This window comes from Bacillus sp. GS3m_15504, from assembly GCF_055825275.1.
In genome coordinates, this window is record NZ_JBVVNL010000002.1 from 461,370 (window position 1) to 519,040 (window position 57,671).

The window sequence follows — 57,671 nt, forward strand, 5'->3', positions numbered from 1 at the left end:
GCAATAGTTTTTTCAATGTATATACAATTTTCGTTGGATATCCTTCTTTTCGATCAACCATGTCACGAAGACCACGAATGACACTACGAATTTGACGATGACAAGTATGCTTTAAAACATGAATGAATTTATTCATATCTGCAGACAGTTCACCGATGTTCATTTCTTGTAGGACTGACTCGATGAACTTCGCTTTACGAGCATAAGTAGCTTTTGGTGTAAATGGATCCCTGTGTTGTTCTTCACCAGCTTCTTTCGTACATAAGAAGTCTGAATGGATTGAAAGGTATAATGTTGTATATCGTTTTGTATGCTTTACACCTTTTTGCATTTTACAAATTTTGAATAGGGGATTACCCGTACATGGTATTGCAGTTGTTAATTCTTCGATAACCGCATGAATTTGGTGCGGATATTTTTTATGTAAGAAACGATACATCCCACCAAAGTGAGTTTTGTTGCCTCTTTCATCTTGCTTGTCCAAAGAACGTTTTAAAGTTGTTTCTGTATGTTGTTGCATTGCGATATCTAAGAATAGCTTCTTAGCCGCTACAGATAGCTTAAAGAAATCCTTTGTAAATACAACTGGACTAATATATACGTACGGATTTGCTTTTTCTGTTTCCTCATTCATAAAATGAGTCAGTTTAATTGTATATCGACCATCTACGCCATTTTCAATGGAGATAATGTTATGTAAGTTTAATTTCTTTAATGCGATATAGAATTGAGAGTGTTGGATATAAGCAAATTCTTCTTTATATTGCTTGTAATCTTCCCACATCATATGTATTGTTACATTTGGAATGACACCATTTGTATAGCATTTTTTATGTAGGTACAAGAATACTTCAAGATCTGCATTCGTAATACCGTATAATTTATGTTTTCTTCCGGTTTTTTCTGCAATTGCAGACATTGCGCGACGTGAAAAAGATGGCTTGGCTTTTTCGACAAAGCCTTCTACGTCAGCAATACGTTCTTCGTATGTCATGTGCTGCAGAATATCTTCTAAATATGTATCTTTATAGCTGTAGTATTTTTCCTCAAATGTTTCCACAAGCTTTTGCCAAGATTTTAGTGTGACTAAAACTGCGTTTGTTTTTTCCCCATTTAAGCTACGTTGATTACGTATCACAAATGATTTCCCCATCTTTTTCACCTCCGTTCTGCAAAATTCGAAATGTATGCCAGAATACTATAAAATATACCAATTTTGATTATAGCAAATCGAAATTTGGCAAAAGGTGCTCCTTTAAGAAGAAAAATAGCAACTTGCAACAGCTTATGAAGCTAGTTGTATCAAGGGATAAGAGAATTTCATAATTTTTTTTTGTGTTAAGGATACCGCAAACGTGTTGCAAGTTGTGTGATACGTATAAAAGTAAGTGGATAGGTACCTAAACCCTTGGTATATAAAGAATTAGATTAAAATCTGTAGGGAAGTTAGGGAGAGGATACCGCAAACGTGTTGCAAGTTGATGAACGCAATCATTAAAAATGAATTACAATGATTAACCTTGATATAAAAGGATTTGTTGGCATTTATAGATTAAAATTAGGGAAAGGATACCGCAAACAGTGTTGCATCTTGTGAGAAAAATAAGGGTATGCATACCGCAAACGTGTTGCAAGTTGTGTGATATGTATAAAAGTAAGTGAAAAAGTACCTAAACCCTTGGTATATAAAGGATTAGAGTAAAAATGGTAGGGAAGTTAGGGAAAGGATACCGCAAACATGTTGCATTTTATGTATGTAACTTATTTAAAATATGAGAAAAATAGCTTAAAAACTTTAAAATGACATGATTTTTTAAAAATTACTTGGTTGAGAAATAAATTATACTGTTGCAAGTTGAAAGAAATAGGGCAAGGATACCGCAAACGTGTTGCAAGTTGAGAAGTATAAGGTAAACAAAGCGCAAAAGGAATGTAAGTAAGGAGAGATAGGTAAGAGAAAGAGCAACCTGTTGCAAGTTGAAGAGTTAAGGAAAGTAAAGCGCAAAAGGAATGTAAGTAAGGAGAGATAGGTAAGAGAAAGAGCAACCGTGTTGCAAGTTGAAGAGTTAAGGAAAGCAAAGCGCAAAGGAATGTAAGTAAGGAGAGATAGGTAAGAGAAAGAGCAACCGTGTTGCAAGTTGAAGAGTTAAGGAAAGCAAAGCGCAAAAGGAATGCAAGTAAAGTGGAATAGGGAAGAAAAAGAGCAACGATGTTGCAAGTTGAGAAGTATAAGGTAAACAAAGCGCAAAAGGAATGTAAGTAAGGAGAGATAGGTAAGAGAAAGAGCAACCTGTTACAAGTTGAAGAGTTAAGGAAAGCAAAGCGCAAAAGGAATGCAAGTAAAGTGGAATAGGGAAGAAAAAGAGCAACGATGTTGCAAGTTGAGAAGTATAAGGTAAACAAAGCGCAAAAGGAATGCAAGTAAAGTGGAATAGGGAAGAAAAAGAGCAACGATGTTGCAAGTTGAAGAGTTAAGGTAAACAAAGCGCAAAGGAATGTAAGTAAGGAGAGATAGGTAAGAGAAAGAGCAACGATGTTGCAAGTTGAAGAGTTAAGGTAAACAAAGCGCAAAGGAATGTAAGTAAGGAGAGATAGGTAAGAGAAAGAGCAACCTGTTGCAAGTTGAAGAGTTAAGGAAAGCAAAGCGCAAAAGGAATGCAAGTAAGGAGAGATAGGAAAAAGAACGAATAAACCTGTTGCAAAATGAGGAGTTATGGCAAGAAAGACGCAAAATCTTATAAATATCTGTTACAATGTATTAAATAAAATAGTAGTAAAGAATTTATGATAAAAACTACTTTGTTGTGATCCATGGTTTAGGGAGGAATATAAAGTGGATAACTTATTACAAATGTTTCGAGATGCCTTGCTAATCTCTGAGCCAATTTATAAAACGAATGAGCTAGTATGGAATAAGTGGAATGCATACTTTAAAGATGTTGAAAACAATAATAATAAAGTATTAACCTCACCTCATGCTTCCCCATCATTTACTGCGTTAGTGTCTTGGTTAGAAAAAAAGCAAGAATCCGGCACTACATTAGTACAAATTTATGCCAAAATTGATTCCTATAAGGAAGAAATATATAAAGAAATTGAAGGATTTATAGACAAAGAATTTCAAAATGTAGCATCTTCAAGTTCCATAATAGTAGAAAATAATCAAAATATAGAAGAGACCAACATAGTAAACCACGAGGATTATTATGAGGTAAATAACTCTGCTGTTTATTATAAATTAAGAGATGGAATTGCAAAGAATCAATTTGAAGAGGATGACAATACCAAAGTTTTACAATATCCTATTGAAACGAAGTCTTCTAATGGGATGGCTCAACTTTCTTCACATAAAGACGAGGATTTAAGACTTACAAATATTGAAGAAGCTGCCCGATGGAATACCCTTGTTGATGATGTAATGAGTAATATGGATGATTTAACGGCAGATTGTTTAGATGCAATTACAATACAGTGGATTAACGAAGCAAAATCTCCAGATGAGTTTATTGATTTTTCATATGAGCAGGTTTTAGAAATGTGCAACATTCCAAAGACAGTCGTTAAAAATAAAGAATATTATCGAGCTGAAGATAAAATTAAAATAGCAAAAAGAATTGCTGCTTTAGCGAGTATTTTTATCTATTTAAATGATGAAAATGAGGTTGTAGTATTAAATGACCGCGATGATGAAGGAGAACGACTAGAATTAAAGCGTGAGGTTGTTAAGAGATTATTCGTATTAGATTCGGTTGTATTGTGGAGACATAGTGTGACAAATGAATATATGGGTATTGAATCTTGTCGTATTAAGCCAGGCAGCTTTTTAACTAATTATTTATACGGATCAAATAATACAACAGCATTATTGTCTAAAAAAGCACTTGAATACAATAGTTATAGACACAAATATCATAAAAGGTTAATTCGATACTTAACATGGCAATGGAGAATTAGACAAATGTATTCATCATTGAAAAAGCCATATTCTATAGGTGGGGACAAAGGGCTGCTAGCGGTAATGGATATCCCAAAAGATTGGAAGCCGAATCGTATTAGAGAACAGTTAGAAAATGTTCTAATGGATTTAGAAAATGAAAAAGTAATCTCTCATTGGGAGTATAGTGATCCACTTGATGAACAACAAATTGGGAAACGTAATTGGTTTAAAAATTATTACACTAACTTAGGAATAACGATTTTACCACCTGAAGAAATGCTGCAATCAATGGATAGGGTAATTGGAAAGAAGAGTATAGAAGAACCTCAAGAACAATTACCTGAAGTAACAGTTGTTAAAGAAATAAAGAAGACTGTGGAATCAGTCGAACAAATAGAGAAAAAAATCCGTGACCAAATACTGAAAGTACACAATGAAAAAAGGGTAAGTATTCGTGAAATAGCAGATGAAATGAGTATTTCTCCGTCTACATTATCTAGATTTTGTAATTATAAAACAAAACGTTTATCTAAAAAAGCATTAGAAAAGCTAACGAAATGGTGCGAAAGACAAGAAATATTAGAAAAGATGTAACATAGACTAAACATTTCTTTTAACAATAGTCCAATGAAAAATACACATACATTATGTATGTGTATTTTACTTATTATCAATTGTAAGAGGCCAAATTTCTTTTATTAAAAGTAATTTTGGAGGGCGAAGGTCCTACTGGAAAATCAAAATAGTTATGCTGTTTAATCCACTACAATTAAACTTCTTGTTTTATCGATATGGTTCAGTAACATACGATACTCTTCTTCATACATAGTTAAACGTTGTAGAAGGGTTTCATTCTCAGCTTCTAAATCTTCAATTTGATTTTGTAAAATTGTCAATTCATTTACATCTTTATAATTTTGTAGAAAGAGAATAATGTCATCTAATGTAATAGACAAAGAGTTTGTTTCTTTTTCTGGTTGAGAGAGAGGATTGTTGTTTCCCACTTTTCGGTCTTGTTTTGCTTGTTGTATTTCTTTTTGGTATTGTTTTCTCACAGATGAGTTCCAACGAAATCCACAAGCTGCGGGTGTTCTAGCTAGTAGCCTTGCTACTTCTTTGAATGCAGCTAACTGTGTTCCACCGTTACGAATATACTGAAGTACTGTTGATGCGAGAAGGAAATCGTTATCATTAGTCCAAGAATCTTGTCTTGAAATTACCACGTTTTAACCCCTCCATATATGTTTTATATTACATATATGCAGTTACTTAAAATGATAGAAGCTCAATCTCTCTGAAAATAATTAGGGGTAAAGTTATAGAAGTATGTATGATTTTCAATGCAAAATTGCATAAAAGGTTGACTATCCACTAAACCTGTAACTATAATAGTTACAGGTTTGTGACTGAATTAATAGATTGGATTGACATTAATTAGTTGTATTAATGATGTATAAACAAATATTTACGAATGAATGGAGTTGAAAATATAGACCTACATATAAAATATTTTTTTAGAAAGAAATTAGGTAATACATATTTTTTAATAATCATATATTAATAAAAAGAGGTGCGCGTTTTGAACATTTTTAAGGGAATTCTAGTTTCTTCAATTGCATTAACAGCATTTAATGGAGTAGGTGGTATACTTCCAAGTGAAAAATCAGAAGTTGCCTACGCAGCTACTTACAATTATTCAAATAAGCAATTGAATTCTACTGTACATAAGAAAGCTACTAAACAATTAATTTTAAAATTTAAAAATGAAGCGAATTTACCATATCAGGATGGAATAGAAAAATTCATTAAAGAAGAAAAACAAGATCCTGAATTCATTGGAATTTTAGCTGAATATCCAAATGTAACTATAAATCGACTCTTTAATTCTTTAAATCCTAAAGAAATTAAAAATCTAGGTAAAGAAATAAAAGATTCTGATCATATTTCTTCTAATTTGCTAAACTACTATATTGTAGAAACTCAAAATGGTATTGATGTACAAGCGTTACTTACAAAAATTGAGAAATCATCTCTTGTTGAAACGGCGTATTTACAGGAAGAAGAGGCGTCACCAGAAGAGCGTTTACCAAATTTATCTGTTAACCCATATGATGAGCCTAGACTTACAAGACAAGGTTATCTTGAACCAGCACCATTAGGAATTAATGCACCTTATGCCTGGAGCATAAAAGGTGGGGATGGAAAAGGGACTACATTCGTAGATATGGAGTATGGGTGGTTATTTAGTCATGAGGATTTAGTGAATCAAAAGATTGAATTGATATCTGGACAGAATAAAAGCGAGCACCATGATCATGGTACTTCAGTCTTAGGAATTGTTTCGGCAGAGGATAATAACATAGGTGGAATTGGAATTGCACCCAAAGCTAAGGTAAAGGTTGTATCTCAAATTAGGGATAACGGAAATTATAATACAGCTGATGCTATTTTAAGTGCAGTTAACAATATGCAAGCTGGAGATATTCTTTTACTAGAGGCACAAGCAACTTACGATGGATATGGAGATAAGAACTATCTTCCTGTAGAAGTAAAACCGGATATATTTGATGCAATTCGTATGGGAGCAAATAAAGGAATTATTATTATTGAAGCAGGTGCAAACGGCGGAAACGATTTAGATCAATTCAGAGATCGTAATGGTAAACAAGTTTTAAATCGTAATAGTCCGGATTTTAAAGATTCAGGGGCAATTATGGTTGGAGCAGCTTCTGCAAGGGTTCCTCATAAACGTTCATATTTCTCTAATTACGGTAGTAGAGTGGATGTGTATGGATGGGGGAATGCAGTTGATACTACAGACGCTAAACCAAGTAATTTTACAACAAATCTATATACATCTAGTTTTGCTGGAACATCTAGCGCATCGCCTATTATTGCTGGTGCTGCTGCATCAATTCAAGGAATTGCAAAAAATAATCAAGGAAAAGTATATACACCAAGCCAGCTTAGGGATATTTTAAGTGACCCTAGTACTGGAACGAAATCTAACGATCCAAGCTCTGATAAAATTGGTGTTTTACCTGATTTAAAAGCCATTTTATCTAAACTTGGTTTTTCACCAAACTTAGGTAATGATTCTTCCATTGTATTTCCTGAAGAGCAAGAAATAAATAAAGGAAATCAAGGTTCTACTATTACGTTCCCGAAAGAGGATTCCGATAATAGTGAAGGGAACTCTAATTTCATTTTCCCAGAATAATAAAAATACCTCTTATTTAGAATGAGGTAAAATAGGTTACTCAATAAGAACAAAGGATATGGATTCAATAGAAATACGAATTCATATCCTTTTAATTTTATGCTGTTTTTACTACCTTACAAAAACGTAATGTTAGCGTAATGGAAATGAATTTTGGCAGCAAATAGATTAGGATATAATTTTTGTGAGAAAAGATATGAGGTGAGTAATATGAAACGAATAGTGCTTATGTGTAGTGTTTTTGTGATGTTTACTGTGTTGTTATCGGGGTGTAATTTAAATCGTCTTGGTACAGATACATATTATGTGCAAATTTCCAAAGATGGTGAAAAATTAAAAGAGAAAAATGTAAATGGGGATACGACTTACCAATATAAATTACCTGGATTTGATAAGGATGGTAAAGAGAAAGAAATGGAGTTTACAGCGTTAAAAAACCTTCGTAAAGAAGCATTTTTACGTATATATTATTCTGAGAAAAAAGGTGTGAAATCTTGGGAAGAGGTTAAGAAAGACGAACTCCCTACAAAAGTAAAAGAAAAATTAAAGGTGGATTAATATATAAGTCTTTGTTAGAGCGATATATCCTCAAATTATTAGAATGTATATTAAAATAGGTTAAAGTTCTTCAGAGTTATAAAAGTAAGAGGCTGACAGTTATTGTCAGCCTTTTGCTTTTGCAAGAAGAAAATATAAAAGACATTTAACAGGTGAAGTGTTGGATTATAAACAATTATTTAAGATTCAAGGCTACAACATACCTACCTCTGAACTATAATAATTTTAGGTCAGAAATAAGCTTCTGGTTTTGTCTAAGTATTTGTAGTAGTTTAAAGGATTGATGATTGGTTATGATATAATAAAATTCAAGTATACTAAGGGGGATTAATGAGATGATTTTTCAAAGTATGATAACAGCTATTATAGAAAAATTACAAGAGACGGTGAATCCCTATTGGATAATTGTGTTTGGATCAACGGCTGAGAACAGAGAACGAGAAGAAAGTGATATTGATATAGCTTATTTAAGTGACACAACCTTAGGGAACTATGAACGTTTTTTATTAGCACAGGAGTTAGCTAACATTGTTCATAGAGATGTTGATTTAGTTGATTTATCCGAAGCTTCTACAGTTTTTCAAGCTCAGATTATACATACAGGAAAGACAATATTTTGTTCGGATGAAAAACGTAAGGTCATTTTTGAAATGAAAACCTTAAAAATGTATTCAAAATTGAACGAAGAAAGACAGATAGTATTTGATGATATAAAGAAAAGAGGTTCTATATATGAAGAATGAGGTTATTTTAAATAAAATTTCTACAATAGAGCGCTGTATAAAAAGAATCCAAGATGTATATGGAAATGACCCTGAAAATTTAGAGGACTTTACAAAACAAGATTCAATAATATTGAACATACAAAGAGCTTGTGAAGCGAGTATTGATTTAGCAATGCATATTGTTGCAGGGAAAAAATTAGGACTACCCCAATCTAGTCGAGAGGCCTTTGATTTATTGGTTACAGCAGGATTACTTAGCGCTGATCTAGCAAATAAGTTAAAAGCAATGGTTGGATTTCGTAATATTGCTGTTCATGATTATCAAAGTGTAAATTTAGATATTGTTCGTCAAATTATTGAAAAACATTTAACTGATTTTAAACTATTTACGAAAGAAGTAATGGGGATATTGGAATTTTAGGAAAAAGAACAGAATAATAGGACTGAGAAAGAAAGTAATTCTATGATTCCCAAACCAGTTATTGAAACAATTACTTAATTTGGTAAGAAGAAACGCGGTCATAAGATGAATTTGTTTATGTTGTAGCGAGGCTTTGCATGAGATGTGTGTAGTTAATAGTAGGAACAATATCCATATACAATTTTATCAACAAATAAGTAAATATTTTCAAAACTAATTTTTATACATATAATGTATATTAAAAACAAAAAAGTTTCCTTGTGGAAACTTTTTTGTTTTCGGTAAATTTATAGCGGTAAATTAATATGCAGTTTTTGAAAAAAATGATGAATCATGTCAAATCATCTTCATTTACACGAACATGAACGTAGTATAAAAATGAAGCATATCCAAAATAATTAAAGGGGCTGGAAAAATGATTAAAAAACTTATTATTGGTTCTATTGCTTTAGGCACAACAATAGGAGTGAGCAAACCTACATTTGCTGCTACAATACATTCTCCATCACAGTTTAAAGAAATTCAAAATGTTCATGTGCAATCCCTACACTCTCCATGGCAGTATTTAGGGCAAACTTCAAGGGAACTTCAAATTAAAAGTAAGGATCCAAAAGTACTAGCTTTTGAACTAGCAAAAGAAGCGCCATTTTACGAAGAAGAATTAGTAGACATATGTTCGGTAATTTTAGATGCAAATGTAGACGTTATATATTGGACAAGTAAGGAATGGGTTAGATTTGAAGAAGGAAATTATGAATTTAAACATGAAATTAAAATTTTTAGAGATAAAGAACGTCAGCAATTAATTACTGCACTAGAATCTTAGAACTTTTACAAAAAAGAAGCTATTTTTAGTATGTTATTCTACCCTCATAGTAGATAGGAAAAAGAAAACACATTAACCTATTTATTGTCGAAAATAAATTGCGATTATAATAGCAATTGTATTCCCAAAAGCAATGTGTCAAATGGATTTTAACATACCTGTAACGGTATTGTTATCAATAAAGTATGCACGGAATTACAAATGGTTGTTTAGAATATTAGAAAAAGTTTAACTGATAAAACCCATTGATCTCAGTATGTCTACATGAGATCAACGGGTTTTTATTATTATGTATTCGAAGATATGGAAAGTATTTTGTGTGTCTATAAAGTTTGGTTTTGAATTTTACGGATGTCTGTATATTACATAAACATTTACAGATATTTTTGTTATAATTATTTATGAGGTGTATGAAATGAAACACAAAACATTTGGATATGTACGAGTTTCCAGTAAAGATCAAAATGAGGAACGACAAATTCGAAATATGAAAGATTTAGGAATAGAAGATCGAGATATTTTTATCGATAAACAATCTGGTAGAAATATGCAACACGAAAATTATCAAATGTTAAAACGTCTTGCTCGTACAGGTGATACCATTGTATTTGATTCTTTAACTAGACTAGGAAGAAGCATGAATGATGTCCTCCAGGAATTCAGATACTATGAAAGGCATGAGATTAATTTACAATTTATAAAAGAACCATTTATTAATGTAAATTACACAGGTAAGAGTACAAATGATGTTATTCAAAGTGCTATTCAGAAAGCAACGCTTACCATTTTATCTGCTTTTGCAGAAAAAGAACGGCATGATATTAAACAGCGACAAGCGGAGGGTATTGCTCTAGCTAAAAGGCAAGGTAAACGGTTAGGGCGTCCTCCGGTAGAAATTACAGCCGAATTTATTGAAGCCTATAAAGAATGGAAGTCTGGTGGCATTACAGCAGTAGGAGTCATGAAGAAATATGGTATCAAACGTTCTTCGTTTTACAAACTTGCTAAGCAGTATGAAGAAACAAAACATAAAAATCTACTGAATGATTAATTATAATTTAGGAGGTTATTATATGAAACATACAGCAAAAGTAAAAATTGGTGATTGTGTTCAATTTTCTTATCGTAAGAATCCTTCCTTGCAATTAACTGGATATGTGGTAAGAGTTTTAACAAATACCATTGTTGTAGAAGTTTCAGATATGATGGAAGAGGAGTTAATTGATGCTAGACAGGTAGTAAAGCATGGGCGTTATCATAAGATAGCCCGTAAACAAGTAAAAAGTAAAGTTTCATGAAAAATGCTCTTAAAGAAATCTAGAAGCAACTTTTCAAATGTCATAGACTGTCTTGAATACATTTATGTATTGGCATTTTTGTTCGTATTTTGTATACTAAACGTGAGTTTTCCTTACAGTAGGCAATCTTTCAATTTCTATGAAAGCCAACTAATCTGTTAATTATGTATGGTAGCAAATAAGCTCTTATGTCCACAGATATAAGAGCTTATTTGCATATGTATCACTCTTTTATGTACAATGAAAGAAAAACATCATATGAGATGGGGAGAGGAAAACCCATGTCCAACAAACAATTAGTGAATTTACGCATTGATTTTGCTTTTAAACAATTATTTGGCACAAGTGGAAATGAAGATATTCTCATTGCTTTTTTAAATGCGATGAACCAAGACCCTATTTTACAAAAAGCGATGAATAAATGGGAACGTATGAGTCAAGATTCTTCTTTCCGACAAGCGTATGAAGCAAGGGAGAAAGCGTTGATGGATGAAGCCGCAAAGTTTGCTTATGCAGAACAAAAAGGGATTGAAAAAGGGAAAATGCAACTTATTCGTGGTATGCATAAAAACGGAATGCCAATAGAAGATATTGCAAAGTTTACAAATTTACGTATAGAAGAAATACGAAATATTTTACAAGCCTAAATAATTAAAAGTAACAACTACAAATACTGTAGGTATTATTTTTTAGTGACCGCCACCAGGAAGTATAGTTAATGTTTGAAAAGATATGAACTACTCCTACTTTCACTTCGTTTTACAAAAAAGAAGGACCAAGGTTGAAAATAGATAAATCATAATAAAAAACTACAGGTCTGTAATTGATTAAGAACCTGTAGTTTTTTTATGTTTATCCTATTTTATTTTCCATTTTTTTGCGTTTCAATAATAAATTTTGAAACTAATTCTGATAATGCTTCTACTTTTTCTTTTATGTTGTTAGATTGATTTGATACTTCCTCAATTGATGCCGCTTGTGATTGGATTGACTGTACAGTTTGAGTGGTTTCTTTAGCTATTTGTGTTGCAGTTTCAGAAACACTTGATATAGAAGCATTAACTTCTTCTGTACCAGCAGACATTTCTTCTGTTGCTGCAGATACCTCTTGAATTTGGCTAGTGATTTTATTAATAGCCACCATAATAGATGAGAATGCTTGATCTGCTTGATAAGCAGCTTCTTTTCCTTCTTTTCCTTCTGTAGCCTTTTGTTGACCTTTTTGCATGACATTCACCGTATCTTTTGTATCTGTTTGAATCAATTGTATTAAATGATTAATTTCATTTGCGGATTCTTTCGACTTCTCTGCTAAATTCCTTACTTCGGCTGCAACTACTGCAAACCCTTTTCCATTTTCTCCAGCACGCGCAGCTTCAATAGCAGCGTTTAATGCGAGAAGATTGGTTTGTTCGGCAATGTTAGTGATAGCTTCTTCCAGTTAATTTTTCATTAGAGAAGATTTGAATAATTGTACCTACTCTTATTGTATTTCCCACAAATTTCTCCTCCGCACTTAAATATGATACTTACTATTTTGTTGATTATTATAATCATTTGATTTTTTGTCCTAATAGCACCTCTATAAGGGTATTTATTCTTTTATCTTGCACACTATAATAAGTTTCGTATCCCTTTCTATTGCTAGCTAGTATTTTTTGTGATTTCATTACGGCTAGATGTTGAGATGTGGTAGACTGTGGCCTTTCTAAAAAGTCTGCTATTTGATTTACATTGCATGGACCTCTTTTAGTAAGTTCTATTATTATTTTGATTCTTATTGAATGTGATATTGCCTTTAAAAGGTTAGCGTTTTCTTTGTAAATAGACATTTAAATTTTTCTCCCTAACGTGTATTTCTATTGCTGTTTAAATAAAAAATATAAAACTATATATAATGATTAATAACTTTATAAAAATATATTATAGAATGTTAACATTTTTATAAGTGAAATTGTGCTTGCCCTTTATCAAGTAGAGGATGAAAAAGCGTTGGTATTGTAAAGTAAGAGCGAATTTTAATAATTACTTCAAGGTATTTACTGATTCCTTTTCTATAAATAAAGAGAGGTCTTAAACCTTAAAGAACTTTTAATTTAACACCTATAAAATATGGTTATAAAACAAAATCCTACTATAAGGATAATGGATATTGTAATAAATTGATTGTAGTATCTTTGCAATTATTGTATTTATTTGAGGGGAATAGTCTTTTTTGTTTTCTTATGTAAATTACGTGAATCACCAACGGTTTATTTGGTAAACATGGGATGAAATATAGCTGTTTGATTGCAATTTCATCCTGGAATTGAAGTTTCTTAATGGATTAGACGATTGCTTTCAAAGATGAAAAGCCCATGTCAATGAAGGTATTGAAGAAATATATTTCTTATCATCTTGAGGAGAATGTTGCAGAAACATTTTATAAATTTGCTCTCATTGAATTTTAAACATACAGGTAGAAAAACAAATAAAAGGGTTACTTTATAAAGGTGCTCAACAAAAATAAACGTTTATAAAATTATTTATATCACCTTTATAAATTTGATATTTCAATGTTTCATGAATATGGACCCATCGTTTGTAAAGGTATACCTTTTTAAACAACGAATGGCTTTTCCTATTAGTGAAAGTAATATTCCAGTTGCCATTTTAGAAAGCATTGATTTTCCGGTGCTAAATAGTCCTTATTTATCTGGATTATAGTCTTAGCGTACACAAAATACCTTTGATGTGTCCAAAGTGTGTCTAAACGCATCATTTTCTTTTTTATATGGTCGGGCCATATCCATCAACTTAAGAATTTTATAACACTCCAAAAATAATAAAATTGTACATTTTCACCTGGAGATGCCAATTTTTCTTATTTTAGGTCTTTATGTTCTCATGTGAATACATAAAAATCAGTAAAAGGAGTAGCAATGCTGAAAAAATGTTTTAATTTGAAGGTAACTATCATGCCCTGTGGAAAAAATGTTGTTTTTTAAAAGATTCTGTCTATTTTTGAAAAAAAATGATTTGGAAGGGAACGAGTGAAAATAAAAAGAATACATCTACATAAATATTTTCAGAACAATGGGGGAGCTTTTATGAAGAAAAAGAAGTTGTTATCAATTACTGCATCAACTTTATTGCTTACATTTTGTATAGGCGGTTTTAATACTGCCAAGGCCGCTGGAACTCCAAAGTTTCAAATGCCTTTTCCTTGTGGACAGAAGTGGGAAGGACAAACTCGTTCTAATCATAGTCCTGCAAATTCTGTTGATTTTAACCGAGCAAACGATGAAGGAGATACTGTTGTAGCATCTGCTTCTGGAACAGTATCAAGAGTAGAAAACGAGGGAAATAGAAGTTATGGAAAATGGATTGAAATCAATCATGGAGATGGTTGGACTACTCGCTATGCACATTTAAGTACACAAAGCGTTAAAAAAGGACAAAAAGTTACGATAGGACAGAAAATTGGAACTGTGGGCAATACAGGAGGATCAACAGGTGCTCACCTTCATTTTGAACAACGTTATCAGGGACAAGTCAAGAAAATTTCATTTAACGGTTCTCAAATTCATTATTGGGGTACAAAATCCTATACAAGTAAGAATAGTTGTAAAAAATAGTACGATAAAGTACCTATGAAAGTAGGTACTTTTTTCTTTGTTATATAGAAATTACACATTAATTCATATTTGAGCCATTTTAAAAAGAAAATGGTGACGCGATTATATACTTATGATTAATAGTTGCATATAACTATATGTATATTTCAAACATCTATATTATTTTTAAATTTAGATGTATATCTTTCTTTAAGAATCCCACATTCTTCACTATTTACCTATATTTATATTTTTAATAATTTATTATGGTATAGATATTAATTTAAAACATTTTCTACAAAATGTATAATTGATATCTTTAGGGATTAACGACCCGTTGCAACACCTCATTTTATTAATTCACATAATTTTCGAAAATTAAAACTTGAATAATTGATAATTGTTATATAATGGAATCAAACCATATTCAAGATGGTTTCCCCGATATGAATAACCAGATATTTTTATGTGTCCTGTATATTGGCTGTAACCTCAAAAAGAACTTGTAGTGATTTCTACAAGTTCTTTTTACTTTTCTTATTGTATTTAAAGTAGAAACTATGAAGAAATATGATAATAAGCGTTCTTCATTTTATAAATTTACTAAACAGTATGAAGAAGAAAAAAAAGGGAAACCTAACGAATAATTAATGATGATTCAGGGGGTACCAAATGGAACATAAAACAAAGGTAACAATTGGGGATTACGTTCAATTTTTATATCGTAAAAATCCTAATTTACAATTAACCGGATATGTAGTGAGTGTTCTACAGAATACAATTGTTGTAGATATTACCGAGATAATGGGAATTGAAGTGGATGATGTTAGGCAAGTAGTAAAACATGGTTACTATAACAAAGTGGATCATAGACAAATAAAAAATAATGTTTCATAAAAAAATGCTCCTAGATTAATCTAGGAGCATTTTTTTAGATGAAGTTACTGGATTCCTTAAGATGATGAATAACAGCTGTTAGATAGTAACATATTCATTTAGAAAAAGCACTATCATAGATTCTTTTTTCAACTATGCTTAATGCTTGCAAATCGAAAACGAATTTTACAAAGTGCACAAAATGTTAAACTCAGACGAACTTGTGATAGCATGTGTTTTTTATGGTATTACTGGTTTATCGCTATCAAATGAAAAGAATAAGATTATCAGCTTTACAAAATAAGTTTATAGGTAAGGTAAGTTTTATATAAAATAATTCTCTTTATTTCTCAATTGATATTAGAATATTCGCATTATGTATTTTTTATACTTTTATTGTATAAAGCATTAATCTAATCTCATAATGTATTGAAAAAACAAAGACATTAAAATTAAATATTAATAAAAATACAAAACATAAAAAATATGTAGAATACTGTCTAATTTATTACATTTCTTCCTCTTTATATAACAATTATTCTATTAAGTGAGAAGAATAAAATCTTACTATAGATTATAGGAGGAGAAATTTATGAAGAAAATTTTAGTTGGTGCAATAACAATCGGAGTTATACTAGGATCTGGTAGTAGTTTTGCTGCTGCAGATGAACTTGATAGTATTTCTAAAAATGAAAATACAGTTCAATCGATAGCTGCTTCAACCACAAAATCAATAACTACGAATCAATTTAATAAAGTTTATGCAGCCATGAAAAAATATGAAGGTACACCGTATAAATATGGTGGGAATAGTCCTAAAACTGGATTTGATTGTTCGGGGTTAATGCAATGGGGATATGGGACACAAGGGATTAAATTGCCACGTACAGCACAAGATCAATATAATAAAACTACACGTATCGCTAGAAGTGCTCTCCAACCAGGAGATTTAGTTTTCTTTAAAGGAACAGTTCCAGGCAAGTCAGGTATCACTCACGTTGGTATGTATATTGGCAACAACAAGTTTTATAATGCTAGTAATTCTGGAGTTGGTGAAGCTAGTTTAAATAGTTCTTATTGGAGTAAATATATTGCAGGATACGGTCGAGTTAAATAAAAATATAAGATTTAATAAAAAGAACTGAAGTTCATTTTGACTTCAGTTCTTTTTGATAATTATTTGCTTTAAACTATCAATCTTCAATAATTTATTAAATTTTTCATCTCAGAGTGGAGAAAAATTATAAGACAAGAGAAGCAATAAAATAAAATTGGTATATCTGTATGAATAGTTCTTTACAAAGGAAAAAAGTTAAAATCACTTAAATATGTCATGTAAGAAAGTAAAAGCCGCTTACAAAAAAGCCCTTTCCATTGCTACAAAGCAATAGAAAGGGGGAAGTATGATGAGTTATCGTATTGGTGAAGGATATAAATAATGATATGCCTTCAAAAATATTTTAGCATGTTCATAAAAGAAATAAAGGGGGAAATTTAACTTGATGAAAACCTGTATAATACTTTGTAAAATTAGTTTTTTGCAGTCTTCTTTAAGGGTTTCGTTTTTTAAAATGTCAGCTACTGTTTTAACTACTTTACTAACAGTATTTTAAAAAGAAATTTCTCCCTAAATGAGATCCTCTTTTCCCTTCATTAATCTTATTGTTGAGATAAGAGAATTCTTTCCTTCATTTTTAAAATGATTTCATCAGAATTAATTTTTTGGGCTGATGGAACTCCTAAAATAGAAGAAGCTCCCTCACTCGCATATACTTCTTCTCCATTTTCGTGAGAAACAATAAATAGCCCTTGTCCTTCAAATTCAATATATATAATTTTTTTAATTTGCTTTACATTTGTTTGTATAGACCTATAGATTTCATATAAATCTTTACTACGTTTTTCTCCCCCCATACGTATAGGCTCTTGTTCATTTGTAAAAATTAATCCCTCTGGATTGTTTCTATTTAAAATAAACCATAATTTTTCATCTGTGGGCAATAAATATTCAGATAGCTTTTTGGAGTCATTATTTATAATGTTTTGTTGTTGTATTTCATAAACATGGAAAAAAAATGTGGATATTTCTAAAGTTGAATTAGACGTAAAATTATGATTTTGATAAAGTTGCTTGCCGTCTTTTAATAGAGCGCTTTTACTATTTTGATAATCTTTTAGTGCTATCTTTTCAGGTGACTCTTTAGAATTATCTGTTGCTTCAGCAATTTTATTCATACTTATTAATGCAATACTTAAAAATAAGCCTAAAATTATAGTTCTCAGTATCTTTTTCATAAAATTATTTCCCTCCTTATTTTCATTTAATATTCTCTACTAATGCCTTGAACTGTTTCATTCCACCAAAATCTATCGTTATTTTTAAATGATTCAAAGTTATGTTGATAATGATCTCCATACCAAGGATCCATATAGGTAATATAGTTCATATTATTCATACCTTTAAAATAACCATCTAACACAAGAAAATGACCAATATTCCCTCCGTTTTTCCAATTAATTAGTGTAATCATTGGTTTATTGCTATTAATTTGGCTTCTAAACTCATCATAAGAAAGAGTTCCTCTATTAATTGTTGAAGTTAAACCAAAATAAATAAGGCCATTTTGTATTTCTCTAGAAGTAGCTGGATAATTGTATAAGCCTCCCTTTACATATCCTACAAATTGCTGTTGTGTAGTTGGTTGCCCAAAATAGTTTAAAACAGATACTGAAGTACCTGCCCAACACCAATTAGACTGCTGTTGTTTAATGTTAGGAACATTTAATTTAATAGTTGTTGTGGAATTAGGTGGATTTCCATTTATAAATGCCGAAGCAACATATACTTTTTTACCGTTTTTAAAAAAATAAAACCAGCGATTATCTATACTTCCAGTCCAATAATCTTTTAAACTTTCCCCATATTCCCAACCATTGAAATAAACGGTTTGATTTCCTTGAAGAACATCTATTATATTTCCGTTTGAATTTTTATTATCACGCACATTTACCCCGATAGGGGCAGTTAAATCTGAAAACTCAACTTCCTCGGCAAACACATCATTGACATTAGAAAAGTTCCATACAGATAAAATGAATGCAACTATAATTAAAATTCTTTGTGCAAGTTTCATCTTCTCATATCCTCATATGGTATGTTTAAAACACTATTAAAACGAAAAATTAAGTTACTTAACTTTTTAAAATTTCAAGTACACACTACTTTTTTATAACCCATGATGTAACGCCCCTTTCATTTTATTTCTATACTATTTTAATTCATTCTAATATCCGCATAATCCCTCTTGAAATTCTAATATGTAATAAATATGACACAATTAAAATTTGGTTCTGGAATGCTCCCTAGCTAGCAAATAGGGGCATAAAATGTGAGACAGGTAGTCAAACATGGCTGGTATAAGAAAATAGTAGATAGAAAAGGAATCAATCAATAATAAATTATAAAAATACCCCTAGAGAAGTCTGCAGGCGTTTTTTATAGATGAAATCTTCAAAAACATACCTTCAACTTATTAGCTTCAATATTCTGAATTTGTTTTAGAAATAGACACTACTCTATAAATATGAATATGCAATTATTCATATTTATAAAAATATTTTAAAAGTAATTGTATATTTAAGTTTGTAATTATATTTTTTATTTTACTTATATTGAAGGGGGAAGATGTATGAAAAAAACTGTTATTACATTATTTGCTGCAGGAACAATGTTAGGTGCGCCTTTTTCAACTGCGTTTGCAGAAGAACAAGCATCTCAAAAAGAAGTAATGGATAAAATGGAAGTGCAACAAAAGAATTGGAATGAGGAACAAGGAAGTCCATCATTTCTTTCAGGTGAATTATCTGATAAGAAGGTAGAAACTCAAAAAGCAGTGAAAGAGTTTCTAGAAGAAAATAAAGAACTATTTAAGGTAAATCCACAGACGGATTTAACACTAAAAGAAGTGAAATCTGATGATTTAGGTATGAAACATTAAATTTATACAAGGTCTGTAAATAAGGTGCCAGTTGATGGTGCACAATTTATTGTTCATACAGATAAAGAGGGTAAGGTAACAACAGTAAATGGAGATGTTCATCCAGCTGCTGCAGAAAGTTTAAAAGGTGATACAGAAGCAAAGATTACAAAAGAAACAGCTCTTTCAAATGCTTGGAAACATATTAAACTTACAAAAAATGATACTTTAATAAAAGTAGATGGAAATACATTAGACCAAGTAAAAGAAAACTTAGAATCTACAAATGAAAAAGTAGATTTAGTTGTATATGAAAAAGACGGAAAGTATTATCTAACGTTTAAGGTGCAACTGCAATTTATTAAACCTTACGGAGCAAACTGGCAAATCTATGTGAATGCAGAAGATGGATCAATCATAGATTCATATAATGCAGTTACAGACGCAGATAGCCCTCAAAAAGGTTATGGATATGGAGTATTAGGCGATTGGAAAGAACTGAATACAACCTTTGATAGTGTAAAGGGGAAATACTATTTAAAAGACACAACAAAGCCTATGAATGGAGGCTATATTGAAACATTTACAGTAAATCATAGTGATGCAGATTATCCAGTTAACTATCGTCTCCTGGATGATGATAATGCTTGGATAAATAAAAATCAAGGACCTGCGGTCGATGCTCATTATAATGCTGGAAAAGTCTATGACTACTATAAAAATATTCACAATCGAAACAGTATTGATGGGAAAGGGAAAACAATTCGTTCTGGTGTGAATTATGGAGTAGATGTAAACAATGCATTTTGGAATGGACAGCAAATGATTTATGGAGATGGTGACGGACGTGAATTTATTCCGCTTTCTGGTTCTCTTGATGTTGTCGCACATGAATTAACTCATGCTGTCACACAGTATTCAGCAGATCTTCGTTACGTAAATCAATCAGGTGCATTAAATGAATCGTTCTCTGATGTATTTGGATATTTTGTTGATCCTGCAAACTGGGATTTAGGAGAAACTGTGTATACGCCTGGTATTTCTGGAGATGCACTTCGTAGTTTATCAAATCCCGAAAAATATGGACAACCTTCTCATATGAGAGATTATCAATACCTTCCAGCAACTGAAGAAGGCGATAACGGTGGAGTACATATTAATAGTGGTATTCCGAATAAGGCCGCATATCTGACAATCAATGCTATTGGTAAAGAGAAAGCAGAAAAAATCTATTATCGTGCATTAACAACTTATTTAACACCAACAAGTGATTTTAAACAAGCTCGTACAGCTTTATTACAATCTGCAGCTGATTATGATGGCTATGGTAGTGTAGTATATAAAGCAGTAGAAGATGCTTGGAATCAAGTGGGCGTAAGGTAACTTAAAATCCATTTATAATATTTTTATGCTGTTGAAATTTAAATCATAAAAGGACCTATTTCTTGTCATATACAAGTAGGTCCTTTTATAGTTTTATTTATATTTGTAAATCATTATAATTAGTATAACGGATAAAAAGGGGAGTCTTATTATGAATATTTCATCAAGTGGAAGCACTCAGGTATTAGATCAAACAATGATTTTGGTAGGACTGGAATCCAATCTAGCAATGATAGAATTTAACTTAGATACAGAGGTAATTTGGGTAAATGATCACTTTGCGCAAGCTTTGGGTTATACAATCAGTGAAATGAAGAACATGGTACATAAACAATTTTGTCCCCATAATTTTGTAAATAGTAGTGAATATAATCAGCTATGGGAGAATTTAAAGAAGGGAATTAAGTTTCAAAAGAAAATTCAGAGAGTTGGTAAAAAAGGCAATTTAACTTGGTTTGAAGCTACCTATATTCCAATTAAAAATGAACAAGGGGTAGTAGATGCTGTACTAAAAATCGCAACGGATATTACAAATCGTGAAAATCAAACAAGAGAAGTTGTTTCACATTTAAAGAATTTATCTATAGATTTAGGAAGTAAGGTAGACGTTAATTCTAAGGAAAATATGAAAGCGTTACAATCTTTAAAAGAACAGATTAATTTAGTAAGTGAAATCGCTCAAATGATTAAGGACATTTCTTCCCAAACTAATATTTTATCTTTAAATGCAGCAATTGAAGCGGCAAGAGTAGGGGAACATGGACGTGGATTTGCAGTAGTGGCAGAAGAGGTAAGAAGATTGGCCAGTAATGTTGATGGTGCAATAAAAAAAATAAATTTAAATGTAGAGAGTATCACCAATGGTGTAACTATTGTTAGGAATGTGACTGAAAAATTACAAAGAGAAGTGATTAATAATCAAACTGAAATTAGTAATACCATGGAAGAATTCGAAAATATTGTGGGATAAATATAAGCATAAAGAACTATCTGTTGAAGTTAAGTTATAAATTATACATAAAAAAGAAATGCATGTCTTATATGCCTTTCAAATTATTACTTTTTTCTAAAGTTTTAATAATTATGTTTAAAATGGAGTTTTAGTATTTGGACAATTGGATAGAAGTAACTGGCGAGGTTCTAGCATTTTATTCCCACATAAGGGATGAAAGCTTAGGTATACATGTAAAATGGCTAAACAAATAATTTTTTTGCATATTTTGTTGGAAATAGAGCATGATATTACCAAATTCAACGGAGGTGTTTAAAAAATGCAAATTCGCGAAAATAATAATTCAAACGAAATCTTAATAGCAGCTGCAGCAAGTGCAATTGAACAAATGAAATATGAAATTGCTCAGGAATTTGGTGTTACACTTGGACCGGATTCAACAGCAAGAGCAAATGGTTCAGTAGGTGGAGAAATTACAAAACGTTTAGTTCGTATGGCGCAAGAGCAGTTATCTGGTCAATATAAAATTCACTAAGGTTAAAGGTATATCCCATTGAAGGGATATACCTTTTTTATTTGCTTTTAAAGAGGGCTGTTCAATTTTTTATTGTTGGTTCAGTTTAGACACTGCAAATTTCGCTGTGAAATTCATTTTCTTCATGTAAGAAGAATTTACTCCTGCTTGAAATTGAACGGAAATATTACCGTCTTTTTGTGCTGTGAATACGCGACCGTATGGTGAATTAGCATTGTATGTGCCAATTACTTGATTATCTGCATCAAAGACTGTATAAGAAATTGGGAACCCGGAATTTTGTACAAAGACCGTAAGTTCGTCCCCCATATTAAGATTAAATGATTCTTTTTGAGAAACTTCATAGGAACTCATAGAGTAATATTTTGTAACTTCTTGCATTTCTAAATTTGTAGTTGCCGCACTCGCTTTAGGTGCCTCTGTTCCCGGTAAATTCATACCTGATAGTACTGCAATTCCTAATGCCCCTGCTAAAATTACTTTTTTCATAATGTTAGTTCCTCCTTTAATATATTGTGAGTTTTGAAAAGGAAGTGAAAATATCACTTCTTGAAACCATTATAGTTACAATGAGAATTATTTTCAATAGGGTTAAATATGTAATTCTGCATACATAAGACGTCGATATAAGGGAATCTATCTAAAGTTTAAAGTATTCTTAAAGAAGGAGAGGGAAAATTTTAAAAACTATGAATGGGATGGTAACTGTTTTTTGCATGCGTTGGTCTCAGAAGTAAATATTTAGTAGGCTTTCTTTTTGTGCATTATATGTAAATAAGCATTCGAATGTTGATAAAGTTGTATAATTTGGAATTATTAAACAAAAACGAGAGATTGTATGCTATAATAAAGCTGCAATAAGGTTCATCATCCTAATCTTATTGTGTATATTAAGCCTATGTATGTCGTTTGTATTAAAAAAAGAAGTCTCTCAAAAAGAGACTTCTTTTTTTGGATGGAGGGGGATTACAGATGATGGATTATTATCAACCTTTTTTATTTACCATGGCAGGTATTTCCTTGTTTTTTTATATACAACATGCTGGGAAACCAACGAAAAGAAATAAATGGAAATTTATTGGTGTAATATTTTTATTTTTCCTTTTGAATTATTTATTTCTAAAATTCGTATAGGTAATGGTAAGAGGGAATATGTTTTTTTTGTTCTAAAATTACAGTAAGAAGAACTTTTAAGACAAAAAGAGGGTTACAGGAAAAAGTCCAAGAACTGTCATAATTTCTGTGCAAGTTTAATAAATTATCATGCAATAATTTAACTATAGAGTTATTTGGATGTAATGAAGATAAATGAATAGTTGAGTATGAAATTATAAAATCTTGTATTCAATTGTTAATTTTAGTTATACGTGTTTAGCCTTCACTTACATCCATACTCTTAAATATAGTAAGAAATTCAATAGGAGGGGACTAGTAGTATGAATAAAAAAATTTTAGGGCAGTTTAGAAAAATGGCTACAAATAAAAAAGGGTTAAGTGCTGCTGCAGTAGCAGTGGGAATTATGAGTACAACTCTTATTCCTCAAAATGCCTATGCACATGGGTTTGTTGAAAAGCCAGGTAGCCGTGCAGCTTTATGCAGTCAAAATTATGGAGCGCTGAATTTAAATTGTGGAAATATAATGTATGAACCGCAAAGTTTAGAAGCTCCTAAAGGATTCCCACAGGGTGGACCAGCAGACGGGAAAATTGCTTCAGCAGGAGGTCTGTTTGGTGGGATTCTCGATCAACAAACAGCTGATCGATGGTTTAAGAATACGATTAAGGGCGGAGAAAATACCTTCACTTGGAAATACACAGCTCCCCATTCAACAAGTCAATGGCACTATTACATCACGAAAAAGGGATGGGATCCAAATAAACCTTTAACAAGAGCAGACTTCGAGTTAATTGATACTATAAAACACGATGGTTCTAAAGCATCTAATAATTTATCACATAAAATCAATGTACCAACTGATCGTAGTGGGTACCATGTTATTTTAGCTGTTTGGGATGTAGCTGACACTGTAAACGCTTTCTATAATGTGATTGATGTGAATCTAATAAATGATGAAAAACCAGATAAAGAGGCACCAACTCAGCCATCTGAACTACAAGTAATAAAAGCTACTTCAAATAGTGTAGAACTTAATTGGCAACCTGCAACAGACAATGAAGGGGTGAAAGAATATCAAGTGCTACGTAATGGGGAATTAATTAATACTGTAGTCGGTACAAGTGTAATTGATAAAAAATTAAACCCAAATACAGAATATACGTATACAGTAAGAGCAGTAGATGCTGCAGGAAATATATCTGAGGAAAGTGAAGCACTAGTTATTAAAACAACAGAGGAAAAACCAGATACAGAAGCACCGACCCAGCCTAAAGGATTACACAGTATGGGAACCACTACAAGTAGTATTGATTTAATGTGGAGTCCATCGGAAGATAATATAGATGTGAGCCATTATATTGTATACAGAGAAGTTGGAGGAGTCATGAAAGAAATAGGTACTGCTAATACAACTTCATTTATGGACAAAGATTTGCAAGCGAATACAGCATATAAGTATGTAGTATCTGCTGTCGATACATCTGGTAATGAATCAATGAAAAGTGATGCCATCACAGTTACTACAAAAGGACAAGAAAACTCTTATGAACAATGGGATGCGCGTAAAGCGTATAAAGTAGGAGATAGAGTAGTTCATGAGGATAAGGTGTATGAGGCAGTTCAGAGTTATCAAGGGAATGGGGATCCAAATTGGATTTTTGCATTGTCATTATGGAAAGAAGTAAACTAATGATGGCAATAGTGAACCCCTTTAGTTTTTAAATAATGGCACAATTATAAGAGAAGGTATTCCTATTTTTTAACTCTTAAAATTGTTTGGATATCAATTTCTGCATTTTCAATATCTATTAATAGGGGACGAAACTAAATAAGAAAACTATTATTCAAAGTACCTAATAAGAATAAAAAGATTAGGTACTTTGAATAAATATTTGATAGATAATAAAAACAATAAGATATGAAGCAATCTTATTATTTAATTTGCCAATGTAATTGGCGCTGTGTACATTGTATCAACGTGTCCACCTGCATGTATTACTTCAACTTTCATGCGATATGTTCCTGGTTCAGAAATTGCTCCACCATTGCCAGTCTCAGCATAAAGATCTTCATATACATTTGTTCCAGCTGGTAATAATGAACCATAGCGAAAATCAGCGTCATAATAATCCCAACCAGTATCGTATTGTTTTTCAAAAGATGCTGTGTAATGTACATCATATGCATTATCATTTGTTGCTCGTAGAATGATATTTTGTCCCAGTCTGTATTTCGTATCTGAAAGTTGAATTGTGAAATTATTTAATGTTTCTTTAGGACCGCATATGTAACGACAATATTCGCTCGCCCCATCAGCATGAGCTTTCGGTGTTTCCACATTCATTACTGCTAAACTGCCAAGAGCCAATGTTCCCGCTAATACTACTTTACTAAATGTTTTCATTTGAAATTCCCCCTGAGTATGTTTTTAATTCATTCAACAAATGTCACATCAAGTAGTTTTATAACATTAAGCAAATTGAATGCTCTTTTTTCTTGAGTACATTTGTTACCAATCCTCCATCTTGTAGTAATTCAATCTGTACATAAAATTTCATGGTTTTAAATCCTATATATGTATCTTAATGTACATTAAATAGATCCTTTAATATCTCGATGATACGTTTTGTTTATTTACTTGTATCATCTCTCATCTACCTTTTATTGGTAAAATAATGATTTCATTATACATAATATTGGAATCTACTAACAAGAGACAATAAATTTGATCTATCCATTATCGAGAAATAAAGGAATTAAATAAAAATGTTTTATACAAATGTTGCAGATGCTCAGTTTGTATAGTTTTTCTTATTACGGGGTTCTTTTTGGTCTATATAATTTTAGTTATTTAAAAAGTTTAAGCATCTGATAATTCATGTAATGCCTTAATGCTATTAAATATTTCATCATGTTGATAGTAAATTCTGTTTTATTTACTATCAACAATTCTTTTGCATACATACTCAACGAAATTTATTTTCAGAGGCATTCCGAAAATAGAACAGAGGTTATTAATATATGAATGAAAATATCAATGTATATCTGTATATAACAATTATTGTATTTTATGTTAATATTAATATGATAGGAAAGGAATTATATAAGGCGAATGAAATAATCTGTAATAATAAATTATAGGAATAAGGGGATTATAGTATGAAACTAACAAAAATGCTTTTAATAGGAGCTACACTTGCTACGACGACATTAACATCGTTAGCAAATGTACAGGCAGATACAGCATTTAAAGATGTTCCTGCAAATCATTGGTCTTATGATGCAATTATGCATCTAAAAGATAAAAAAGTGATAGCTGGCTATGGAAATGGAATGTTTGGATTAGGCGATAATATTACGCGAGGACAAGTAGCTCGTCTGCTATATGTGTATCTACAGCCATTACTTGTAGGTGATAGGTTTGAAGATCAATTTAAAGATGTAAAAGGTACTATGTTTGAAAAAGAAATTTATGCTGTTGTCAGTTCTGGTCTTATGAATGGATATGGGGATAATGAATTTGGACCAAATGATATTTTAACTCGTGAACAATTAGCGGTAATTTTACAAAAAACATTTAATTTAAAGCAACAATCTATTACTACTTTTAATGATGTGGAAAAAAATTATTGGGCTACTGAGGCGATTAGTGCCCTGCAAGAGAACAAAATTGTTATGGGCACAGGTAACAATTTATTTGAGCCTAAAAAAGTAGTAACTCGTGAGCAGTATGCACAGTTTCTATATAGTGCAATGCGTAAGTTAGAGAAGCCGGGACAACCTGAAGTAATGCCGTTGGGGATACCGAGATCCATGGTGACAGAGGATTTCACTTTTGATAAATCGTTGGTTGATATTGTTCCTGTGTATAGTAAATCTGTATCTAAAGAGGCACAGAATCTCATTAAAGAGATAAATGAGAAATATAATCTAGATATAAAGTATTGGGAGACAAGTGCTGTACTATATTTAGCTTCATCTAAAATGTTAAAAGAAAATAAAGATTGGTATGGACCATTGAGTATAGATGAAAAGGGCGGTAATAATTTTACTATTAGCTTCGAAAATTATAACCCATCTATTGAGTTGACGAAAAGATGGGTTACTATGATATACCCTGATTTAAATCTAGACAAAGAGATTGATCGATTGGTCAAAAATGTAAATGTGGAATATGCATTTGATAAAGGCCGACATAAAATAAAAATGGGACAAACAGCTAATTATAAGGGCTGGTACATTTATATTGGTGAATAATTAACCTTTTACAAGGGTTTAAACTGATAGAAGAAGTTATTATTGTGATTAAAGAAGCAAGTAATTGGATAGAAACAAACATTCACTCTATGTAGTGTAGATTTTTAATAGAGTATATAAGATAATGTTTAGTTATTCCATATAGTACTGTTGGGAATCAGTATTGTATGAAAAATGTAACGTTTAGGAGCTAATTTGATTAGGAAAAATAGAAACGATGAAGTTTATAAAAGAAAATAGAGAAGAGCATTTTCGTGAATTAATTGCTAATAACGAGCAGGAAATTGCAAAAAGAAGAGTTAATCAAAAATTAACTCTTCTTTTTATTTAAAATTAAACTTAATTTCTATATCCGTTATACCACAGTTTATTAATTAGTTTGTGCATAAGATTAATTTTTACTATAAAAGAGATTTAAACGGGGATAAATTAGCATTCGTAAACCAAATTTCATAGAAAAATAGTTCTTCTTATAAAAGGTGTTTCTAATAATTATTTTGTGATTATACATTTAAAATTAGGTGATAAAAACTAATTGGGAGAAGTAAAAGTGTTGAACTACTCACCACTTAACGTCCTTACGGACTGTTTGAAGTGGGAGATTCCTGCGAACACCGATGTATCCAAAAGTTATCTTAGCAGGCTCTGCCCGTAGTCCCTACGGTGAAAACATAAGTATCTTGTACGTTGACTCACCACGCTTCCTACTTTAGCTTGGTTTTCGCAACTTCAGCAAACGTGGGGAGAAAGAACGTTGAAGATTTTACGGTTGCAACGTTTTTCTGCAACCAACCTCATATCTTCAGTTTTCAAAGAGCAATCTGTACAAGTATATGGTAGCAAACATGTTGGCTTATGCCAACCGACATTCATCTCCCACCTAAAATTGGTGTTTTACACCTTCACATTTTTGAGGAAGGAGTCTTCTGTCGGAAAACGATAAATTTTTAATAGACATTTGTTAATTTAGCATCTCTAAATGGAGGAGTGTAAAATAGATTTAATTACATTAAAAGAGGCATACATATTATTAGGGTTAACTAAAAAATGAAATATAAAGGATATTTTAGGTTAGGAAAATTTAAAAGGCCTTGTCATTATAGACAGGGCCTTTCCAAAAAGGGACACAATTGACAACTGAAGGTGACTTCATATTACCATTTTTGGCATTTAAATTCCAGGTATCCATATTGAGAAATAAAATGATTATTTTTGTAGAGTGTGAGATGGGGGATACTGCTTATCAATTTTGCAGGATGGGAAGGCAAAAGCAGAATTTTTTACTTGCTTTAAACAAAGGATAGGAGAAGTATTTTAGCTTAGTAAAGCGTGTTAATCATAGATCAAAGTTATGTAAAAAAACTGTTTTCAGGATAGGTGTCCTTTTTGTTTTAAGAAGAGAAAATATTTTCTCAACAGGACAAATCGCAATCATCTATAAGTACTAATTATAAGGATAATAAGAAAAATAGAAATTAATAATAAAGGAGAATGCGAAATGAAAACAGTAGTAACTGATAGAAATCTAGCTGAAATCCGCGAAGAAGACGTAGATGTTTTAAAGGTAATGGCACATCCGGTTCGATTACAAATTGTAAATGAATTAATGAAACATAAAATGTGTAATGTTACGCAGTTAACGGAAATATTAAAACTCCCACAATCTACTGTTTCACAGCATCTATCAAAATTAAGGGGAACTGTACTTCGTGCAGAAAGAAAGGGATTAGAGATGCATTATTATATAGATAATGCTAAAGCTCGTGAGATTGTTGGAATTTTAGGTTTGTAGGTTAATAAAAAGTAAAAAAATTTCCTGTTATTAAGTAGGGAACTTTATATATAATAATTCTATTTTATGAGGATTCCTGTTTAAATAAGAAAATATTGTTCATAGAATTTCTGTACCTTTCAAAGAAGTGTAATGAAATAAGATCTACTAATTTGTTTTCAATAGAGCTTATAATTATGTTTATGTTATTAAATGTTTTTTGGGTTGTCTATATTGATGGAATTTAGCTAATTCATAGGAAGATGTGAAGTAGGTTTATTATTTTCTTTATAAATAATAAACCTACTGTATTAACTGAGTTTTCTTATAAGAATTATAACAAATTATTTTAGTAATAAACAGACTTGAAGTCACTTCCTAATAAATCGTAAAATTTACATGTAAGGTAAAAATAGGAATATTTGGAGGTTGTTATGAAAAGGTTATTAGCAAAATCATTATTAGGTATTTCGGCATTTTCTCTATTAACTACATCATTTTCTATGAGTACGCAAGCAGCGACTCATGAATTAGATAATGTACCGGTTATTAATGTAGAAACAGTAGAAGATAGTAAAATTGAAGTGGCAGAATTTAATCAAGTAGAACGATTTGCATTCCCATTAGCCATTCCTGTGATTATTTGGGGAGCTAGAGGCGCACAAGTAGTTCATAAGGTATGGAAAGCAGGTAAATTAGTTACAATTGGATCTGCTGTTGGTATTTCTGGAATGAAAGCACAAGATGTCATTGGTAAATATAAAAAAGGTGCTATTAATAAGGAATTTCCAGGCTCAATGAAAAATAAAACGGTGAAGGAGATTGAAGATTTAGCTAAAAAAGGAAATAAAGATGCGAAAAAGGCAAAAAAATTACTAACAGATAAGAGATTTAACAAGGGTGATAATAGAAAATGAGTATAATTACTAAAAGTGATATTTTAAATACAGTAGATTCATTTTTTTCATATGAAAGACCTAAGGATAAATCATCAGTAAAAATTTTAAAGCCAAATGGGAGATTACTTTCTTTAAAGCAAAATAGTCAAGAAGATAATATAGATAAAATTTGGTATACCAAGTTTCAAAAATTATACTCTAATAATGCAGTTGTTAATTGGACGGATTTACCTAATAGCCAGTGTTTAGAGTATAAGGTTTTAGCTCACAGTAATCAGAAAGTTTTAGATGATGATATTGAGTTAATTAAATTATTAGGCGGAAAAAGAGTAGATTTAAGGATCTTTATTAGTTTACTAGGAAATTATTATTACTGTATGTTAGAGGAAACTAGCTATATTAAAGAAACAGACGAATGGAATTTCAATAATATAAGTGATAGTGGACAATACGTTAAACTTCTAGAAGAGGCTAAAATTTTTATGGATAAAAAAGGGTTTAGTTATATCTCTAAAGAGTTATTAAATACTACATTAGAAGGTATAGAAACAGAATATATTTCTTGTAATAAGGTCACTTTATTTAATTGCTTATTCTCTGAATTTGAATCTATAGATTAATAATAGGATGATACCTTTCATTTTGATTAATAAGCTATGAGAAACTTTCTTAAAACAATATTAATTATTAGGTTACTATCAAATAGATATATAGACTAAAAAACCTTCCTTAATGGAAGGTTTTTTAGTGCTTAATTTAAGTAGGATGGGAATAATATGTAAAAACCTGATAGTATAATATATAATTTTAGGAGAGTAAAAAATGTAGGAGAGACCAATTGAGTTATCCATTAAAGGAGATTGCTACATGTATAATTGTAATCAATGTGGGACTGAAATAATTACGCAACTGCAAGATAGATATAGAGAATATTGCCCGAAATGTGAAATGCCTAGGCCGAGTAGCTTATTGTACTATAATCTATATGAGCTATTAGGATATATGAAAGTTAATGAATACTTGAGTAAGGAAAGTATGCTACATAACTTTCTAAAATGGGAATTTGAGTTAACGAAAGGAAATATATTCAAGTTGTATTTAGATGTAGACAGATATGATCAAGTCGGTGATGAGAATTTTACAAAACAGTTAAAAACATATATGAAAGGGCTCCGTTCAAAATTAAATGTCAAATATGAAGATGATTATATCTGGGTTAAGGTTAATTAGTAGGCAAACTACTTATAGTGTGTTCTAGTTTGAAAAGATAGTAAGAAATAGAGAGGGGACTAATAGTGATGGAAGATTTACAAAAGGCAGTAATAAGATTTCGAGATGAGAGAAATTGGGGACAATTTCATAATGCAAAGGATTTAGCCATTTCATTGAATTTAGAAGCTGCGGAATTGCTTGAGACTTTTCAATGGAAGTCCAGTCAAGAAGCAACGGAGACTAAAATGCAGGAAATGAAAGAAGAAATAGCTGATGTAATGATTTACTTGCTGCTGTTAAGTGACCAATTAAATATAGACTTAGAAGAGGCTGTACGCTCTAAGTTAATAAAGAATGCAGAGAAATATCCTGTAGATAAAGCATTTGGAACGAGTAAAAAATATAATGAACTGTAGAAGGAATGATTAAAGTTTTATATTTTTAAAATATTTCTTGATATAAACATACATCTTTTATAATATATAGGTATATTATTAGTTTAACTGATTCCGTTTATTCCCACACCTGATGTGTTGTGGTTGAGTTGTAGAAGTAAGTTTTGTTCTTACTTTAATTTTGAAAGGGCTTCTTTGAGCCGATTAGTGTAAATAGCTTATTTTGCTGTGCACAATTAATCGACTTGAGGAGGCCCTTTTTGTTTTGGGTGAAACAAGTATGAAAATGTATTTCTGTATACAATAACAGATTAAAAAAGGAAATTTATATAAGGGGAGAACCATTACAAATAATTTATTTGTATATAAGGGAATTAGGAGGGGGATATGTTTTTTTTAATGTATGAATAGTTCATTGTACAGTTTTATTAATTAAATAATAATGAAAGATAGGTGGGGATGAGTATGAAATTTAAAACAGAGGAACAATTATTAGCATTTACGGAAGGAATTATTGGGAAGAGTTTTAAAGAAATTGATACAAAAGGACTCTTACAAGGAAATAGTAATGATAAAGGAATACTAGGTAAGGTTGTTGAGACAGGATTTTACGATTATGAATTAAATAATTGTCCTGAGGCAGACTTTGGAGAATTAGGAATTGAGTTGAAAGTTTCTGGTTTTAATAAACTTCGAAATGGATCATGGTCGGCAAAGGAAAGAATTTCTTTAAGCATGATTAATTATAAGAATATTATTCATGAAGAATATGAGTTTAGCAAAGTTGTTTCTAAGAACAAAAAATTGCTCATTATTTGGTACGAATATATGAAAGGTGTTCCGTATGGAGATTTTATTATTCGAGATTTTCAACTCTATGACATGTCGCAAGATGAAGCAATAATTCGAAATGATTTTTACACAATAAAGCAAAAAGTGCTAGAAGGGCTTGCTCATAAATTGTCTGAGGGCGATACCGTTATTCTAGGGGCGGCCACAAAAGGACAGAAAGGACAAAAAGCAGAACAGCCTAATTCGGAAATCTCTGCACCTACAAGAGCATTTTCCTTAAAAAATTCTTTCTTTCGTGGTGTTTTGAGAAGCCATGTAGAAAGAATGGACAGAGGTGAAAAATCTAATATATTTGTCACACCTGAAGGATACATTTGGAATCAACTAAAACCGTATAAGGGGATGAATCAATTAGATATATTAAATCTTTTTGAGAAGCGTAATCCAGCAAAAAAATACCTAACAGTATTAGTAAAATAGTATCTAATAGGATAGTAGGTGCAGATAAGGAATTACCAGAGAAGCATGAGGTATTCAGTAAATCTAATTTTTAAATTAAAAATATATCAATTCGAGAAGATAACAGTCCTATAGAAAAAGCAACGTTCAGAACTTTGCAACTTGCAGATTTTGGAATTTCTTGGGAAGAGTCTTCCTGGAAAATATTTGGTATTCTCGTTGTATTATAACCTTGTATTGGTCGTGAAATACAGAAGAAATGTATTTGATGATGATATGTCAGACTATGCAAAAGATATGTTTGTTCGACTATCTGAAAGCTATAACATCACATTAGTTGAATGGAATCATGATATAGATCATGTTCATATTTTGTTCAAGGCACACCCTAATACAGAAATGACAAAATTCATCAATGCTTATAAAAGTGCAAGCTCTCGACTTATCAAGAGAGACTTTCCACAAGTGAGAAAGAAACTATGGAAAGAGATGTTTTGGTCAAGAAGTTTTTGCTTACTAACTACTGGTGGTTCATCAATAGACGTAGTAAAAAAATATATTGAAAATCAAGAGGGAAAGTGAGGTGAAATGATATGACAAAGCATAATAAAGCATATAAATTCCGTTTGTATCCAACAGGAGACCAAGCACATCTTATGCGTAAAACCTTCGGTTGTGTACGTTTCGTGTATAACAGAATGTTAGCCGAACGGAAAGAAGCGTATGAAAAACACAAAGATGATAAGGAACAACTAAAGAAACAAAAGCTTCCCACTCCTGCGAAATACAAAGCAGAATTTGAGTGGTTAAAAGAAGTTGATTCATTAGCATTGGCAAATGCTCAACTAAACTTGCAGACTGCCTATAAGAATTTCTTTCGTGGTCAAAATGACTTCCCAACATTCAAAAGCAAAAAAGACAGAAAGTCTTATACAACGAATGTAGTGAACGGAAATATTATGTTGCTTAACGGTCATATCAAATTGCCGAAACTGAAAATGGTACGTATTAAACAGCATAGAGAAATACCACAAGACCATCTAATCAAGTCATGTACGATTTCTATGACACCTACTGGTAAATACTATGTGTCTATCTTGACTGAATACGAAAAAGAGATTGTACAAAGAGAAGTAGAAACAGTTGTTGGATTAGACTTTGCGATGGATCGATTATACGTCAGTTCTGAGGATGAGAGAGCCAATTATCCTAAGTTCTATCGTGAAATGTTAGACCGATTAGCAAAGGCACAACGAGTATTATCAAGAAGAACAAAAGGTTCTATTCGTTGGAATAAACAACGTATCCGTGTAGCTAAGTTACATGAAAAAGTAGCGAACCAACGTAAGAACTTCCTTCATCATAAGTCTAAAGAGTTAGCTACTCATTTTGATGTTGTAGCTATTGAAGATCTAAATATGAAAGGAATGTCGCAAGTACTTCATTTTGGAAAAAGTGTCGCTGACAATGGTTGGGGTATGTTCACTTCTTTTTTAGCTTATAAATTACATGAACAAGGCAAACAACTTGTGAAAATAGACAAATGGTTTCCTTCCACAAAAACATGTTGCAGTTGTGGAAATGTAAAAAATATGTCATTGTCTGAGCGAGTATATTCTTGTATATGTGGTGTAAATCTCGATAGAGATTATAACGCAGCTATCAATATCAAAAATGAAGCAATACGCCTATTAGCGTTAACATAGATAGCAATAAAATAACCCTTGGAACGAGGGAGTTAGCTCGGTTGTCTTAGGACGAATTCGTTAGCTATCAAAAGTAACGACTAACCGAGAAGCCCCCACTTCAAACAGTCCATTAGGACGTTAAGTGGCGGGTAGTTCACGGTTACATTTACTCCTGAAGAAGTGGATGAGTTTGAAAAAACTTATAACATGATAAAGGAGACAATTGAAACAGGCGACATTCGTAAACTTCCAAAAGCTTCACATGATGTAGGAAAGGAGCTTAAATTGGTTGTTTCAACAAAAGGAAGTGGTACAGGGGGCTATGAGAGATTTTTTGATGATACAAGAGAAACATGCTTTATGTTAAATAAAGATTTTATTCATCAGAAGTTTAATGAAGCTGTGATTCTAAAGTAGATACGTAATTGATTTACGAATTAAATTACAGCAAAACAATCATATAGAAGTTTCGTAGACGACATAAACGTTCTGATTATAAGAGGAGAGAATGGAAGTTTACTGTTAATTAACAAAAAACGTATCAATTGATACGTTTTTTTGTTGTTTTTCTAGTAAATATGAGGTACGATTTGAAAGGGGAAAGAATTTTAATGAATATTAGCTTTCAAAATAGGGAGACAAAAAAGCACACTAATTTTACAATCGGGGAGATTGAGCAGTACATATTAGAGTTTAAAAAGTTAATTAAAAATAACCGATTTACGGTTTCTCGAAATGAAAAAAGGAAAGAGAATAGTGAATTTTTAGAGGCAAATAAGATTAACGCTAGTAAGGTGAAAGAGATTCTTCTTAATATAGGAGTACGTGATTTTTGTTATGCAGTTGATAATAAAAATCCAAATTTTGCTCATGAAAAATTATATATCTTTTGTCCACAATATGAGTTAGATAATTGGGGACAAAAGAAGTCAGTAGACATATATATTAAGATGAATCTAATTGAAAATAAGGACAGGAACAAATACATGATAGTTGTTTCTTTTCATAAAAGGAATAAATTAGTCACTTATCTTTTTAGGTAAAGATAAGTGACTAATGGTTTTAAAATGAGGGAGGATTTTTATGTTGGTTTTATGTGAGTTTTGTCGAGATATGGTAAAGTATTCTACTAAAGATGTTCCAAAAGTGACAGTCATTAGAGGGAAGCAATATCATTACGTAGGTAAAGAAGCAAATTGCGAGGAGTGTAAATCTGAAATATTTGTTCCTAACATTCATGATTATAATTTAGAACAATTAGATCATGCTTATAGACAACAGGAACAGTTAGTTACTATTTCTGAAATAAGAGAAGTTTTAGAAAAATATAAAATTGGAAAACGTCCATTGTCTTTACTTTTAGGTTGGGGAGAGGTTACCCTAACAAGGTATGTAAATGGAGATATTCCGACAAAACAGTACTCGGATATATTGAAAAGATTAGATAGAGATCAATCTTTTATGCTAGATATTTTGGAAAGAAATAAAGATTTAATTACTCAAAAAGCATATAGAGTCTCTAAAGAAGCAATCGCAAAGCTACAGGAAAATGATGATATTATTTCTACGCAGACTACGAAAATCGAGGAAGTTGCTAACTATTTGCTATATAAGAATGATGATGTTACTCCTTTAGCTCTTCAAAGACTTTTATACTATGCGCAAGGATTTTGTAAGGTGTTTACTGGAACATATTTATTTGAAGATGATTGTGAAGTAGGAAGTCACGGCCCGGTATATCGAGTTATTTTTGATAAATACAAAGGATATCAGTACGACAATCTTGAAGTTAATTATGATAGTACAAATCAGTTAACTCAAATAGAAAAGGAACTATTAGAGTGTGTAGTTAATACTTTAGGGTGTTATAGTGGGAATAGTTTAGAGAAAATGATTCTATTTGACTTACCATGGGTAGTAGCTGATCTAGAATCAGAAGATAATGATATGTGTAAATCTATCTTAGAAAAAGAGGAGATAGATAATTGCTTTAACACAATGAAACAGGCATATAATTTAGTTACTATTTCTGATATTAAACAATATAGCATAAGAGTATTTGGTAATATAAACAAGTAAATATTGTAACTATATCATTTTTAATATGATTGATATATACATTTTTTACTGTTAAACAGAACTCTGTAAAGGTATTAAAAGATAATACAAATTACAAAATATTAGGAGTACAGAATATAAACACTTTTACCACGATGTAAATATGCATATTAAATAAAAAGTAAAGTGAATTGATACATTATATGGTAAAATGATATATATGAATGCGCTTTATGAAATAAATTTTATGCTTTGGACCTTTAGCTCAGCTGGTTAGAGCAAACGGCTCATAACCGTTCGGTCGTAGGTTCGAGTCCTACAAGGTCCACTTATAAACAAGGAGAAAGCACTCAAATGAGTGCTTTCTCCTTGTTTATAATAAATAAAGGGGATTGTGACATGAAAATAATTGATTTAGAGACAGAAAGAAAAAAGAAGGAAAAATTAATGGTAACTATTCCAATTATAGAACTAATGTATGGAGAAAAAGGTGAAATTGAATTTAAAGTAGTAGGAAAAAAAGTTGTTCCACAATCCATGTTTAAGAATTAAACTACTTTTATTTCTTATAGACTGTAGGGTCGTTATGTGGGAGATTTCTAAGTATGGAATCCTTGTGGATACTAATAAAAGGAAAAATTAAAAGTTATGTTCGAAATGGAGGTGATTTTGTAGTGATAATGGTAGATTTCTTGTAAAATACACAAAAAGACCGTCACAGTATTGTGACGGAAAATAAAAAAATTCTGATGGCTTAATACTATCATTGTTTATTTGGAGTTTTTAAAGCATCTAACACTATTTTGGTTGCTTCTGCAATAAGCTTATCATCGTATTTAGCATCCTCTTTATCATGATTAGAAAGTATTGCAAGAACAATTGGCTTTTTATTTGGTGGCCAAATAATTGCGATATCATTTCTGGTTCCATAAGATCCCGAGCCAGTCTTATCAGCTACTTCCCATCCTCCTGGAACTCCAGCACGAATTAAGTTGTCTCCCGTAGTATTTCTTTTCATCCAATCTATTAATAAATTCTGTTTCTCAGTTGAAAGTACATCTCCTAGCGCGAAAGCCTGCAGACTAGTAGCTAATGCCTTTGGGGTACTAGTATCATGAGTCTCTCCTGGATGCACTTCGTTTAATTCTGGTTCAAAACGTTCAGGGTTTGTAACAGTATCTCCTATTTCTATCAGTGATTTTTTGAATTCACTTGGCCCACCTAATTGTTTAAGAATAAGATTTTGTGCAGTATTATCACTATATCGAAGGGAAGCATCTGCAAGCTCTTTCAGGGTCCTACCTGTATCAACATACTTTTCTGTAATTGGATTGTAATTAACAAGATCTTCACGAGTATACAAAATTCTTTGATTTAGATCTTCTATTGATTTCTTTTGTAAAAGTACTCCTACGGCTAAAGCTTTGTGGGTAGAAGCGTATGCAAACCGCTCATCTGATTGATAAGTAACGGTTTGATTCGTATCAGTGTCCAAGGCATAGATACCGAGTTTAGCATCAAATTCTTTTTCAAGCTTAGCAAAAGAATGATTAACTGTATTTTCTTGTTTGGCTTGTTTAGGTGGTTCAGATTGAGTATTACTATTGGAACAGCCTATAAGCGTTGCGCATGAAAGAAATAATACAGGTACAATCTTTTTGTAAGGTAACATGTTAAAAAACTTGTTCAAGACTATCATAAATTTTCAACCTCTTTCAAAAATATATGTTTTTTTCTAGGTGTTCTAAATATCAATCCAATTAAAGAATGTATAGGGTAACACTCTTTTTGCATCACTCTTATCATAAACACCTGTTTTATATGTATAATTAATAGACAATCTAAATAGCAAGTTTGTTCCATTTAAAGAAATAAGAAGATGTTATTAGAATTCATTACCTTAAACAATAGACATTTAGGGTAGAGGGAATTTATTTTAATTCCATAATTGTGGAAACGTTAAAGTAGAAATTTAATGTTTTTTGTAAAAAAGAATTGACTTTTAATTTTGTTGTAACTAATATAGTTACATAAGGTGTAACTCATTTGGTTACAACAACTTCCTATTTTAAGAAAAAAGATTTATATATTTAATTAAGGATAGCTTAAGGATAGCGGACTATACATTGTCTTCCAGTGCAGAAAATTACTACTATATTAACAACTATGCATATTCTGAACAGTAGTGTTTTCTGCTTCAGAGCTATAATGTGCAGTGTTATCTTTTATAAATAATTTTAGTGATCTTTTTTTGGAAGGATTAGTTTTTGGGGAAAATAATAAGGTTTCTAAAAAAGATGCACTTTTACAAACCAAAAAGCTAGCTAAGAAATTTTAAGTGATAGCTGAACTAGCTAATAAAAATAAAGGTAGGAGATTTAAATGGAGAAAAAACAAGATAACCTTATATACGTATGGGACGCATATTGTGGATGGTGCTATGGTTTTTCAGAAAGTATCAAAGGATTTTACAAAGAACACACTGAAATGCCGTTAACAGTTTTATGTGGGGGGTTATTTTTAGATGATCTACCAATAAAAAATTTCTCATATATAGAAGAGGGAAATAAAAGAATTAATCAACTTACAGGTGCAGAATTTGGTCCTTCTTATCAAAAATTGGTGGAAGAAGGGACTTTTAAAATGAATTCGAAAGATGCTGCAATTGGCTTTTCAGCTTTACGTTCATTAGCGCCAGACCGTTTGTTAGAATTCACGTCGGCTATGCAAAAAGCGTTTTATTATGATGGACAAAGCCTAAGTGATCCTGAGACATATCGTAAGATTGCAATTGAACATGGTTTGGACCCTGAACAAGTATTAGAGCGTTTAAATGCACAAGAAACCATTGTAGATGTCCAAAATGATTTCAATAAGGTTCGACAGCTTGGTGTTAATAGTTATCCTTCTTTACTTTTACAAAAGGATAATCAAATTATTCCTATTGGTGGTGGAGTAATGACGCCAGATAAAATTGAAGCACGATTTCAAAATTTATATTAAGAAAAAGTAGGCTATAGTAGCAAACATGTTAGTTGATGCCAACCGAAATACATCTCCCGAATATTTGCTGGTGCTATTACACTTTTAGGTGAATTGAAGAGGGAGCTTCTGTCGGAACAAGATAAAAATTATGTTAACTAGTTAATAACTTTAACAAAAGGAGAATAATATTCTATGTTTAAAACAATCGATATAAATCAAAAAGATGTAAAATTGACGGTGTTTAGTTCAGACGAAAAAAGTTTTATGGTCACTGCAACTTTGGTTGAGAAAGCAGGACATGCATTTTTAATAAACTCAAAATTTACTCAATCTGATTCGAAAGAAATTGTGGGTTATTTGAAAAACAATAACTTATCTCTAGATAAAATCTTTATTATCCATGGGGATCCTGATTACTATTTTGGGTTAGAAAGTATTAAAGCTGCTTACCCAGGTGCCATAGCGTATGCTACACAGTCTACGGTTGAACATATTCTTCATTCTGTATTAGGGAAATTGAAAGTTTGGAAAGATGCACTTGGAGAAAATGCACCAAGTAATGTGGTATTACCTCAAGTCTTTAAGGAAAAATCTATTGATTTTCAAGGACTAACATTTGAACTAGTAGGCTTAGACGATTACAGAACTAGCTTATTTAACAGAGAACTGAAATTATTAATTGGTGGTATAGATGTATTTAACGAAATCCATCTATTCTTAGCAGATACTAGTTCAAAAGCAGCAATGGAGGCATGGATTGAGAACTTGAAAGTGTTGCAGGCTTTAAATGCTGACGTAATTGTACCGAGCCATGGATTAATTGAAAAATCCTTAGATAATCATGCGATTACTGCAACTATGGCTTATTTAAGAACGGCAATTCAAGCTTCTGAGGAAAGTAAAACTTCAAAAGATTTTGTAGCAAAACTTGAAACAGCATATCCAGGCTATGCTAATAAAGGTGTATTAGAATTAAGTGCAAAAGTTGTAACAAAAGAAATGCCTTGGGGTTAATGATATGAATAAATATCAAAAACTATTACATGAAACATATGTGTTAACTGGTGAAGGAAAATTGGATGTTTTCAAAACGTATTTAAGTGAAAAAGTATCTTGGACAGAGGCTGCTGGATTTCCATATGCGGGTACTTATATAGGTCCAGATGAAGTAGTGAAAAACGTACATGAACGCCTTGGAACTGAATGGGATAATTATAGCGCTAAAGATGAAATTTATGCTTTTAATAACAATACTGTTATTGTGTATGGAAAATATAGTGGAACATATAAAGTAACAGGGAAATCATTCATAGCAGATTTTTGTCATCTTTATGAGTTTGATGAGAACGATAAGGTTAAAAAGTTTATTCAAATTGTGGATAGTGCAACTGTTAATGAGGTATTAAGTTAGAGTTACTCGTTTCTAACATTCCTCGTATAGGGAGTATTGTTAGAAAAGTTGGATTTTCCTAACAATATCTCTTACATCACATTCTGGGTAAGGTTTATCCTTTATCGAGTGTGTTATCGAATATGAATCATAAAATTAGAAGAGGTAGATATATATGAAAGTAGAGAAAAATTTAATAGTAATAATTATTTCTGTGTTTATTTTAGGAATTGTGTCGACTTTGATATTTCAAGCTTCAACTGGTAATACCAAAGGTCATTCAACAAAGAGCAAGAATGTTTCAACAGTATCGAAAGATAATGTGACAGAAAAAGAAAAAGAAAAAAATAAAAAGATGGTAGTTGATTTCTATAATGAAGTTTTTAACAAACATAATATCGATATTATCCCTAAATATGTAAGTGAAGATTATAAGCAACATAATCCTTTTGTTGCTGATGGACGAAAAGCCTTCATGGATTTCTTTAAGGAGGACTTTGTAAAAAATCCAAATTCCTCTGCAGAGATTAAACGTGTAGTAGCTGAAGGAGATACAGTTGCTCTTCATGTACATTCTCGTACTAATTCTCAAGATAAGGGAGTTGCTATAGTGGATATTTTTCGTATAAAAGATGGAAAGATTGTCGAACACTGGGATGTAATTCAAGAGATTCCAAATGAGGCAGCTAATAATAATACGATGTTTTAGGTAGAAGATATCTCTAATAATTGTTAGAGATGAATAGAATCTTGAAATTTAGACAAGTTAATTTTAAGCTCAGTAAAAATGAAGGGATGCCCTAGATATGGTACTAGGACATCTCTTTTTGTTTTAACGAGATTTAATTTATTATGATTTGTAGATTACTTATTGCATGTATATACTTATTACTTAATCCTAACCAACATCTTTTTAAAAATATGTTACCGTATTAGTTTGTAAGAAAGGATGAACGTGGTCCAGCAAGACATGCATCTATACGATCCACTTGACCTTTGGTAAACATAACCATAGTATCATCATCGACATAATCCATATAATTCATAAACATATCGCCATCGGGTCCATTGTTACAAGAAATATGTGGGAATGTAATTTTGGGATGATTAGGTCTAGCTTTATGTGAACTTCCAGTATTTTGATCTGCTTGATTTGGAGTATCCTCAACTCGATCAGTGCCACTGCATGCATTGCCATCATCGCCGCCAATATGAAATAAGTTAAGCCAATGTCCGATTTCATGAGTAGCTGTTCGACCTAAATGGAAAGGTTTTTTTGCAGTACCTGTAGTACCAAATGCAGTGTATGTGATAACAACTCCATCTTTATCAGCTGGTCCACCAGGGAATTGTGCATATCCTAAAAGCCCACCTTCTAACTTGCAAACCCATAAATTTAAGTATTTATCAGCTGGCCAGGCATTTACTCCACCAGCACTTTCTGATTTGACTGAATCATCTACTGAGAAAGATTGCTTAGTTGTATGGGCACGAGTGATACCATTTGTTTGATTTCCATCAGGATCTTTTGTAGCAAGAAAGAATTCAACTCTAGCATCACTTACAGAATCTTTAAATGCAGAAGGTACGTTTGCTATGTCAGGGTTCGTTGCTCGAAAATCACGATTTAAAACATCAATTTGACTATGGACTTGTTCATCTGAGATGTTTTGTTCATCAGTATTCCATACAATATGGACTACTACAGGGATTTTAACAACTGGTCTTTCTGATTCTAGACGCGCACTATTCAGAAATTCATTCGTTACACTTTCAATTTCAATACGAGCATTTTTATATTGTTCAGACTCATTTAGTAATTTATGGTGAAGCTCAATAGTTGCGCATCTACGCACAGTAGGTGTATTTGTTGTTTCTGATGAGTTAGTTTGATTTGGCATTTTAATTTCTCCTTTTAACAGAAATTCTGTAAGTTTCGTTTAATATTTCAGATAATTTATGATTCGAAAACTAATGTAAAAATGTTTATTATTTTTTATTCTTAATAAATTCTTCAGTCATTTTTTCAATTTTTTCTCGTTCTTTTCTGTATTCTTCGGATTCCTTTAATAATTTTTCATGCATACTCATAGTTCCACAATTACGTCTGGTAGGGGGATTTTCTTTAGAATTGTCTGTTGAATTATGGAAACTTTCTTCATGGGTAAAGTTGGTCATGAAAATTCCCTCTTTCATTCTAAATTTGTAACTTGAGAAGCAATAAAAGCTATATTCATTCGTAAGATATCAAGAGAAAGTGGATAATGGATATGCTCAAGAGTATCGTTAGCGGTATGGTCATTAGGATTCAAAGAGTCTTCGCCCTCTATTGTTAAAACAGCAGGTATTCCCTTATTAAGAAAAGATACATGATCACTATCAAATGGATTAAGAGATACCTTAACATCGAGTTCTGTATATAAAGATGCTGCATTTTTTAATCCATTAATGAGCTCTTCAGATAAAGGTGAACCTTCAATTAATACTGCTGGTGTCGAAGTGTTTAATCTTCCTATCATGTCCATATTAATAACTGCTCGAATGCGATTTTTATCTGGAGTAGTTAGGTTCTCAACATATTGTTTACTACCTAATAATCCTTGTTCTTCTCCTCCAAAAAGGATAAAGCGCAGATCATGTTGTACGGGAATGTCTTTGAATACACGAGCAATTTCCAAAACTCCTGCACTACCACTGCCATTATCATCGGCTCCAGGAGCATTAGATGAAGTCCCTCCACTATGATTAACAGAATCAAGATGTGCAGTAATAATAATTAAGTGTTTCTCTTCATCACGATTTGTGCCCATTTTATTTGCGATAATATTTTGGCTATCTTCATTATTTACGCGTATTGTTTCGCTACTAGTTCTATATCCCATTTGATTTAATATCTCACGAGTCCACGTTGCGGCTTCTTCATAAAAAGAGCTAGTAGAAAACCTTGTTGGATATGAAACTAAATGGGTTAAATATGATTGGAACTGATTTTTGCTTACTTGATAAACTAGTGATTGTATAGAATTTACAGATGTAGACTGATTATGAAAACTGCCGGAAATAAGTAATTCGTTTTCAGTATCATTAGTACCACCAGGGAAAATAGGTTCTCTCATTCTTATAGTTTCACCACCTTAATTATATTTTTGCTTAGAAAGCAGTATTTCAAATATAACTTGTGAACGAATTCATTCGTTTATACAAGTATTAACTGGAAAATCTATATTTATCATAGTTAATTATTTTTTGATATATATATATATGAAGTTACACGACATTTTTGGATGGAACTACCATTTGGAATTATGGTTTAAATCTTAGATAATCCTCAAAAGTTTCAGGGTTAGAGAAATATAAATATCTTATTTTAAAAATGTATTAGACTAAAAAATGAATATTAGATTTTTGTAATGTAAAGAACGAGATTTTTAAAAATTACTTTGAATAAAATAAGTGGCTATAGATTGCTGTTCATGGGTTTTAAAGAAAAAAATTAATATTCTTCATGATTTATATAAGGAGAAAATGAAGTTATATTTACGATAAGTAAAATATAAAGTTTTATGCTGCATTTTATATTAATTACATTCAAATCAAACAATAGCATCCGATGGTCTTTATTAAAATCTAATGAGGTGAAGTTAATGAGTCATAGAAATTCAACTATGAATGGACAAAATGCAATATCTTTAATTTCTTTTAAAGTATTAGAAATGGCCACAAGTGTAGCTGAAATACCTAGTGGAGTAAAACTGATACATGCTCCGTCAGCATGGGATAAAAGTGAGAAAGGAAAGGACATAGTTATTGCGGTTTTAGATACGGGTTGCAATACTGAACATATTGATTTAAAAGATCGTATTATTAGGGGGATACAACTTTACTACGGATTATGAAAGTGATCCCAATAATTTTTTAGACAACCACGGGCATGGTACACATGTAGCTGGAATAATTGCGGCTTCTGAGAACAATGCGGGAGTTATTGGGGTAGCCCCATTAGCTGAATTACTAATTTTAAAGGTGTTTGATGGAGAGGGAAAATCATCAAATGAATGGATTACAGCCCTTCCCGAACGAGAAAGCCCCTCGCCTTTAGGCATGGGATGAAAGTGAGGTTGGATAAGGAGTGCTACTAAAAACCGCAAGGTTTGTGGCACTCTAAGTATCCAAAATGTTGGTATCTTTTATTTTTTTATCTTTCGTGTTGCAGTTTTATAATCTAACTGATACAATGCAAACATGATGAATGATTATAGAAGAACCAAAACAACCGTGTCATTAATTAACTATCATTTTGTGTTTTGCCCACGATACAGAAGAAAGATTTTTCTTAATACAAAAGTAGAAGAACGTTTCAAAGAGTTGGTTCAAGAAATATGCGGAGAATTGGATATTTCTATTGTTGCAATGGAATGCGACAAAGACCACGTTCACTTGTTCTTAAATACACCACCAACACTTAGTCCTGCTGATACAATGGCAAAAATTAAAGGAGTGACATCAAAACGTTTGAGAGAAGAGTTTCCTCATCTTCAACACTTGCCGAGCCTATGGACGCGTTCTTATTTTGTTTCTACTGCTAGAAATGTATCAAGTGAGACAATAAAACATTATGTTGAAAATCAAAAAACGAGGGGGTGAAACTTGTGCCACAAACCATCACAGTTAAAGTTAAATTGCTTCCAACAAAACAACAAATCATGCTATTGGAACAAAGTAGCCACGAGTATATAAAAGTCATTAATGCCCTTGTATCTGAAATGGTTGAAGCAAAGAAAAGCACGAAGAAAAGTACAAAGGACATTGAGGCCAATATCCCAAGTGCGGTGAAAAATCAAGCAATTAAAGATGCGAAAAGTGTGTTTTCTACAAAGGTGAAAAAGAGTAAATACAAAATCGTTCCGATTCTAAAAAGACCTGTTTGCGTGTGGAATAACCAAAACTATTCATTTGACTTCACGCACATTTCAATTCCGTTTATGGTAAACGGAAAGTCAACTCGTTTAAAGGTTCGCGCTTTATTAATCGACAAATATAATCGCAATTTCGAATTGTTGAAGCACAAGTTAGGTACACTTCGTATCACGAAGAAATCTGCTAAATGGATTGCTCAAATATCTGTCACGATTCCTACAAACGAAAAAACGGGAACAAAGATTTTAGCAGTAGACTTAGGTCTGAAAGTTCCTGCGGTAGCCATCACAGATGATGATAAAGTTCGTTTCTTCGGGAACGGTAGGCAAAACAAATTTATGAAACGTAAGTTTCGCAGTGTTCGCAAGAAGTTAGGAGAAGCTAAGAAACTGAATGCCCTTCGTCAACTTGATGATAAAGAACAAAGATGGATGCAAGACCAAGACCACAAAGTAAGTCGTGTAATCGTTGATTTTGCAACGGATAATAATATTTCTGTCATTCGATTAGAGCAACTAACGAACATTAGACAGACGGCACGAACAAGCCGTAAAAACGAAAAAAATCTACACACTTGGTCATTCCATCGTTTAGCACAATTCATCGAGTACAAAGCGACATTAGTTGGCATAAAGGTCGAATATGTGAACCCTTCTTATACAAGTCAAACATGTCCGAAATGTTCTGAAAAGAACAAGGCGCAAGACAGAAAATACAAGTGCCAATGTGGATTTGAGAAACATCGTGATATCGTTGGGGCGATGAATATTCGCTACGCAACTGTGGTTGGCGGTAATAGTCAATCAGCCTAAGAACCTATATGGTCTGTCTTAGGAGGGGTGATGGCACACCCTCATCTTGAAGGCTGTTCAAAACAGAAATGGAATGCGAATGCTTAGTCATTCAAGAATCCCATCCGTTAAACCGTAAGGTGTAGGACTTGCGGCTTTAGCCGTGGGAGTGTCAATGAAGTAAATAAGAAATATAATACGAATTTTAAATATAGATACGTAGCATCAGAAATTGATTTATATACTCCTAATTTGCCAAGAATGATTGATTCTCATGGTTCATTTTCGTTTGTTGGGAAGGATGAAGATAATTTCTATTTCGTGTTTGTCGTTGACAAATCAACTGTTGAGCTAGCGAAAAACTGGATGCATATGATAAATCCGAATTTCACAATTGATAAAGAGATTGATAAATTAGTAAATTCAAATCCAGAATTAAAAAAAGAAATTGATAGTTTTGTAAAAAATAATAAGGATTATATCAATCGTTTTGAAAAAGATAATCATAGCGTAGAAATAGCTATAAGCCCTCTACATTCAATAAGCTCTGGAGAGTCTGTAGTTACTCTAAATCCAGATTACTCTATATTAAACGTTTCTGTACAAGCAAAATAATATTTAAGTAATATATCGATTTTCGTACAGGGAAGTATGGACAATATTAGAGGTTAAAGATTTTTCGAAAAAGACCGACTGTTATTGAAGTGCACCCCAATTGTTAGACACATAATTAACAATTGGAGGTGCATTTTTAAATTTTATTTAACAGTATAGATTTTTTTAACAATAGATACTATTTCATTTCTTTTGCTTTAACGATGGAGCATTCTCTTTTTCTCTTCAGAGTTTGAACCAATAATTAAAATGTCTTAATTTCTTTAGCAAGGCTTGTAAAATTCCAACAGTTCAACTGGTATATTATTTTTGTATGCTATACATGCTTTTGTATCACCAGGCTGAATGGTCTTTTTGTCAATTAACAAAAGCGCAGCAAACGTGTTTGCTTCTATCTCTAATTTATCAACGGAAAAGAATGTATTCTTACGCAGAAAAGGTGTATTTGCATGAGTATGTAGAACTGCATGTCCTAATTCATGAGCACAAACAGTTCTCTGCATAGATGGAGACAAATGAGTATTAATGACAATGAAACGATTTCTTTTTTCATATTTATAAAAGCCATTTATTTCTTCATGTAAATCCCATGTTAGTACATGTATTTTTAAGTAATCTGCAAGCTCATAGGGGTTTGTCGTGTTGTATTTGGTACTAAGTTGTTGGACTAGATCTCTAATGACGAATTTCAATGTATTCCCTCCTAAGCTCGCATCATTTATCGTCTGGATTACGATATTTCTTAGGCACGTATTTTTTATTGATTACTTTCGTTTGTTTTACAATGTACTCCATTGCATCTAACAATGATTCTACGGCTTCCTGACTCATAGGTTCCCCAGAGAACATTAAGCCATCTTCGCCTTGTAGGTCTTTCTTTATTTCTTCCATTCTTTTTGCTATGTCTTTCTCATCTTTTGGCGTTAATTGTTTCTTAGTTTCGTCTGTAACAGCTCGTCCTAGTAAATAGTCGGCTGAAACTGAAAAGCAATCCGCTAATTTGGTTAGAACATCATGTGGAGGGAATCGTTCTTCTGATTCGTAGTAACCTATCATTCTTTGGGATACTCCAATTTTTTCAGCCAGTTGTTTTTGTGTTAAATTTTCTTTTTTTCGTAAGGATTTTATTCTAACTCCTATCACATTGTTCACCTCTCTAATTGAACTAATTGTTCTCTTTAGGTTTATTCTAGCACAAAAAGTTCCTTTTTGCATTGACAAAGAACAATTAGTTCTTTAATCTGTATTTAGAACTAATTGTTCTTATGGAGGTGGATTAATGGGCAACAAAATGTATGATTCGAAAAAGAATTTATATAAAGAACTAGCTAGCTATTGTGGGGTTACGGAGCGATATATTCGAATGATTGATCAAAAAGAAAGAATCCCTTCAATGAGAATTGCTAGAAAGATTGCACAGTTTTTTGAGATGGGTGTAGATGATATTTTTTTTAGTAATAAATCGAACTTAAAGTTCTTTTTAACATCGTGTTGGTTTGAAAGGAATCAAAAGTAGGTTTCATCATAGGGAAGTTAGTAATAGTTAGTACAGAATATCGATTGTAGGTATTTGATCTTAACGACAATGGAGAGGTAAATATTATGGGGATATTTAGAGTTAAAAAGGATAATAATTATTCCGTTATTAATAATACGGGTTTAAAAGATAAAAGGCTTTCTTGGAAGGCGAAGGGGATATTAGCATACATACTTACACTTCCAGATGATTGGGTGTTTTATAGGGAAGAATTATCCCAGCACGCAAAAGATGGTATTAATAGCTTAAGAGCTGGAATGAAAGAATTAAAAGAGTACGGATATATTAAGAGATTTCCTATTAAAGATGCAAAAAACAAAATTGTTAGATGGGAGACTATTATTTACGAAATCCCATTGGATGATTTTCCACCAGTGGAAAACCCACCTGTTGATAATCCTGCTGCTGGGAACCTACCGGTGGAAACCCCAAAGCTACTAAATACTGATATACAAAATACTAAAGAACTAAATAATGATATACCAAATACAAACTATCATCATAATAATCAAGATAAATCACTATCACAAAGATTGATGGATGAAGATTTTAAAATAGCTTATAGCTATCTGTTGAAAAACGGTATTTCGTTAAGTAAAACAGCTATCGCAGAGCTTGGTGAATTTTGTGGAGCATTGGGAATTGAATTGGTTCTTGAAGCAGTAAATAGATCTATTGATGAAAACGTACCGAAGTGGAGGTATGTACGTGGAATTCTTAAAAATTGGGAAATTAAAAGGGTAAAAACACTAAATGAAATTGCTAAATTAGATGCACAGTTTGAACTTAGAAAGAATAAAAAACAAATTAGTTCAGGACATATCAAACGAAATGAAATGGTACCGGAATGGTTGCATCAAAAAGAAGATGAAGATCCTAGGGAACATCCCCAAAAAAATACTCAATCAACTATAGATGAAGAGCGTGAGAGATTAAAGGCTTTATTAAAAAAATATAAATCATAAGGGATATGTGTAAATTTTTATAATTTGATAATAAAGGTTATCTTATCTTTGAAGATTACAATAAACACAGAATGTAAATAAAGAAAAGTAGGGGGATTATTATATGTTTGACTGGCTGAAGGATTATCAGAAACTAGAAGAAGAAATTGCATATTTAGAATATAACTTAGACAAATCAAAAGCAGAGTTAAAGCGCTGGACTAGCGGGGACTTGCAAAATGTACGATTAACTGCTGAATCGGAAGGGGCTAAAGTAGAAAATCGGATTGAAGCTATTGAATATGAATTAGGATATAAAATGAATGAAATGTTCAATTTAAAGGTTTTAATTAATAAGTTTGCAGGATTAGATCATCAAATACTCAAAATGAAGTATGTTGATGGAATGACTTTAGAACAAATAGCTTTTGATTTGCATTATAGTACAGGCTATATCCGACGCAAACATGCTGAAATAAGAAAGATTGTCAAGTTTTTAGATAAATTTTAATGTTACCTTTTTGTAGGATACATGCGGTGTACAGAAAGTATTGTAAACATGATTTATAGTAGTAATATAAGATTTTGACGAAAGGGCAACTATTTTTATGGTTGCTCTTTTTGTTGTGAAAGAAGGTGAGTAACATGAAGTAATTTTATAGATTAATTGGTATTTGGCTGATAGTCATATTTCGTAAAGTAGTATTTTTTTAGATGAAAATAATAGAAAAATAAGGAGATGTTTAGTAATGGATCAATTAGTTGCTTTAGCTACAACAGTGAATCTGCCGCAAAAGGTTTTGAGATGGAAGACAATGGTAGAAGAGGAATGTAATGCACAAGGTGTATCAGAGTTAGTGCCTTATGTTCTTGGAATTATTATGGTGGAAAGTGGTGGGGATTCTGAAACGACTCCCGATATTATGCAGTCAAGTGAATCCCAAGGAAGACCTGCGAATTCAATTAATAATCCGAAGGAATCCATTCACTACGGAGTAATGCATCTAAAAGGAGCGTTTGCAGATGCAAAGAATTACGGTATTACTGATTTAAGTGCTATTGTTCAATCGTATAATTTTGGACGTGCGTACATTCGGTGGTTAGCTAATAATAATAAACAGCATTCATTATCTGTGGCAGACTTGTATTCTAAAACCGTTGTTGCACCATCTCTTGGTAATACAAATGGTACAATGGTTCGATATAGTCATCCTATCGCAGTGGCGTACAATGGCGGTTATCGATATAAAAATGGCGGGAATTTTTTCTACGCTGAAATTGTAAAACAATATGTAGATTTTACTGCAGGCGGTGTTCCGCAACCAGAAGGAATTGGGTTCGCAAAATCAATATACTGGGAAGGATATGGTATTAACTATTACGATGGACCACACGGTAACTATCTGGGGGACTTTACGACAGCAGCAGAAGTATTATACTGGGATGCGTATTGGGGAGAGGATAATGATGTTTGGTTAGATTTAGGTAGAAGCCGTTGGGTAAAAGCAGAGCATTATTATTGGAGACCCTTCAAAGCAATATCAAAATTTCCAGAAGGATATGAAGTAAGCTATTGTGATGGAATTAACGGCGCATACAAAGGCAGTATTAACTCAAAAAAACCGCTTACAGTATTCTTCCGTAAAGAAGGCTGGATTGATATTGGTGGGAATAGTTGGGCACCAGAGAAACACTTTGACATTGTAGATATTCGATAAAAAACAGCTCTGTTAAGAGGTGTTTTTTATCTTTAAACGGTGCTTTGGGCAAGAAGAGTTAGTTATATAGAATAATAGCTTTCAATATTTTTTGCTAATTTCAGTGACATTTAACTTATGGCTACAAGATGGATATTGTAATAGTAGATAACAATAGGGAAATGTTCTGTCTTGTTCATTTTAAGGTTGGAAAACCTACAATATATTTAAAAATAATAAATATAGACAATATAGAAATAGAAAGGAAGATTTATATGGCAACATTTATTTATCCAACAGATACAACGAGAGTAACAAGTGGTTTTAGGGGTGACAGACCAGATCATCATGGGATAGACCTTGCCGAAGCAGGCTATCATCCAATTTATGCAGCAGCAGGCGGGCAAGTTAGTCGTTCGTATTTTTCAACTAGTTACGGTGAGTGTATTATGATTGTCCATAATATTAATGGAGTTACATGGGAAACCGTATATGCTCATATGCGAAGTGGTTCTCGTACAGTTAAACAAGGTGATTATGTTACACAAGGACAAACAATCGGGGTTATGGGAGAAACAGGACAAGCCTATGGTCAGCATTTACATTTTGAAATGCATAAAGGCAGCTGGAATATTAATAAGAGTAATGCTGTGAATCCGTTAGACTACTTGGGAAAAGGTGGCATCGGTGGTACGCCGCAACCAGAGGGGATTGGGTTCGCAAAATCAATATATTGGGAAGGATATGGCATTAACTATTACGATGGACCACACGGTAACTATCTTGGGGACTTTACGACAGCAGCAGAAGTATTATATTGGGATGCGTACTGGGGAGAAGATAATGATGTTTGGTTAGATTTAGGTAGAAGTCGTTGGGTAAAGGCAGAACATTATTATTGGAGACCCTTCAAAGCAATATCAAAATTCCCAGAAGGATATGAAGTAAGCTATTGTGATGGAATTGACGGCGCATACAAAGGCAGTATTAACTCAAAAGAACCTCTTACAGTATTCTTCCGTAAAGAAGGCTGGATTGATATTGGTGGAAATCGTTGGACACCAGAGAAACACTTTGACATTGTAGATATTCGATGAAAACAACTCTGTTAAGAGTTGTTTTTTTAGTCTAAAATTTTTATAGGAGAAAGAAGGCGAATGGAAATGAAGAAAATTGCAGATTTATCTCATCACAATGGTTCAATAAATTGGGCGGCAGCTAGTAAAGAGCTTGAACTTGCTATTATACGTGTACAATATGGATCAAGGACAATTGATACACGTTATAAAGAGTATGTGCAAGGCTGTAAAGACTATAGTGTTCCATTTGGGCACTATGCTTATGGATGTTATGTAAGTGTTCAGGATGCTATTGTAGAAGCAAATGATTTTATGGCGCGCGCTGATAAAGAAGCGAAATTTTTAGTATTAGATGTAGAAGATGATACCTTAGCAAGTTGTGGAGCGGCTAACTTAGCAAAAGCTTCGCAGGCATTTATTGATACGTGCCGTGCAGCAGGTTGGAAAGTAGGTCTATATGTATCACACCACATGTATACAAGCTATGGACTTAATACTGTGAATGCGGATTTCCTTTGGATTCCACGTTATGGAAATAAACCAGCGTATAGTTGTGATTTATGGCAGTATACAGAAACAGGTAGTCTTGCAGGTGTAACTGGTAATGTAGATTTAAATTATTTAAACAGTGAAAAATCTCTTGAATGGTTTACAGGTAAGGGTGGCGTTGTTGGTACACCGCAACCAGAGGGGATTGGGTTCGCAAAATCAATATATTGGGAAGGATATGGTATTAACTATTACGATGGACCACACGGTAACTATCTTGGGGACTTTACGACAGCAGCAGAAGTATTATACTGGGATGCGTACTGGGGAGAAGATAATGATGTTTGGTTAGATTTAGGTAGAGGCCGTTGGGTAAAAGCAGAGCATTATTATTGGAGACCCTTCAAAGCAATATCAAAATTTCCAGAAGGATATGAAGTAAGCTATTGTGATGGAATTGACGGTGCATACAAAGGCAGTATTAACTCAAAAAAACCGCTTACAGTATTCTTCCGTAAAGAAGGCTGGATTGATATTGGTGGGAGTCGTTGGACGCCAGAGAAACACTTTGACATTGTAGATATTCGATAAAAGGTTAAGGTCCACTCATATGAGTGGCTATTTGTTTTGGAATCTGGCTATGACCAGGAATAAAAAATGGTACTATTGTCTTGAACTACGTTGTTTTCATGCTTCGATTCAAGAATGAAATGATTAGATCAGATATCAGTTTGTTTAAAGACCGCATAAATGCTGAGACTATTCTTTATAAAGATATTAGAAACCACGTATTTAAGTTAACATAGAGAAAATCATTGGAGATTTTGCAGTAGTAATTTATATCTGACTTTGCCAAAGGTGTATGGTTTAAGTGGAAAATCAATAAAAAACATAATGAAATCACAAATAAATTATACACATTAGAAGATACTGTTAAAGGTATAGATAGAAAATCTTTAAAGTACAATTAAAAACTGAAGAATTAACAAAAATAACAACCGAAAAGAAAACTAAAACGGAGCAGCTATAAGCTGCTCTATTTTTGTTTTTGGGGGGGAGAGAACAAGATGACAAATCCTATCTAAAATAAACATCTAGAGGACAATCAATTACAGAGCTAAATTATCAATCAAATCATTCCAATCTTAGAAAAGTTAGTTATGCAATTCATTCAAAATCCAGCTCCGAATAAGGATATGATGCCAGGTAATGATAATAAGTTTATGGAAATTGATGATGTTGTAGATAATTTAGTGAATGCTGGGATTATTACCGCTAGCAATTTTAATGTTAACGTGGAGCTATTTAGAGGTAGTCCAATTACGGTTTCCATTGTTAAAGCAGATAATCCAGCAGTAGAAGTTGCTGCAAAAGTTGATGTTGGGGCTATTGAGGGACATATAGAAGAGACAGATAAAAAAGAAGGAACTAAATAATGAAACGAAAAGCCAAGCGTATGTAATGTAGGCTTTTTTATTTTAAATTAAATAAGAAGTGGAAAAGAGGTGCAATATGGATGGTATACAAGAGGTGAAAGGCGATGTTCAGGAAATAAGGCAAGATATTAAGGACATACGATTAGAGATTAGAAGTTTAGAAATGCGGACAACAGGTAATGAAAAAGACATTATTAATATCAATAAGCAATTAGATAAGATTAGCGCTAATACAACATGGATCTTACGCCTTATTATTGGTGGTCTAATTGGAGCAGCTTTAACCTTTCTCTTGAAAGGTGGCGGTATGTAATGATTGAAATTACGGCAATGATTGGGGTTGTTATAGGGTTATCACAAATTGCAAAAACAAATGGGTTGCAAACGAAATATATCCCGATATTTAATTTGACGCTTGGCATTATGCTAGGTGTTTTATTTTTGTCACAAGATATCAAAATGAATATATTTCAAGGAATGATTATCGGATTGTCAGCAAGTGGATTGTTTGACCATACGAAAATTATGAAAAAGGATGACAGTAGGAAATGAAATAGAAACATATTTTATCCATAGTTGTTGCTGATTTTGTAGATGTAGGATTTACGATTGATTTGAAAGTAACTGTCAATGGATTGTCACAATATTAAGTACACAATAGCAAAGGAAAAACATACTATGTAACAGTAAATGAAGCCTATGTGTATGTAAAGTGAAAAAGAGCCGTTTCCTTTAGTGAAGGGCTCTTTTTATGTTTGTTTAATTATGCTTCATATGCCATGCTATCTGGAAAGTCTTCTTTATTTTTTATGTAGCTTAAAATTCTAGTGGATGAACAATCAAAATGTGAAAACAGAAAATGCCTAAAATACAATTGAAACTATAATCCAGAATCAAAGTAAAGCCCATGCAGATTACGTTAGCATGTGGAATGCAAATATATCTGAGATGTTCCAAGAAATAGAAATATAACTTAACAAAATTGTTATTTGAATAAACGAAACCCCGTTTATCTACGGGGCTTCTAAGGGTAAATGTCAAGCAATGACGTACTCGACTAATTAACTATATCATGAATTTTTTGGTAAAATCACTGGTAAATTTGTCCAAGTAGTTATGGTCATCATTTTGAACAAAAACGCTATTTTGTTAGAAAGTGAGGAGAACAAATGAAAGTTAGAAACAAAGGAAGAGGGCGTACAGGTGGATTCACACAGGAATATAAATAGTACTCAAGGCGCTTTCGCAACTGGATACCAAACGTATAGTTACGGTTCTCTTCAAGTAACTTTGGAATGTGAAAAGTTATCCGATGAAGAACTAACAAAGCTTAGTAGAGAAATGAAAGTGTACAAGTTAGAAGATTTGGAAAAGGAAGTCAGAAATGAAAATTTTACTAGTTAAGTGTAAAGAAGATGTCATTATTAGCAGACGAAGAGCAGATGGAGCTCCAGATCATTGATTTATCAAAGGGAAAGCATACGATATGTGTTTAGATTAACGGAAAAATGAGTGTTTCACTTTAAATGATGTTGAGGAAATGCACTTCTTTGGTCAAAAAATAATTGGTATTTCGATGAGAACTTTGAAGTAGTAACAGAGTTACAGAAAGAAGGTTTTACTGCCAATGAACTTAGAATACACAGGTTGAAGAAAATGGAAAAAGAAAGGCATAACTACGAAGAATTGGAGAATGAAAACGGAAGAAAAATTAGTTTATCATTTTAGCCAATTCATCTCCCACATACTCACTGGGTTGTGACCCTTCACGCTCCTTGAAAAAGAAGTCTTCTTGGCTAAAATGATAAAAAGCTATTCAGTTATTTGAAATATAGTTTCATCAGGTCTAGAGAATCCATACAATTTCCTTGCAAACTTTAAAATACCTTCTTCGCTCTCTGTTAAAGTTTTAATATCGTTTTCATAATAACGTCCTATTATTTCTAATTCAGACAATCTTTTCTTTTCTTTATTTAGTGTAATTTGTTTTTCTTGAATCATTTGTTCTTGCTTATAAATGGAGATTTGAATGGAAATAACCATAGGTAGCATAAAAGTAAGTGCTAATAAAAGACGACGTCTTAGCTTTTTATTCGTTTGTGGATTCTTGTTAGGATTAATTTGTATTTTTGAGATTGATTGTTGTGATGAATTTGGGATACTCCCCATTTTAATGCCTCCATTACCTATGTAAAGAATTTAAATTGCTTAAAAGTATTATATATGCTAAATAAATAATTTTGAACTTATTTGTGTAAAGAGAAGTTTTATGAAATTTAAATAAAATCCTTATTTAGTTGCAATTGAACTACCCCCACTTTCACTTCGTTTAGAAGTGGGGTATTCCTAAGTAAAGAGTTCTATCGAACTTTAATTGATTAGGCTAACCCCGCAGTTCTTGCGGTTAGAAGCCTTATTGCTTCATTCTGTATATTGATACTTGCGTTAATATCCCTATCATGGTGTGTACGACAAGAAGGACAGTCCCATTTACGTAGGTTTAGATTTTTAACGTCTTTGTTTTGATATCCACAACAAGAACATAATTGCCTGGAAGCAAATGTTTTCGATACGACAATGACTTGTTTGTCATACCATTTTACTTTATATTCCAACATGGTTCGAAACTGTGACCAAGATACTTCACTAATTGCTTTTGCTAACTTACGATTTTTTAACATATTCGATACTTGCAAATCCTCTATACCGATAACATCGTGGCTTTTGATGATTTCAGTTGAGATTTTGTCTAAGTAATCTTTTCTAGCATTTGATATGTATTCATGAATTCTAGCTACTTTTACCTGTTGTTTATTCCAGCGAGAAGATCCTTTCATTC

Annotated in this window: 57 protein-coding genes, 1 tRNA gene and 8 pseudogenes (2 of these 66 cut by a window edge); 50 read left to right on the forward strand and 16 right to left on the reverse strand. The window is 32.1% G+C overall.

Going from position 1 to position 57,671, the window contains the following annotated elements; all coding sequences use genetic code 11:
- Nucleotides 1–1,153, reverse strand: partial view of a hypothetical protein gene (locus tag AC0L0O_RS21585; RefSeq protein WP_000520246.1) — the 5' portion only. The gene continues 557 nt to the left of window position 1, outside the view; the window shows 1,153 of its 1,710 coding nt (coding positions 1–1,153); the start codon lies at nt 1,151–1,153; its stop codon lies off the left edge, out of view.
- A 1,680-nt stretch (nt 1,154–2,833) separates the two neighbouring features.
- Here AC0L0O_RS21585 and AC0L0O_RS21590 point away from each other — a divergent pair.
- Nucleotides 2,834–4,531 (forward strand): helix-turn-helix domain-containing protein, encoded by a 1,698-nt coding sequence (locus tag AC0L0O_RS21590; RefSeq protein WP_000369386.1) that lies wholly within the window; start codon nt 2,834–2,836, stop codon nt 4,529–4,531.
- Between the two features lie 161 nt (nt 4,532–4,692).
- On the opposite strand, the gene AC0L0O_RS21595 is transcribed toward AC0L0O_RS21590, so the two are convergent.
- Complete coding sequence (locus AC0L0O_RS21595) at nt 4,693–5,160, reverse strand: RsfA family transcriptional regulator (protein ID WP_000237080.1); 468 nt, start codon at nt 5,158–5,160, stop codon at nt 4,693–4,695.
- A gap of 356 nt (nt 5,161–5,516) precedes the next feature.
- Here AC0L0O_RS21595 and AC0L0O_RS21600 point away from each other — a divergent pair, with 356 nt between their 5' ends.
- From AC0L0O_RS21600 to AC0L0O_RS21635, 8 genes and pseudogenes are all read left to right on the forward strand, one after another.
- A complete protein-coding gene (locus AC0L0O_RS21600) occupies nt 5,517–7,157 on the forward strand; it encodes a S8 family peptidase (protein WP_473786097.1) in 1,641 nt (546 codons plus the stop codon).
- 210 nt (nt 7,158–7,367) lie between these two features.
- Entirely contained in the window at nt 7,368–7,715 is a 348-nt protein-coding gene (locus AC0L0O_RS21605) for a YxeA family protein (protein WP_000822912.1), read from the forward strand.
- Nucleotides 7,716–8,050: 335 nt separating this feature from the next.
- Nucleotides 8,051–8,458 carry a type VII toxin-antitoxin system MntA family adenylyltransferase antitoxin gene (mntA, locus tag AC0L0O_RS21610; protein WP_473786098.1) on the forward strand — a complete coding sequence of 136 codons (408 nt, stop codon included), beginning with the start codon at nt 8,051–8,053 and terminating at the stop codon, nt 8,456–8,458.
- Nucleotides 8,448–8,861, forward strand: a complete 414-nt coding sequence (gene hepT, locus AC0L0O_RS21615; protein ID WP_000787540.1) for a type VII toxin-antitoxin system HepT family RNase toxin — start codon at nt 8,448–8,450, stop codon at nt 8,859–8,861. The genes mntA and hepT overlap by 11 nt, the downstream gene beginning before the upstream one ends.
- 415 nt (nt 8,862–9,276) lie before the next feature.
- Nucleotides 9,277–9,687, forward strand: coding sequence for a hypothetical protein (locus tag AC0L0O_RS21620; protein WP_000592181.1), 411 nt, complete (start codon nt 9,277–9,279; stop codon nt 9,685–9,687).
- Nucleotides 9,688–10,102: 415 nt separating this feature from the next.
- Entirely contained in the window at nt 10,103–10,738 is a 636-nt protein-coding gene (locus AC0L0O_RS21625) for a recombinase family protein (protein ID WP_473786099.1), read from the forward strand.
- Nucleotides 10,739–10,760: 22 nt separating this feature from the next.
- A complete protein-coding gene (locus AC0L0O_RS21630; protein WP_000683046.1) occupies nt 10,761–10,985 on the forward strand; it encodes a DUF2187 family protein in 225 nt (74 codons plus the stop codon).
- A 299-nt stretch (nt 10,986–11,284) separates the two neighbouring features.
- Nucleotides 11,285–11,632, forward strand: a pseudogene (locus AC0L0O_RS21635) (Rpn family recombination-promoting nuclease/putative transposase); the annotation flags it as partial.
- A gap of 215 nt (nt 11,633–11,847) precedes the next feature.
- Here the strand turns inward: AC0L0O_RS21635 and AC0L0O_RS21640 are convergent.
- Both AC0L0O_RS21640 and AC0L0O_RS21645 read right to left on the reverse strand, forming a co-directional pair.
- Nucleotides 11,848–12,414, reverse strand: a pseudogene (locus AC0L0O_RS21640) (methyl-accepting chemotaxis protein); the annotation flags it as partial.
- 124 nt (nt 12,415–12,538) lie between these two features.
- A complete protein-coding gene (locus AC0L0O_RS21645; protein WP_000029763.1) occupies nt 12,539–12,817 on the reverse strand; it encodes an ArsR/SmtB family transcription factor in 279 nt (92 codons plus the stop codon).
- A gap of 1,257 nt (nt 12,818–14,074) precedes the next feature.
- On the opposite strand from AC0L0O_RS21645, the gene AC0L0O_RS21650 reads away from it, so the two are divergent.
- The 3 genes from AC0L0O_RS21650 (at nt 14,075) to AC0L0O_RS21660 (ending at nt 16,574) form a co-directional block, all read left to right on the forward strand.
- Entirely contained in the window at nt 14,075–14,602 is a 528-nt protein-coding gene (locus tag AC0L0O_RS21650) for a M23 family metallopeptidase (protein ID WP_000727496.1), read from the forward strand.
- A 651-nt stretch (nt 14,603–15,253) separates the two neighbouring features.
- Complete coding sequence (locus tag AC0L0O_RS21655) at nt 15,254–15,478, forward strand: DUF2187 family protein (protein WP_078985984.1); 225 nt, start codon at nt 15,254–15,256, stop codon at nt 15,476–15,478.
- Nucleotides 15,479–16,049: 571 nt separating this feature from the next.
- Nucleotides 16,050–16,574, forward strand: a complete 525-nt coding sequence (locus AC0L0O_RS21660; protein WP_473786100.1) for a C40 family peptidase — start codon at nt 16,050–16,052, stop codon at nt 16,572–16,574.
- 542 nt (nt 16,575–17,116) lie between these two features.
- Here the strand turns inward: AC0L0O_RS21660 and AC0L0O_RS21665 are convergent.
- Nucleotides 17,117–17,752: a hypothetical protein gene (locus AC0L0O_RS21665; RefSeq protein WP_473786101.1), complete on the reverse strand. Its 636-nt coding sequence runs from the start codon at nt 17,750–17,752 to the stop codon at nt 17,117–17,119.
- Nucleotides 17,753–17,778: 26 nt separating this feature from the next.
- Nucleotides 17,779–18,591, reverse strand: coding sequence for a papain-like cysteine protease family protein (locus AC0L0O_RS21670; protein ID WP_473786102.1), 813 nt, complete (start codon nt 18,589–18,591; stop codon nt 17,779–17,781).
- 555 nt (nt 18,592–19,146) lie between these two features.
- Here AC0L0O_RS21670 and AC0L0O_RS21675 point away from each other — a divergent pair.
- From AC0L0O_RS21675 to AC0L0O_RS21690, 4 genes and pseudogenes are all read left to right on the forward strand, one after another.
- Nucleotides 19,147–20,817 (forward strand): annotated as a pseudogene (locus tag AC0L0O_RS21675) (M4 family metallopeptidase).
- 229 nt (nt 20,818–21,046) lie between these two features.
- Nucleotides 21,047–21,361, forward strand: a pseudogene (locus AC0L0O_RS21680) (PAS domain-containing protein); the annotation flags it as partial.
- 129 nt (nt 21,362–21,490) lie between these two features.
- A complete protein-coding gene (locus tag AC0L0O_RS21685) occupies nt 21,491–21,787 on the forward strand; it encodes a methyl-accepting chemotaxis protein (RefSeq protein WP_418910478.1) in 297 nt (98 codons plus the stop codon).
- A 301-nt stretch (nt 21,788–22,088) separates the two neighbouring features.
- Nucleotides 22,089–22,304, forward strand: coding sequence for an alpha/beta-type small acid-soluble spore protein (locus AC0L0O_RS21690; RefSeq protein WP_001167047.1), 216 nt, complete (start codon nt 22,089–22,091; stop codon nt 22,302–22,304).
- 69 nt (nt 22,305–22,373) lie between these two features.
- Here the strand turns inward: AC0L0O_RS21690 and AC0L0O_RS21695 are convergent, their stop codons facing one another.
- On the reverse strand, nt 22,374–22,793 hold the full coding sequence (locus AC0L0O_RS21695) for a hypothetical protein (protein WP_000755789.1): 420 nt from the start codon (nt 22,791–22,793) through the stop codon (nt 22,374–22,376).
- 947 nt (nt 22,794–23,740) lie between these two features.
- Between AC0L0O_RS21695 and AC0L0O_RS21700 the strand changes: the two genes are divergently transcribed.
- Nucleotides 23,741–25,111, forward strand: coding sequence for a lytic polysaccharide monooxygenase (locus tag AC0L0O_RS21700; protein WP_473786103.1), 1,371 nt, complete (start codon nt 23,741–23,743; stop codon nt 25,109–25,111).
- A 246-nt stretch (nt 25,112–25,357) separates the two neighbouring features.
- Here the strand turns inward: AC0L0O_RS21700 and AC0L0O_RS21705 are convergent, their stop codons facing one another.
- Nucleotides 25,358–25,825 (reverse strand): hypothetical protein, encoded by a 468-nt coding sequence (locus AC0L0O_RS21705; RefSeq protein WP_473786104.1) that lies wholly within the window; start codon nt 25,823–25,825, stop codon nt 25,358–25,360.
- A gap of 755 nt (nt 25,826–26,580) precedes the next feature.
- Between AC0L0O_RS21705 and AC0L0O_RS21710 the strand changes: the two genes are divergently transcribed.
- From AC0L0O_RS21710 to AC0L0O_RS21775, 14 genes are all read left to right on the forward strand, one after another.
- On the forward strand, nt 26,581–27,678 hold the full coding sequence (locus tag AC0L0O_RS21710; protein ID WP_000778958.1) for an S-layer homology domain-containing protein: 1,098 nt from the start codon (nt 26,581–26,583) through the stop codon (nt 27,676–27,678).
- A gap of 1,498 nt (nt 27,679–29,176) precedes the next feature.
- Entirely contained in the window at nt 29,177–29,470 is a 294-nt protein-coding gene (locus AC0L0O_RS21715; protein ID WP_326043091.1) for an ArsR/SmtB family transcription factor, read from the forward strand.
- A gap of 413 nt (nt 29,471–29,883) precedes the next feature.
- Complete coding sequence (locus AC0L0O_RS21720; protein ID WP_473786105.1) at nt 29,884–30,366, forward strand: hypothetical protein; 483 nt, start codon at nt 29,884–29,886, stop codon at nt 30,364–30,366.
- Nucleotides 30,363–30,968: a hypothetical protein gene (locus AC0L0O_RS21725; RefSeq protein WP_473786106.1), complete on the forward strand. Its 606-nt coding sequence runs from the start codon at nt 30,363–30,365 to the stop codon at nt 30,966–30,968. Before AC0L0O_RS21720 ends, AC0L0O_RS21725 begins: the two co-directional genes overlap by 4 nt.
- A gap of 247 nt (nt 30,969–31,215) precedes the next feature.
- Nucleotides 31,216–31,578, forward strand: a complete 363-nt coding sequence (locus tag AC0L0O_RS21730) for a hypothetical protein (RefSeq protein WP_088119881.1) — start codon at nt 31,216–31,218, stop codon at nt 31,576–31,578.
- Nucleotides 31,579–31,646: 68 nt separating this feature from the next.
- On the forward strand, nt 31,647–31,976 hold the full coding sequence (locus tag AC0L0O_RS21735) for a nucleotide pyrophosphohydrolase (RefSeq protein ID WP_000389844.1): 330 nt from the start codon (nt 31,647–31,649) through the stop codon (nt 31,974–31,976).
- A 444-nt stretch (nt 31,977–32,420) separates the two neighbouring features.
- Nucleotides 32,421–33,227 (forward strand): MutH/Sau3AI family endonuclease, encoded by an 807-nt coding sequence (locus tag AC0L0O_RS21740; RefSeq protein ID WP_473786107.1) that lies wholly within the window; start codon nt 32,421–32,423, stop codon nt 33,225–33,227.
- Between the two features lie 186 nt (nt 33,228–33,413).
- Entirely contained in the window at nt 33,414–33,788 is a 375-nt protein-coding gene (gene tnpA, locus AC0L0O_RS21745) for an IS200/IS605 family transposase (protein ID WP_473786108.1), read from the forward strand.
- Nucleotides 33,789–33,799: 11 nt separating this feature from the next.
- A complete protein-coding gene (locus tag AC0L0O_RS21750; protein ID WP_473786109.1) occupies nt 33,800–34,912 on the forward strand; it encodes an RNA-guided endonuclease TnpB family protein in 1,113 nt (370 codons plus the stop codon).
- A gap of 162 nt (nt 34,913–35,074) precedes the next feature.
- The gene (locus AC0L0O_RS21755; protein WP_473786110.1) at nt 35,075–35,311 is read left to right on the forward strand and encodes a hypothetical protein; all 237 of its coding nucleotides are present in this window, start codon (nt 35,075–35,077) and stop codon (nt 35,309–35,311) included.
- A 194-nt stretch (nt 35,312–35,505) separates the two neighbouring features.
- Entirely contained in the window at nt 35,506–35,937 is a 432-nt protein-coding gene (locus AC0L0O_RS21760) for a hypothetical protein (RefSeq protein WP_473786128.1), read from the forward strand.
- Between the two features lie 40 nt (nt 35,938–35,977).
- Entirely contained in the window at nt 35,978–36,973 is a 996-nt protein-coding gene (locus tag AC0L0O_RS21765) for a type II toxin-antitoxin system antitoxin SocA domain-containing protein (RefSeq protein WP_473786111.1), read from the forward strand.
- Between the two features lie 233 nt (nt 36,974–37,206).
- Nucleotides 37,207–37,280: transfer RNA gene (locus AC0L0O_RS21770), tRNA-Ile, on the forward strand.
- 71 nt (nt 37,281–37,351) lie between these two features.
- Nucleotides 37,352–37,504: a hypothetical protein gene (locus AC0L0O_RS21775; RefSeq protein ID WP_153597078.1), complete on the forward strand. Its 153-nt coding sequence runs from the start codon at nt 37,352–37,354 to the stop codon at nt 37,502–37,504.
- A gap of 211 nt (nt 37,505–37,715) precedes the next feature.
- Here AC0L0O_RS21775 and bla read toward each other — a convergent pair whose 3' ends face one another.
- Entirely contained in the window at nt 37,716–38,642 is a 927-nt protein-coding gene (gene bla / locus AC0L0O_RS21780; RefSeq protein WP_473786129.1) for a class A beta-lactamase, read from the reverse strand.
- Nucleotides 38,643–39,334: 692 nt separating this feature from the next.
- On the opposite strand from bla, the gene AC0L0O_RS21785 reads away from it, so the two are divergent.
- From AC0L0O_RS21785 to AC0L0O_RS21800, 4 genes are all read left to right on the forward strand, one after another.
- Nucleotides 39,335–39,955: a DsbA family protein gene (locus tag AC0L0O_RS21785; protein ID WP_000412577.1), complete on the forward strand. Its 621-nt coding sequence runs from the start codon at nt 39,335–39,337 to the stop codon at nt 39,953–39,955.
- Nucleotides 39,956–40,129: 174 nt separating this feature from the next.
- Nucleotides 40,130–40,951, forward strand: coding sequence for an MBL fold metallo-hydrolase (locus tag AC0L0O_RS21790; protein WP_473786112.1), 822 nt, complete (start codon nt 40,130–40,132; stop codon nt 40,949–40,951).
- A gap of 4 nt (nt 40,952–40,955) precedes the next feature.
- Nucleotides 40,956–41,348, forward strand: coding sequence for a nuclear transport factor 2 family protein (locus AC0L0O_RS21795; RefSeq protein ID WP_001046382.1), 393 nt, complete (start codon nt 40,956–40,958; stop codon nt 41,346–41,348).
- A gap of 154 nt (nt 41,349–41,502) precedes the next feature.
- The gene (locus AC0L0O_RS21800; protein WP_473786113.1) at nt 41,503–42,036 is read left to right on the forward strand and encodes a nuclear transport factor 2 family protein; all 534 of its coding nucleotides are present in this window, start codon (nt 41,503–41,505) and stop codon (nt 42,034–42,036) included.
- A 223-nt stretch (nt 42,037–42,259) separates the two neighbouring features.
- Here the strand turns inward: AC0L0O_RS21800 and AC0L0O_RS21805 are convergent, their stop codons facing one another.
- The 3 genes from AC0L0O_RS21805 to AC0L0O_RS21815 form a co-directional block, all read right to left on the reverse strand.
- Nucleotides 42,260–43,228, reverse strand: a complete 969-nt coding sequence (locus AC0L0O_RS21805) for a zinc metalloprotease (protein WP_264459992.1) — start codon at nt 43,226–43,228, stop codon at nt 42,260–42,262.
- Nucleotides 43,229–43,316: 88 nt separating this feature from the next.
- On the reverse strand, nt 43,317–43,505 hold the full coding sequence (locus AC0L0O_RS21810) for a hypothetical protein (protein WP_088119890.1): 189 nt from the start codon (nt 43,503–43,505) through the stop codon (nt 43,317–43,319).
- A 14-nt stretch (nt 43,506–43,519) separates the two neighbouring features.
- Nucleotides 43,520–44,443 carry a M28 family metallopeptidase gene (locus tag AC0L0O_RS21815; protein WP_473786114.1) on the reverse strand — a complete coding sequence of 308 codons (924 nt, stop codon included), beginning with the start codon at nt 44,441–44,443 and terminating at the stop codon, nt 43,520–43,522.
- A 528-nt stretch (nt 44,444–44,971) separates the two neighbouring features.
- Between AC0L0O_RS21815 and AC0L0O_RS21820 the strand changes: the two are divergent.
- The 4 genes and pseudogenes from AC0L0O_RS21820 to AC0L0O_RS21835 all read left to right on the forward strand — a co-directional run.
- A pseudogene (locus tag AC0L0O_RS21820) lies at nt 44,972–45,389 on the forward strand (S8 family serine peptidase); the annotation flags it as partial.
- A gap of 180 nt (nt 45,390–45,569) precedes the next feature.
- A complete protein-coding gene (gene tnpA / locus AC0L0O_RS21825; RefSeq protein WP_033704247.1) occupies nt 45,570–45,971 on the forward strand; it encodes an IS200/IS605 family transposase in 402 nt (133 codons plus the stop codon).
- 5 nt (nt 45,972–45,976) lie between these two features.
- A complete protein-coding gene (locus tag AC0L0O_RS21830) occupies nt 45,977–47,056 on the forward strand; it encodes an RNA-guided endonuclease InsQ/TnpB family protein (protein ID WP_326042649.1) in 1,080 nt (359 codons plus the stop codon).
- A gap of 150 nt (nt 47,057–47,206) precedes the next feature.
- Nucleotides 47,207–47,650, forward strand: a pseudogene (locus AC0L0O_RS21835) (S-layer homology domain-containing protein); the annotation flags it as partial.
- A 263-nt stretch (nt 47,651–47,913) separates the two neighbouring features.
- Here AC0L0O_RS21835 and AC0L0O_RS21840 read toward each other — a convergent pair.
- Nucleotides 47,914–48,342, reverse strand: coding sequence for an ImmA/IrrE family metallo-endopeptidase (locus AC0L0O_RS21840; protein WP_088059304.1), 429 nt, complete (start codon nt 48,340–48,342; stop codon nt 47,914–47,916).
- 22 nt (nt 48,343–48,364) lie between these two features.
- Nucleotides 48,365–48,793 (reverse strand): helix-turn-helix domain-containing protein, encoded by a 429-nt coding sequence (locus AC0L0O_RS21845; protein WP_000580594.1) that lies wholly within the window; start codon nt 48,791–48,793, stop codon nt 48,365–48,367.
- A 136-nt stretch (nt 48,794–48,929) separates the two neighbouring features.
- On the opposite strand from AC0L0O_RS21845, the gene AC0L0O_RS21850 reads away from it, so the two are divergent.
- From AC0L0O_RS21850 to AC0L0O_RS21900, 11 genes and pseudogenes are all read left to right on the forward strand, one after another.
- Entirely contained in the window at nt 48,930–49,166 is a 237-nt protein-coding gene (locus AC0L0O_RS21850) for a helix-turn-helix transcriptional regulator (protein ID WP_000527108.1), read from the forward strand.
- A gap of 86 nt (nt 49,167–49,252) precedes the next feature.
- A complete protein-coding gene (locus tag AC0L0O_RS21855) occupies nt 49,253–50,152 on the forward strand; it encodes a DnaD domain-containing protein (RefSeq protein ID WP_473786115.1) in 900 nt (299 codons plus the stop codon).
- A gap of 103 nt (nt 50,153–50,255) precedes the next feature.
- Nucleotides 50,256–50,642, forward strand: a complete 387-nt coding sequence (locus AC0L0O_RS21860) for a hypothetical protein (protein ID WP_000460738.1) — start codon at nt 50,256–50,258, stop codon at nt 50,640–50,642.
- A 238-nt stretch (nt 50,643–50,880) separates the two neighbouring features.
- Nucleotides 50,881–51,849, forward strand: coding sequence for a lysozyme family protein (locus AC0L0O_RS21865; protein ID WP_000372568.1), 969 nt, complete (start codon nt 50,881–50,883; stop codon nt 51,847–51,849).
- A gap of 254 nt (nt 51,850–52,103) precedes the next feature.
- Nucleotides 52,104–52,925, forward strand: a complete 822-nt coding sequence (locus AC0L0O_RS21870; RefSeq protein WP_000190129.1) for a M23 family metallopeptidase — start codon at nt 52,104–52,106, stop codon at nt 52,923–52,925.
- A gap of 66 nt (nt 52,926–52,991) precedes the next feature.
- Entirely contained in the window at nt 52,992–53,987 is a 996-nt protein-coding gene (locus AC0L0O_RS21875) for a GH25 family lysozyme (protein WP_283730970.1), read from the forward strand.
- 569 nt (nt 53,988–54,556) lie between these two features.
- Nucleotides 54,557–54,832, forward strand: a complete 276-nt coding sequence (locus AC0L0O_RS21880; RefSeq protein ID WP_371746625.1) for a hypothetical protein — start codon at nt 54,557–54,559, stop codon at nt 54,830–54,832.
- 76 nt (nt 54,833–54,908) lie between these two features.
- Complete coding sequence (locus tag AC0L0O_RS21885) at nt 54,909–55,145, forward strand: hemolysin XhlA family protein (RefSeq protein WP_000348715.1); 237 nt, start codon at nt 54,909–54,911, stop codon at nt 55,143–55,145.
- The gene (locus tag AC0L0O_RS21890; RefSeq protein ID WP_000570183.1) at nt 55,145–55,384 is read left to right on the forward strand and encodes a hypothetical protein; all 240 of its coding nucleotides are present in this window, start codon (nt 55,145–55,147) and stop codon (nt 55,382–55,384) included. Before AC0L0O_RS21885 ends, AC0L0O_RS21890 begins: the two co-directional genes overlap by 1 nt.
- 26 nt (nt 55,385–55,410) lie before the next feature.
- Nucleotides 55,411–55,548: pseudogene (locus AC0L0O_RS21895) on the forward strand (N-acetylmuramoyl-L-alanine amidase); the annotation flags it as partial.
- Nucleotides 55,549–56,035: 487 nt separating this feature from the next.
- Nucleotides 56,036–56,236 carry a hypothetical protein gene (locus AC0L0O_RS21900; RefSeq protein ID WP_000377086.1) on the forward strand — a complete coding sequence of 67 codons (201 nt, stop codon included), beginning with the start codon at nt 56,036–56,038 and terminating at the stop codon, nt 56,234–56,236.
- A 408-nt stretch (nt 56,237–56,644) separates the two neighbouring features.
- Here the strand turns inward: AC0L0O_RS21900 and AC0L0O_RS21905 are convergent, their stop codons facing one another.
- Nucleotides 56,645–57,001, reverse strand: coding sequence for an FtsB family cell division protein (locus AC0L0O_RS21905; RefSeq protein ID WP_000534862.1), 357 nt, complete (start codon nt 56,999–57,001; stop codon nt 56,645–56,647).
- Between the two features lie 209 nt (nt 57,002–57,210).
- Nucleotides 57,211–57,671: pseudogene (gene tnpB, locus AC0L0O_RS21910) on the reverse strand (IS200/IS605 family element RNA-guided endonuclease TnpB); it runs 661 nt beyond the window's last position.

Bases quoted from the DNA above. Each gene is read 5' to 3' on its own strand.
- AC0L0O_RS21605 (WP_000822912.1), top strand. From the start codon at position 7,368: ATGAAACGAATAGTGCTTATGTGTAGTGTTTTTGTGATGTTTACTGTG.
- mntA (WP_473786098.1), top strand. From the start codon at position 8,051: ATGATTTTTCAAAGTATGATAACAGCTATTATAGAAAAATTACAAGAG.
- hepT (WP_000787540.1), top strand. From the start codon at position 8,448: ATGAAGAATGAGGTTATTTTAAATAAAATTTCTACAATAGAGCGCTGT.
- AC0L0O_RS21620 (WP_000592181.1), top strand. From the start codon at position 9,277: ATGATTAAAAAACTTATTATTGGTTCTATTGCTTTAGGCACAACAATA.
- AC0L0O_RS21625 (WP_473786099.1), top strand. From the start codon at position 10,103: ATGAAACACAAAACATTTGGATATGTACGAGTTTCCAGTAAAGATCAA.
- AC0L0O_RS21630 (WP_000683046.1), top strand. From the start codon at position 10,761: ATGAAACATACAGCAAAAGTAAAAATTGGTGATTGTGTTCAATTTTCT.
- AC0L0O_RS21645 (WP_000029763.1), bottom strand. From the start codon at position 12,817: ATGTCTATTTACAAAGAAAACGCTAACCTTTTAAAGGCAATATCACAT.
- AC0L0O_RS21650 (WP_000727496.1), top strand. From the start codon at position 14,075: ATGAAGAAAAAGAAGTTGTTATCAATTACTGCATCAACTTTATTGCTT.
- AC0L0O_RS21655 (WP_078985984.1), top strand. From the start codon at position 15,254: ATGGAACATAAAACAAAGGTAACAATTGGGGATTACGTTCAATTTTTA.
- AC0L0O_RS21660 (WP_473786100.1), top strand. From the start codon at position 16,050: ATGAAGAAAATTTTAGTTGGTGCAATAACAATCGGAGTTATACTAGGA.
- AC0L0O_RS21665 (WP_473786101.1), bottom strand. From the start codon at position 17,752: ATGAAAAAGATACTGAGAACTATAATTTTAGGCTTATTTTTAAGTATT.
- AC0L0O_RS21670 (WP_473786102.1), bottom strand. From the start codon at position 18,591: ATGAAACTTGCACAAAGAATTTTAATTATAGTTGCATTCATTTTATCT.
- AC0L0O_RS21690 (WP_001167047.1), top strand. From the start codon at position 22,089: ATGCAAATTCGCGAAAATAATAATTCAAACGAAATCTTAATAGCAGCT.
- AC0L0O_RS21695 (WP_000755789.1), bottom strand. From the start codon at position 22,793: ATGAAAAAAGTAATTTTAGCAGGGGCATTAGGAATTGCAGTACTATCA.
- AC0L0O_RS21700 (WP_473786103.1), top strand. From the start codon at position 23,741: ATGAATAAAAAAATTTTAGGGCAGTTTAGAAAAATGGCTACAAATAAA.
- AC0L0O_RS21705 (WP_473786104.1), bottom strand. From the start codon at position 25,825: ATGAAAACATTTAGTAAAGTAGTATTAGCGGGAACATTGGCTCTTGGC.
- AC0L0O_RS21710 (WP_000778958.1), top strand. From the start codon at position 26,581: ATGAAACTAACAAAAATGCTTTTAATAGGAGCTACACTTGCTACGACG.
- AC0L0O_RS21715 (WP_326043091.1), top strand. From the start codon at position 29,177: ATGAAAACAGTAGTAACTGATAGAAATCTAGCTGAAATCCGCGAAGAA.
- AC0L0O_RS21720 (WP_473786105.1), top strand. From the start codon at position 29,884: ATGAAAAGGTTATTAGCAAAATCATTATTAGGTATTTCGGCATTTTCT.
- AC0L0O_RS21725 (WP_473786106.1), top strand. From the start codon at position 30,363: ATGAGTATAATTACTAAAAGTGATATTTTAAATACAGTAGATTCATTT.
- AC0L0O_RS21730 (WP_088119881.1), top strand. From the start codon at position 31,216: ATGTATAATTGTAATCAATGTGGGACTGAAATAATTACGCAACTGCAA.
- AC0L0O_RS21735 (WP_000389844.1), top strand. From the start codon at position 31,647: ATGGAAGATTTACAAAAGGCAGTAATAAGATTTCGAGATGAGAGAAAT.
- AC0L0O_RS21740 (WP_473786107.1), top strand. From the start codon at position 32,421: ATGAAATTTAAAACAGAGGAACAATTATTAGCATTTACGGAAGGAATT.
- AC0L0O_RS21750 (WP_473786109.1), top strand. From the start codon at position 33,800: ATGACAAAGCATAATAAAGCATATAAATTCCGTTTGTATCCAACAGGA.
- AC0L0O_RS21760 (WP_473786128.1), top strand. From the start codon at position 35,506: ATGAATATTAGCTTTCAAAATAGGGAGACAAAAAAGCACACTAATTTT.
- AC0L0O_RS21765 (WP_473786111.1), top strand. From the start codon at position 35,978: ATGTTGGTTTTATGTGAGTTTTGTCGAGATATGGTAAAGTATTCTACT.
- AC0L0O_RS21775 (WP_153597078.1), top strand. From the start codon at position 37,352: ATGAAAATAATTGATTTAGAGACAGAAAGAAAAAAGAAGGAAAAATTA.
- AC0L0O_RS21785 (WP_000412577.1), top strand. From the start codon at position 39,335: ATGGAGAAAAAACAAGATAACCTTATATACGTATGGGACGCATATTGT.
- AC0L0O_RS21790 (WP_473786112.1), top strand. From the start codon at position 40,130: ATGTTTAAAACAATCGATATAAATCAAAAAGATGTAAAATTGACGGTG.
- AC0L0O_RS21795 (WP_001046382.1), top strand. From the start codon at position 40,956: ATGAATAAATATCAAAAACTATTACATGAAACATATGTGTTAACTGGT.
- AC0L0O_RS21800 (WP_473786113.1), top strand. From the start codon at position 41,503: ATGAAAGTAGAGAAAAATTTAATAGTAATAATTATTTCTGTGTTTATT.
- AC0L0O_RS21805 (WP_264459992.1), bottom strand. From the start codon at position 43,228: ATGCCAAATCAAACTAACTCATCAGAAACAACAAATACACCTACTGTG.
- AC0L0O_RS21810 (WP_088119890.1), bottom strand. From the start codon at position 43,505: ATGACCAACTTTACCCATGAAGAAAGTTTCCATAATTCAACAGACAAT.
- AC0L0O_RS21815 (WP_473786114.1), bottom strand. From the start codon at position 44,443: ATGAGAGAACCTATTTTCCCTGGTGGTACTAATGATACTGAAAACGAA.
- tnpA (WP_033704247.1), top strand. From the start codon at position 45,570: ATGATGAATGATTATAGAAGAACCAAAACAACCGTGTCATTAATTAAC.
- AC0L0O_RS21850 (WP_000527108.1), top strand. From the start codon at position 48,930: ATGGGCAACAAAATGTATGATTCGAAAAAGAATTTATATAAAGAACTA.
- AC0L0O_RS21855 (WP_473786115.1), top strand. From the start codon at position 49,253: ATGGGGATATTTAGAGTTAAAAAGGATAATAATTATTCCGTTATTAAT.
- AC0L0O_RS21860 (WP_000460738.1), top strand. From the start codon at position 50,256: ATGTTTGACTGGCTGAAGGATTATCAGAAACTAGAAGAAGAAATTGCA.
- AC0L0O_RS21865 (WP_000372568.1), top strand. From the start codon at position 50,881: ATGGATCAATTAGTTGCTTTAGCTACAACAGTGAATCTGCCGCAAAAG.
- AC0L0O_RS21870 (WP_000190129.1), top strand. From the start codon at position 52,104: ATGGCAACATTTATTTATCCAACAGATACAACGAGAGTAACAAGTGGT.
- AC0L0O_RS21875 (WP_283730970.1), top strand. From the start codon at position 52,992: ATGAAGAAAATTGCAGATTTATCTCATCACAATGGTTCAATAAATTGG.
- AC0L0O_RS21880 (WP_371746625.1), top strand. From the start codon at position 54,557: ATGCAATTCATTCAAAATCCAGCTCCGAATAAGGATATGATGCCAGGT.
- AC0L0O_RS21885 (WP_000348715.1), top strand. From the start codon at position 54,909: ATGGATGGTATACAAGAGGTGAAAGGCGATGTTCAGGAAATAAGGCAA.
- AC0L0O_RS21890 (WP_000570183.1), top strand. From the start codon at position 55,145: ATGATTGAAATTACGGCAATGATTGGGGTTGTTATAGGGTTATCACAA.
- AC0L0O_RS21905 (WP_000534862.1), bottom strand. From the start codon at position 57,001: ATGGGGAGTATCCCAAATTCATCACAACAATCAATCTCAAAAATACAA.